This window comes from Streptomyces sp. NPDC058637, from assembly GCF_042717325.1.
Classification (GTDB): Bacteria; Actinomycetota; Actinomycetes; order Streptomycetales; family Streptomycetaceae; genus Streptomyces.
On the sequence record NZ_JBHXRD010000014.1, the window covers coordinates 1 to 54,459 of the forward strand.

The following is a 54,459-nucleotide window of genomic DNA, read 5'->3' on the forward strand; positions in this document are numbered from 1 at the left end:
GGCCCCACCCACCCCCTCTTCCTGCGCCCCGCGCAGCCCGCCAGGGCGGCCTCACCCGCCCCCAAAAGCAGCGGCAGCCCGTTCACGATCGTCTCCGGGCGCCGACTGCTGTCTGGGGGTCCCGGGGGCCGGGCCGGGATACTCCCGGCCCCCGGGACCTGCTCAGTTACCGACCAGGGTGGGCTTCGCGGGACGCGTCACCCGGCCCGTCTCGTCGAAGCCGTCGTTGTAGACGAAGGCCGTGGGGATCTTCTCGTGGAACTGGTAGTCGGCCTGGATCAGGCCGTCCTCGGTGAGCACGACGGTGTTCTGGCCCGCCATCTGTATCTCCTTGGTCTCGTTGGAGACCATGACCCAGTTGAACCGCACGAGGTTGTGGTGACCCACGGCGTTGTACGACGACTTGAAGTGGTAACCGAGGGGGAAGTAGATCCCCTGGGTGTAGATGATCTGCTCGGTGATCACGTCCGCGCCCTCGAACGGGTCGCGGCGGTACATGATGTAGGTGGCGTCAGGGGCGTACAGCTTCTCGACGCCTTCCCGCCGCCGGTCCGTGTCGGTCTCGTTCCACAGCGCGATGTACTGCTCGGCGAGCTGGTTGGGGGTGCGCTCGGACATCGTTTCCTCCTGGTGGTTACTACCGGAACGGTCGGGTCGGTCAGCTCGCACGGAGCCGGAGCAGTGTCTGCGCCAGATCGGTGGCGATGCCGGGACCCTGGTCATGGATGAAGAAGTGGCCGCCGGGAAACTCCCGGATTCCGAGGAAGTCGGCGCTGCGCGCACGCCAGGACTGCATCGCGCCGGGCGCCAGATACGGGTCCTCGCGCCCGGTGTAGGCGACCAGCGGGCAGTCGACGGACGCCCCGTCGTCCCGGAAGTCCGCGCACACGGCGAGATCGGCCCGCATCGGGGCGAGCATCAGCGGGGAGAGCCGGTCCCCTTCGAACGCCTCGGCCGGTACGGAGCCGAGCTCACGCAGCAGCTGGACGACCGCCTCGTCCGTCTCGTGGGCGGCCTTCGCGCTGATCGTCCGGAAACCCTGCGGCGCCCACCCCGAGACCCCGAGCAGCGCCGGGCGTTCGTCCCCCCGCCGGGCCATCGCGACGGCCACCCGGTAGGCGAGCATGGCCCCCATCGAGTGCCCGAACAGGGCGTACGGCCGGCCGTCCTGCTCCTTGGCCAGCACCTCGCACAACGCCTCGACGAGCGGGGCGAGCTCGGTGAACGGCGGTTCGGACACCCGGTCCTGACGGCCCGGCAGCTGCACGCGCCGGCAGTCCACGCTCGGCGGCAGCAGGGCCGGCCACCGGCTGTACATCGAGACGCCGCCCCCGCTGTAGTGGAAGAGGAAGACGGTCGCCTCGGTGTCGGGCGACGGCTCCGCCGGACGGAGCCAGCCCGCCGGTGCCGACGGAGCCGGGGTGCGCGCGGTCACCGCGGCGCGGCCGACGGGGCGTACCGCTCCTTGAGTACCCTGCGCAGCACCTTGCCCGTGGGGTTGCGCGGCAGGGTGTCCAGGAACACATAGCCGTTCGGGATCTTGTAGTCGGCGATCCTGCCGCGCAGGAACACCATCAACTCCCGCTCGGTGGGCGTCTCCTGGTCCGGTCGGCGCACCACGGCGGCGCGCACGGCCTCGCCCCAGCGCGGGTCGGACACCCCGAAGACGGCGACGTCCATGACGTCGGGGTGCTCCCGGATCGCGTTCTCGATCTCCACGGGGTAGATGTTCTGACCGGCGACGATGATCGTGTCGTTGATCCGGTCGCGCAGATACAGATAGCCGTTGTCGTCGAGATAGCCCGCGTCGCCCATGTGCAGCCACTCGCCGACCATCATCTTCTCGGTGGCGTCCGGCTGCTGCCAGTAGCCGGCGAACCGGGCGGGGCTGCGCAGGCAGATCCGGCCGGTCGCGCCGGCCGGCAGCGTGTTGCCCTCGTCGTCGATGATCTTCACCTCGTTGCCGGGACAGACCCGGCCCGCGGAGGTGAGCACCGGGTTGCCGGGGATGTGCTCGGCCGCCGTCAGACAGGTCACGAAGCTGCCGGTCTCGGCCGCCGCGTACGCCTGCGCCAGCTCGCACCCGCCGAACTCCTTGATGCAGCGCACCAGGAGCTCGTAGTCGATGGGCGAACCGCCGTAGACGATCTTGCGGAGGGATTCGAAGGCCTCGGGGCTCGCCGCGGGCTCGTCCAGGATCATCCGCAGCATCGCCGGCGCCGCCCAGACGGTCGTCACCTTCTGCTCACGGATCAGCCGCACCGCGTCCTCGGCGACGAACATCCGCATGACGACACTGGTCGCCCCGACGTTGAAGCAGTGCAGGAACCACGCGAAACCGCCCGCGTGCAGCCCGGGGAAACAGGTGAGACTGCGGTCCTCGGGCAGCCAGTCGATCCAGTCCGCCCCGTGCTTCTGCATGTTCTCGATGAAGGTGAAGAACGACCGGTGCGGCAGGACCACCCCCTTGGGCAGGCCGGTGGTCCCACTCGTGTACATCTGGGCGATCGGTTCCTCGGAGTCCGTCGGCAGGCCCGGGTCGGTCTCCGGCATCCCCGCCTTCCAGGCGAGGAATCCGGCGGCCCGCCCGTCCGTGGTATCCATCTCGACCACGGTCCGCAGCAGCGGCAGCTGCGGCCGCATCCGCTCCAGGACCTTGAGGAACTCCGCCTCGACGAAGATGATCTCGGCGCGCGAATCCCGCAGGATGTGGTCCACCTCGGCCTTGATCAGCCGCCAGTTCACCGGTACGAGCACGGTCTTGCTCTTCGCGCAGGCGATCGCCAGCTCGTAGTAGTGCTCGGACTCCTTGCCGAGGTAGGCCACCCGGGCCCCGGGGGCCAGATCGGCACCCAGCAGGGCGTGCGCGGTGCGGTTGCTCTCCCGGTGCAGCTCGGCGTACGTCACCTCGCGGTCGTCGGCGACCAGGGCCACGACGTCGGGGCGGAGCCGCGCGTGCAGGGCCGACCTCGCGGTGACCGTCTGTTCCATGGGATCGCTCATGTCCCCTCCTTGACCTTTCGCTCTTCCAGAAACTCCACGAGCTGCTCGATGGAGGGATGGTCGAAGACGACCGAGGCGGGCAGCCGCAGCCCCAGACCGGTTTCCAGCACGCTGCGCAGATCGGCCGCCGTCAACGAGTCCATGCCGAGGTCCAGGAAGGCTGTGTCCGGGCCGATGTCCCCCGGGTCCTCCAGCCTCAGCAGCCTGGCGACCTCCGTGCGGACCAGCGCGGCCGTGGTGCCCTGTCCGGCCGCAGCCTGCCCGGCACCGTTCGGGCGCCCGGCCGCGGGCCGTTCCCCACCCCGGTCCGCCGGGACGGGAGCCAGCCGGCGGAAGGCCATGCCCGTGATCGTCAGCACCGGCTCCCCGCCCTCCAGCAGCAGGGCGTCGACCAGGAACGCCGTACCGGCGTCATCTCCCGGACGCCGCCGCAGGACAGCCCGCAGCAGCGCCGCGCGGGGCTTCTTGAACACCCGTACGCGACCCATGCCGACGGCCATGTACGCCGAGCCGTCGTCCGCCAGGGCCGCCAGACCCTGGGTCGCCGCGTCCAGCAGCGGTGGCGGCAGGTGCTCGGCCGCCGGGACGTCCCGCCCGTCCACCTCGCTGATCGCGAGGTCCGCGCCGAAGCGCTCGACCCACCGCACGCGGGAGAACTGCGGGCCGTAGTCCAGCCCGGCCGCCGCGTACGCGGCGCGGACCTCGTCGGCCTCCAGACGCCGCACCGGCTCCCCGCCCCGCTCCGCCTCCGCGCCCAGCCGCCGTACGAGGTCGTCGGCCGGCCCGTCCTGGACGGGAGCCCCGATCACGGCGGTGGCGTGCAGCCGCTCCGGGCCGCCGTCGGCCGCCCGGCCGACGATCTCCACCGCACCCTCGGCGGTCAGCCGGGTACGGAGCTCGACCGGCCGGTCCCCGAGGAAGAGCGCCTCGTGGAAGCGCAGATCCGTCACCGGCCGCGCGGTGCTGCCGTGCACCGCGTCCATCAGGGCGAGCACCGTCTCCACATAGGCACCGGCGGCCACGAACGGCCGCCCGCGCGAGGTGTGGTCGGCGAAGTAGGCGGGCGTCCGCGCACCGACCCGGGTGACGAACTCCCGTACACCGTCCTCCCGGGGGACCTCCGCACCCAGCAGCGGATGCGTCGCCGAACCCCCGCCGAGCCCGTGCCGTCCCACCTGGTCGGGCAGCCAGTAGCGGGTGCGCTCGAAGGCGTACGTCGGCAGCGCGACCCGCCGGCCCGCCCCGGAGGCGTGCACGGCGGCCCAGTCGACGGTCAGCCCCGCGCTGTACGCGTCGGCCAGCGCCTGGTGGATCGTGGCACCCTCGTCGTCCGACGGGCGCAGGCTGGTCAGCCAGCGGTGCCGGTCCGGCGGCACGCACCGCCGGCCCAGCGGTCCGAGCGCCGCCGAAGGGCCGATCTCCAGGAACACATGGCGTCCCCTGCCCGCCAGCGTGCCCATGGCACCGGCGAAGTCGACCGTCTCGCGGACATGACGCACCCAGTACTCCGGGTCCGACAGCTCCCCGCGGGTCGCGACCGCGCCCGTCAGGCACGAGACCAGCGGCAGGGACGGCTCGCGGAACTCCACCCCGGCCAGCACCTCGCGCAGCGGACCGAGGATCTCGTCCATCAGCGGCGAGTGGAAGGCGGAGGACACCCGCAGCGGCGTCACCCGCACCCCCCGCGCCCGCAGGGTCTCACTCACCTCGGCCAGCGACCGCGCGCCACCCGAGATGACGCACTGCTGCGGCGAGTTGACCGCGCAGACACTCATATCGGGCACCTGGGCCAGCACGGGCAGGACCTCGTCCACGGGGGCGGCCACGGCCGCCATGCCACCCGGCGCCGAGACCGACTGGATCAGCCGTGCCCGGGCCACCAGGAACGCCACCCCGTCGGCCGGGGTGAACAGACCCGCGACCGTCGCGGCGACGACCTCGCCGACACTGTGGCCCGCGACCACGTGCGGCCGGACGCCCCAGGACCGCCACAGCCCGGCCAGCGCGTACTCCAGCAGGAACAGCGAGGCGTGGACGTAGACCGTCTCGGTGAGCCGCTCCTCGGCGTCCGGAGCGGTGCCCAGCATCACGTCCCGCACCGACCGGCCCAGCTGCCGGACGAAGAGCTCGTCACAGGCGTCGACCCGCTCACGGAACTCCGGGAACCGCCGGTAGAGCGGCGCGCCCATGCCGACGTACTGCGAGCCGGACCCGGTGAACAGGAACGCCGCCTTGCGCAGATCACTCGCCGGGTGCGCGTCCTCGGCCAGCTTGCGCGCCGCCCGCTCCAGCAGCGCCCCGGCCTCCCCGCTGTCGCGCACCACACCGGCGACGCGGTGCGGGAAGTGGGCGCGGCCCGTGTTGCGCGTACGGCACAGGTCGGCCGCCGGCAGTCCGGGGTGCCCGGCCAGGAAGTCCCGCAGCCGCTCGACCTGGCGGGCCAGCGCCGGGCGGCTCTTCGCCGACAGCGTCAGCACCTGGGGCCCCGCGGCGGCCGGGTCCGTGGCGGAGGGCGTACCGGCGTGCGCCGGGGCCTCCTCCAGGACGGCCACACCGATGGCGCCCGCCACCCCGAAGCTGTTGACCACCGCTCGACGGACCGGTGCCTTCCACTCCACGCACTCCGTCGGCACGACCACCGGATAGGTGTCCCACGGGATCCGCCCGGACGGTGTCGTGTACAGATGCGGATAGATCACGCCCGCGCGCATCTGGAGGATCACCTTGATGATCCCGCCGAGACCGGCGACCGGCTCCATGTGCCCGAGGTTCGACTTCACCGAGCCGACGGTCAGCGGCTCGCCGTCCCGGTGGGCGGCGCCGAACACCCCGTTGATCGACCCCATCTCGATCGGGTCGCCCAGCGGGGTACCGGTGCCGTGCGCCTCGACGTACTGGATGTCGCCCGGCTCCAGCCCGGCCGCCGCCAGCGCCCGGCGCATCACGACTTCCTGGGACTTCCCGTTGGGGGCGGTCAGCCCGGCGCTCTCGCCGTTGTGGCCGATCGCGGTGGAGCGCACCAGCGCCAGCACCCGGTCGCCGTCCCGCCTGGCGTCCGACAGCCGCTTCAGGACGATCACTCCGCAGCCCTCGGCGCGCGCGTAGCCGTCGGCGGTCTCGTCGAAGGTCTTGCAGTGCCCGTCGGCGGCCAGCATCTGCCCCTGCGAGAGGATCGCGAAGATCTTCGGGTGGTGCAGCGCGTTGACCCCGCCGCACAGGGCAACCGAGCACTCGCCGCCGCGCAGCCCGGCGATCGCCATGTGCAGGGCCGTCAGCGTGGACGCGCACGCGGTGTCCGTGGTGAGGCTCGGCCCGTGCCAGCGCAGGAAGTACGACAGCCGGCCGGACATGGGATAGGCGCCCATCCCGGTGGCCAGTGTCCCGTCCAGCTTGTCGTACGGCACCGAGTCCAGCTCCAGTGCCTGGTCGAAGGGGGTGGCCCCGACGTAGACGCCGCCGTCGGACACCAGGGTCGGGTCGATGCCCGCGTTCTCCAGCGCCTCCCACGCGGTCTGCAGGAGCAGCCGCTGCTGCGGGTCGATGTACGGCGCCTGCTTGGGCGCGATGTTGAAGAACTGCGGGTCGAACTCGTCGATCCGGTCGAGGAATCCACCCCCCGCCGTACGGATCGCCCCCCGCGCCTGTGGATCGTCGGAGGTGAACGCGTCCACGTCCCACCGGTCGCGCGGCAGCGGCGATATCCCGCTGGACCCGGCGCGCAGGAAGGCGTCGAACCCGTCGGGCGTGTCATTGCCCCCGGGAAAGCGCAGGCCCATACCGACGACGGCGATCGCGTCGCCGTCCGTACCCGGCGAATCAGGCACCCGCATCGGAACTCTCCGCGAAGAGATCGGCGAGCAGATCACTCATCAGGTACTCCACGAGCTGCTCGGCCGTCGGGTTGTTGAACAGCACCGTCGAACTGATCGAGCACCCCAGGCGCTGCTCCAGGCGTTCCTTGGCCTCGGTTACCCGCAGCGAGGTGAAGCCCATGTCGAAGAAGCTCTCGGACATGGGGAACTCTTCGTCGGCGGTCATGAGAAGCGTGTCCTTGAACTCCTGGACGACGATTTCCTCAAGGGCCTCGGGCCGCTCGGATCTAGGTAGCTCTCGAATATTCGGCGGAGCCGAGAAAGAATCTGTCATCAGCCTCTACCCATTTCTGATACGGGTCGCTGGCGAGAGGTGCCGGTACGGATTCAGATTGAAGCAGAGCACGGTGACATACGGCTGATAAGGCACTGACGAAAGAGCCGCCGGCTCCCGGGAGTCGGCATCAGAAGCGCATCAGTGCGGCGTCAGTGGTGCGTGCCATAGTTTTCCCAGCACCAACGGAACACGGCAGCAGGCCGGTTCCGTACGGGAGAGGTAGCCGTAGCGGCCTAACGGATCTGCTTCTCGAAGTGGAAGGGCTCTGCCCTCGCAGGTTCGAATCCTGCCCTCTCCGCAACGCTGGTGGGCCGAATTCTCGGCCCACCAGCGCATTGTGGTGTCAATGGTGGCTCTCAGAAGGAGAAACAGATGTCGGCCGAGGCGACCCGCACGATCGTTGTCACGCGGATGTTCACGGACGAGGCGGGGGAGACCCACTTCGGCGAGGAGAAGGTCGAGGTGACGGAGAAGAACTTCGCGCCGCCGGCCCCCGCGATGTTCATGTCCAACCCGGCGGAGGCCAAGGCGAGCGTCTACCTGCTGCTGCCCGACGGCTACTTCGGTGACCTCCACCCCGCCCCCCGGCGCCAGATCATGACGCTCCTCCAGGGCGAGCTGGAGGTCGGAGTCAGCGACGGCGAGAAGCGGCAGTTCCTCCCCGGCGGCAGCGTCCTGGTCGAGGACACCACGGGCAAGGGGCACTCCACGCGGAGCGTCGGCGAATCGATCGTCCTCGTCGCCCAGCTGTGAGGTCCGGCCCGTCGTGCACGTGTGTGAAGTCGTTGGAGGGTAGATGAAGGTCACCATGTTCGAGCAGGCGCCGTACAGGTTCCTGTCACCGGACTTCGAGCAGCATCACGATTCGGTGTGTTCGACGCCGTACGGGCTGACGACCCCGGAGGGCGTCTACACGTCGATGCGGGACCACATCGACGAGCTCATGATCGGCGCACGGGCCGGACTCGACGGCGTCGCCCTGACCGAGCACGGCCAGAGCTCGTACGACCTCATGCCGAACCCGGACCTCGTGGCCGCCGCCCTCGCCTACGCCACCGAGGCCGAAGGGCTCGACGTGGCGATCTTCCCGATGGGGCGTTCGCTGGGGAAGTCGCGGGAGCCGGTACGGGTGGCCGAGGAACAGGCCATGCTCGACGTCATCAGCGGCGGCCGGCTCATCTCGGGCTTCCCGGTCGGCCTGAGCTACGACGCCAGCATCAACAACGGGGTGCCTCCGGTGGAGGTCAGGGGCCGGTTCGAGGAGAACCTCGAACTGGTCCTGCGCGCGTGGAGCGACCGCGAGCCGTTCGCCTGGAACGGGCGCTACCACCAGTACCCCCAGGTCAACATATGGCCACGGCCCCTCCAGGACCGCCCGCCGGTCTGGGTCACCGGCATCGGCAACCCGCGCACGATGCGGCTCACCCTGGAACGTGACTTCGGCTTCAACTACTTCGGTTTCGCCGGGGCGAAGCTCACCGGGAAGCGCATTTTCGACCGCTTCTGGGAAATCGCGGACGAGCTGGGTCTGGAACGCAACCCGTATCGTGTGGGATTCCTCCAGACGATCGCGGTGAGCGAGACGGACGCGCAGGCCGAGAAGGACTACGGAAAGCACGTCGAATATACGTACCGTAAGGGCCTGGGCGCCATTCCGATGGAAAAGCTGAGTCTGCCCGGCGGAATCAACATCCACGGTGTGAAGGCCCTTATCAAGGACCCCGCCGACTTCGGTATGTACAGCAAGATGCGTACGTCGAGCTATGCGGAACTCGCCGAGGCGGGAACGGTCATCGCCGGCAGCCCGGAAACCGTACGCGACCAGCTCGTCGAATACTGCAAGACCTACGGCATCGGAAACCTCCACGCGATGCTCGGATTCGGCTCGATGCCGAAGGAGCTGGTGGAGAAGAACGTGACCCTGTTCGCCACCGAGGTGCTGCCCCACCTGCGCAAGATCTGGCAGGAAGACGGATTCACCCACCACTGGTGGCCCAAGCGGCTGGGCGGCTCGCCCCGAGCCACGACGCAGAAGGTCGAGGTGCAGGCATCGTGACGACGGAAACCGCGCAGTTGCCCTTCCGCGAGGAGACGGCCGAGGTCTGGGGCGGGAAGCTCACCCTTCGGGTCAAGGTCGCGGGCAAGGGTCCCGCACTCCTGTACCTGCACGGGTCGATGGGCCTGGTCTGGGACCCGTTCCTGTCCCGCCTCGCCGAGAACCACACCGTGTACGCCCCGGAGTTCCCCGGCACCAGCCCGGCGGACGTCGACGCCGTGCACACCATCGACCAGCTCTCCGACATCGTCCTCGCCCATGAGGAGCTGGTGCGGACGCTGATCGCCGACGGTCCGCTCGTCGTCGTCGGACACGACTTCGGTGGCATGATCGCCGCCGAACTCGCCTCCCACTTCCCGCTGTTGGCAGACCGTCTGGTGCTGATCGCGCCGCTCGGCCTGTGGCGGGACGACGCCCCCGTCGCCTCCCTGGCCGCGGCGGCGCAGATGGACGTCCCCGGCCTGCTCTTCCACGACCCGGCCGGCGAGGTCGCCCAGGCGGCCCTGTCCTTCCCGGCCGACCCGGAGGCCGCCGTCGAGGCGGCCGCCGGCATGGTCTGGTCGCTCGGCAGCACCGGCAAGTACCTCTGGCCGATCCCGGACCGGGGCCTCAGGGCGCGGCTGCACCGGGTGGCGGCCCGGACCCTGATCGTCTGGGGCCGGGAGGACCGTCTCGCGGACGTCTCCTACGCGGACGACTTCGCCGGACTGATCAAGACCAGCGAGGTCGCGATCATCGACGGGAGCGGACACCTGCCCCAGGCGGAGGGGTTCAAGGAAACCGTCGCCAGAATCGAGGAGTTCCTGCGATGACGCAGGAGGTCGACCAACTGTTCGGCCTGCATGGCAAGACGGCTCTGGTGACGGGGGCCTCGCGCGGCATCGGCCGCGCGATCGCCCTGGCGTACGCCGACGCCGGGGCCGATGTCGCCCTCCTCGCGCGCGGCGTCGACAACCTGGAGGCGGTCGCCGGGGAAGTACGGCAGCGGGGCCGGCGGGCTCTCGTGCTCGCCTGCGACGTCCACGAACCCGACCAGGTCGAGGACGGCGTACGACGGGCGGCCGAGGAGCTCGGTCCGCTGGACATCGTGGTGAACAACGCGGGCGGTATCACCAGCGCCGGCCCCTTCCTGGAATCCTCACAGGAGCAGTGGCAGCGCGAAATGCGGCTCAATTTCGATTCGGTTCTCCAGGTGTGCCGGATCGTGGGCGGCGCGATGACCGGGAGAGGTCGGGGATCCATCATCAACATGTCCTCGATCGCCGGTGAGTCAGGGCTTCCGAATTTCTCCCCCTATGCCGTCGCGAAAGCCGCGGTCACCGCGCTCACCCATTCACTCGCCGCAGAATGGGCGAACTCGGGCGTGCGGGTCAACGCGATAACGGCGGGCTGGCTGCACACGGATCTCACCGATGTGCTCGTCACCGACGAGGAGCTGGCCGGGCGCCTTCTGGACGTGGTGCCCATGGGCCGGTTCGGAACCCCGCAGGACCTGGTCGGCCTGGCCGTCTACCTGGCCAGTGACGCCTCGCGCTTCATGACCGGAACGGCCGTCGTCATCGACGGCGGGGTCTCCTCGTTCTACGGTGGCTCCGCCATGCTGCGGCCCCCGGGGAACGAGCTGGTCTCCGCGGTTTCGAGTGGTGGCCTGTGACCCGTCCCCCGTGTGGAAACCGCCTCTGAGCGGGCAATCCGCGCACGCCTCCCCCTGTCTGGCCCATCACCGGTACGCCGGTGGTGGGCCAGTGGCGTACCCGCCCCCGTGTCACAGGGGCCGGTGCCGGGTGACCGCTATTCGAAAATAGGTACATGAGTTTCGGCCATATATGCACGTACAAGGTCACAGATCGTCCGGTCAGGTTCCTTCGGCCCTGAATTGCCGCTATTTTATGCGAACCAATCCGCCTTTCTCCACCGGAGGATCCGATGGCCATGCAGGAGCGAGCCGTCCGGACGAAACAGTTATTGATCGTCTCGGCCGCGGAAATATTCACCCACGACGGATTCGCCTCTTCCTCGCTCGCAGAAATCAGTTCACGGGCAGGTGTCAGTGGAGGTGCACTGCACTTTCACTTCAGGAACAAGCAAGTATTGGGTGAGGCGGTGGAGTCCGCCGCGCTGCATATGCTGCACGAAATAATGAAGAGCACTTCCGTCGACGGCCCGAGCCCTCTGCAGATCGTCATCGACGCATCGCACCTCCTGGCGGAGCGGGTCGCCGACGACGTGATTCTCCGGGCCGGGATGCGCCTCAGCAGCGACGCAACCTGGAAGGGCCGTGTCGAGCTCTGGCGGGAGTGGCGCTCCTGGGTGCAGACGGTCCTGATCGACGCGGGGGAGCAGGGGAACCTGGCGTCCGACATCGAGCTGAGTGACGCTGTGTGCGCGATCACGGCGACCGTGGCGGGTCTGGAGATGCTGGGCCGGATCGACGGCGACACCGACACGCAGTGGTGCTCGCGGGACACGATCACCCGCTTCTGGTACCTGATCCTCCCGCGCCTGGCCTCGGAGGCCGCCAAGCCCGCGCTCGTCGCCGAGGGCCCCCAGACGGGTGACCGGCTGGCCGTCTGACGGCCGGCCCGGGGCGCGGTCCGGGGGAGCGCCCGCGCCCCGGACCGCGCGCCCATGAGCCCGCGGTGCGCGGCCGGATCACGGCCGGTTCGAGCGCGGACCGTGGTCGGTTCGCACGCGGGTGCCGGAGCGCCGGTGCGCGAGTGACGCGAGTAGCGATGCATCTCGGCCAGCTGCCCGAATCGGTGCGCGGCGCCGACGGAAGCGGAACGGTGACGGGGCGCCCCGTCGGCCGGGGCCCAGGACCGGTCGGTCGCCCCGGGACCGCCCTTCGAAATCTCGAACAGGCTCGGGCCGCGGGCCGTCTGTGCAATCGCTTTCGGTCATTCTTCAGGGCTGATGAACCTTCTCGCCCGGTCAATGGCGGTCGTCGAATGAGTGACTCGCGCCGCCTCGCCGTGACCCCCTGTGCACTGTGTAATAGGCACATGCAACAGCGTGGGTCGAGTATTGCGGGAGTATTGCACGAGGGACGGGAACGAATCTTCGAGGGGTCCTATACAAGAAACCGATTGAATGGTTTCCTTTGAAGTCGGACCGGAGTCGGCCGCGAGGTCGGCCTCTCAGAGCTGATCGTCCTCCGTTCGAAAGGGTGATGGAAGCATGCTCCGAACATCTGCTCCGCTGCCAAGCGGAGTCAGGGAATCCGTCTACCCGCTCGTAAGGGGCCGTTCCGGGCCTTCGTTCGTGCCGATCGACGCTGCCCGGGAGGAGACCGAGGGCGCGGACCGAGGTGCGGGACCGGGGGTGCCCACGACCGACCCGTAGGCGTTCTCGGAGTACCCGGCGTGTGTACGTAGCAACGGGGAGATGAGCAGGTCGCGAAGGGAAACGTGACGTGGGGGAGCGCCGTCCGTGTTGACCGCACGGACGACTGCCGGCGTCACGGTCCGTGTGCCCGGGGAGCCGTGAGCCCCCGTGTGTGCCGTCCCGGCAGGCGCCCTGATCGGGCACGATGGTCATCCACCCTGACGTCTTCTCAAATGACCGAACGTGCCATTTCGCGGAGGGGTTATGCACTTCTTCATTCTCGGGCCCTCGGAAATTAAGTCCGGTGAACATATCGCCCAGCCGAAGGGTGCGATGCAACAATTGTTGTTCGCTTCTTTCATGGCGGTGGCCGGCAGGCTGGTAACGGTGGAATCTCTGGCGGATGAATTATGGGGAACGACACCGCCGAGCAAGATGAACAACGCTTTGCAGGCTCAGATAAGCAGACTCCGGCGTACTTTGGTCCGCGTGGACGGTGGAGCGGCCGACCGAATCATTACGACGGTCTCCGGATATCAATTCAACATCCACCCCGGTGAACTCGACGCCCAGGTGTTCCTGGATTCGGTCGGATCCATCCGTGCGAGTTCCGAAGCGGATCCCTGTCGCAGCGCGGCGGAATTGCGGCGGGCCATCAGGCTCTGGCGCGGACCGGTGTTCGGCGGGGTGGCCGGGGGGCCACTCTGCCGCACCGCGGCCTCCAAGTACGAGGAGGCCAGGCTGTCCGCCCTGGAGCTCCTCTACGAGATCGAACTGAGGTCCGGCGAGTACGCGAGGATCGTGCCGGAGCTCACGGAGACCCTCTCGCAGAACCCGATGCAGGAGCAGTTCTGCGGGCTGCTGATGATCGCCCTGTACCGGTCGGGCCGCCAGATCGACGCCCTCCAGACCTACCGGCAGTTCCGCCACCGGCTCAACGAGGAGCTGGGAGTGGAACCCTCACCGATGCTGCACTCCTACGAGAGCGCCATCCTGGAGCATGACGAGGCACTGCTGGAGCGGTCGGCCTCGCTGCGCTCCCTGAGCCTGCGCTCCCTGAGCCTGCGCACCTGACGGTGAGCGGCCGGTTCGCTCCCGGTTCGCCGGGAGCGGCTGCTGCCGCCCTCCGCCGCCTCAGGGGGCGACGGGGGCCCTCGTACGGGTGATCATGCGGCTCCGAACGGGTGGCGGCGGACACAGGGGTCCGCCGCCGATCCTACGATCGAACGGTCCGGCGCGGGCGTGACGCGCCCTCCGATCGACCACCTGAACCCGGAGTCCCTGTGAGCCCTTTCGTATCCCGCCGGCCTGCTCTCCGGGCGGCGTGACCGTGGCCTCCGTCGTCAGGGAGATCACCATCGAGGCCAGTGCCGACGACGTCTGGGCGGTCATCGGGGACTTCGCGGAGGGGCCGCCTCGCATGGCACCCGATTTCGTGGTCAAGACGGAGCTGGCGTCCGCCGACGTACGGGTCGTGACCTTCGCGAACGGGGTGGTGGCCCGTGAACGGCTGATCTCCCGGGACGACGAGGCGCACCGCATCGTCTGGGCGGTCATCGGCGACACCATGTGTCCCGCCCACGACAACGCGTCATTCCAGGTCCTTGCCGAGGGGGAGCACCGCAGCCGCCTGGTGTGGATCCGCGACGTGCTGCCGGACGAGATCGCCCAGTCGTTCGCCGCGACGATGGACCAAGGGCTCCTGGTCATCCGGGAGACGCTGACGGCCACCTGAGCCGGGTGGGCTCAGGTGGCATGGTGAGCGAGCTGGCGGAGAGGGCAGGATTCGAACCTGCGCAAGCTGTGAGGCTCCTCCCGGCTTGCGCCGGGATCCCGTTGGGCCGCTACGGGAACCTCTCCTTGATCGTGCGTGGTGCTGGTGGTGGTGCAGGTGGTACTCGCGGAGAGGGCAGGATTCGAACCTGCGCAAGCTGTGAGGCTCCTCCCGGCTTGCGCCGGGATCCCGTTGGGCCGCTACGGGAACCTCTCCCCTTTGGTGCGCCTTGCTGCTCTGAGAACAACTATGGCAGAGCGCTCTGTCACCACGCTGACACGTAGCTGATACCCCCGGAGAGGCTCGCGGAAGGCGCCCCGGACGCGATGAAGGCCCGGTCCGCTTTCGCGGACCGGGCCTTCATCGATGAGGGTGAGTAACGGGACTTGAACCTGTTCTGTGTTCCGATTGTGACCTGCGGCTTTGCTGGGAAAGCGGACGAATGGGTGCAGATGTATGACGTGAAGTGCCGCGGTGTGCCGCTGTGTGCGATTCGGTTTGGCCATGGCCAAACGCCCTCACCGCGTAGGAGCCAGGTGGCGGTGGAGACGAGTGACGAATCTCCTGGCCGCGCATCTCCAGGAGAGCGACTGACGCGGACAGCGAAACGGCCCCGGAGCGCTTCCGGGGCCGTTTGCGAAGGGCGGAGGGCAGATTCAGGACGCGCGCCCGGTCGTGGAGCGGGGAATCGGTCGAAGGGCTCGGAGAGGGCTCGGGCCGATGGCGGCACAGGGCGCAGCCAGGTTTGCCGTGAATGGTTCTTGGTGAAAGAGAGCCACGATGCGTCGGAGGTCCCCGTCAGTGAAGCGGACGCGTCCCCCCAGTTTGCTGTGCGGCATCTTCTTGATGTGGCGGCGCAACCACGACTCATCAACTTTGAGGATGGCGGCGGCCTCCGCGTAACCGTGGAGTGAGATCGGTGGATGCACTTCTTGCGTCAAGGCGGTTCTCCTTCTTGCGACCGCCGCAGCTTGTACGGAGCGGTGCGCTTTGGAGGAGCCGGACTTGGCTGATAGGTGCCGTCAGGCTTGGCGGCTCATTGGGATTCGCCGAGATACAGATGGAGGCAACGTCTACCGGCTGGTGACGGCTGTACTGCGGAAGGTGCTTGGCCTGGAACGCCGGCATGGCGGCGAAGGCAAGAGCGCAGCAGGCGGCAGTGGACGTACTGCGACGGCGACATGGGGCTGACAGGCCATCAGGATCACTGACCTGCCCTACCAGGGCGTTATGTACCTTACAAAACGGACAACGTGCATGCGGGGTGCGCGTAGAGCCATAAGTGTCGCCGCCCGTGCCAGTCTCGTTGATGTCCTCGTTCCTTCCCCGGGAGGGCCCGAGGCAGAAACGGTCCGGATCTGGCTCGACTCACTGGACGACCAGGCGGTCGTGGAGCGTGCCGTCCGTCTGGGGGTGTACGCGGCCAACCGAATGAACTGGTCAGGGTGTGCTGCGAGCTGATCGCCGAAGCCCTCAGCCGCAACGAGCGCAACCCGAGCCCTCGCGCACGGACGACGGCGAGGCGTAGGAACGGGCAGCGGGCTGCCCCGGAGGTCCCGACGCCCTTGCACGGGGACGGCGTGATACGGCTGCGTACGGACGTCCTATGCGTACGCAGCCGGTGTGGTCATGCCGCTGACGCGACCTGGAGGCTTTCCACGATCTGAGACGGCAGGATCGCCCGTGCCGGGGCGCTGTCGGCAGAGGTGAGGTAGGCGAGGAGCCTTGTCGGTTGTTCCGGTCGGCCGAGAGGGACCGGTTCGACACGGCGCCATCCCCGGGTGGACGCCGCCTTGATGGCGGTCAGGTAGGTGTTCTCGCTCATGCGTCCCAGGGTCCGGGCACGCATGAGCAGAGCGGCCAGGGAAACCTGCCACTGCCGTTTGAGCGCGAACAGGGTCGGCCAGTCGACCGTGGTCGGCAACTGGTCGTGGATGTCCTCGGCGGGCATGAGGAAGGCCGCCGCGAACTGGTGGGCCTGGGTCTCGACCTCTTTGACACCCCAGATCTGCTCGCCATGCAGCACGAGGTGAGCGAGTTCGTGCGCGCTGTCGAAGCGGGAGCGGGCACGGTCGTTCTTGTCGGCGCCCAGGACGATGACCGGATGGTCGGGAAAGGGCAGGGAGAAGGCGTCGACGTCCGTGTTGCCGAGGGGAAGGCGGATCACCGCGATGCCGTGCATCTCAAGAAGTCCCACGATGTCGGGGACTGGCCCTGAGGGCAGCCCCCACATCGTCCGCACTCGGGCCGCGGTCTCCTCGATCTCGGCTCGTTCGGCCTGTAGTCCGCTCACGGGGAGCGTCGGCACGTCGCCGGCGCAGAACCGTTGCGCGGACGAGGCATGGACGGCCAGATCGTGGGCGACGTGAGCGATGGCCCGTGCGCGGCGGCGGTCGGGCACCGAGGTCCGGCGCAGTGATCGAAAGAAGCCTTCATGGCTTTCGATCATCGCTTCATGGAAGAACGTCGGGGGCACGCCAAGGACCGTGGCCAGGACACCGCTCGTGTCCTGGCTGGGCCGTGCCGCGCCGCTCTCGAACTGGCTGATCGCGGCAGGAGTGAGCCCGCTCTCGCGGGCGAGCTGCGCCTGGCTCAGCCCGGCTAGTTCGCGGGCGGTCCGCAGCCGAGAGTGCTCGAACGCCTGCGTGCTCATCTCTCCCCTTGTCTGACCTGTCTGATCTTGATCTCCACATCTTGGCGGAACACGGAAACCGCACACGCTCCAGGGTGCGTGGCTGACACAGACCTTACGACTTGCGTGTGGAAACCCGCACGGAAATATGTGTCGTGATATTAAGTACTCTCGATGGCGGAGATCCGGCCTCGGCGGGCGGAGCCTTCGAAAAACCCATGGTGCGGGGGCGGTTGAAGTGGCGGAGCGTTTCCAGATACTGGCCCTCGACGGCGGCGGCTTCCGCGGCATGTTCTCCGCCGCGGTCCTGGCCCGCCTCGAGGAGGATCTCGGTGTCCGCATCGCTGACCACTTCGACCTGATCGCGGGCACCTCGACAGGCGGGATCATCGCGATGGGCCTCGGGCTCGGGCTGTCCCCGCAGCAGATCCTGGAGTTTTACACCGAGCACGGGCCACGCATCTTCCGGGACCGCAGCCGCATGCGGAGCCTGAGGCACCTGGTGCGCGCGAAGTACAGCACGGAACCGCTGCGCGCGGCTCTTGCCCAAGTCTTCGGCGACCGGACCTTTGGGGAGAGCACCAAACGCTTGGTGATCACCTCCTACAACATCGCCGCCGACGACGTCTACCTCTTCCGGACCCCGCATCTGCCAGGCCTTAAGCGCGACTGGCGCGAGAAAGCCGTCAACGTCGCGCTGGCCACCTCCGCCGCGCCGACCTACTTGCCTGGGATGCCCCTGGACGGAGCACGACTCGTCGACGGCGGCGTCTGGGCGAACAACCCCGTCATGGTGGCGCTGACCGAGGCCGTGGGCCCGCTGTCCGTGCCCCTCGACACGATCCGGGTGTTCAGCCTCGGGACGACCATTGATGTCCGCCACCGCCACCGTCGTCTGGACCGCGGGGGCCTGCTGCCCTGGGCCGGCGACGCGGTCGAGGTGCTCATGCGCGCGCAGAGCGAGAGCGCCGCCAAACAGGTACGCCACTTCGTCGGCAAGGACAACGTGCTCCGTCTCAACCCAACGGTCCCCACCGGCGCTGTCGCACTGGACGACGTCGACATCAAAACCCTCTCCGGGCTGGCCGGACACGTCAGCCGGGATGCCTCCCCAGCCGTCCACCGCACCTTCTGCGATCACCTCGCACCCCCATTCGTTCCGCTGCACCCCGCTTGTAAGGAATGACGTGAACGTGCACCACCAGACTCGGTCTCACACTGACTCGCCCGAACAGATGCTCTCCATGCTGCTCGACGGCGCCGTGGAAGTACTCGACATCTCCCCGCACCTCCACGACACCGCGGTTCAGCGCTACAAAGAGGTGGGGACCTGGCTCGCCGAGAACGGCAGCCCCGGATGGGAGATCCACCCCCAGGGCTCCTTCCTCCTCGGCACCGTGGTCCGCCCGAGCACGGAGACCGGCGAGTACGACATCGACCTCGTCTGCCAACTCCCGCTGCAGAAGGACAGCACCGCGAAAGAGGAACTCAAGCAGCGAGTCGGCGACCAGCTGGTGGCCTATCGGCGATGGAAGCAGCGCCAGGGCCACACCGACGGTCCCGACAGCCTCGAAGCCCGCCGCCGCTGCTGGACGCTCGGATACCCAGGCTTCCACCTCGACGTTTTGCCAGCCATCCCCGACGAAGAACACCCACCCACAGGGATCTTCCTGACGGACAAGAAGCTCTACAAGTGGCAGAACGGGAACCCCCGCGGCTACGCGGACTGGTTCCACACGCGCTCGGAACTCTCCCGCGCCCTTCTCGAAAAGCGGCACGTGGCCAGTGTCGCGGAGGTCCCCGTCCACCACATTCGCAGCACCCTCCAGCGCCTCGTCCAGATCCTCAAGTGGCACTGCATGGTCTTCTTCGCCGAAGACCCCGACAACCGGCCGCCGTCCATCCTCCTGACCACGCTCGCCGGGCGCGCCTACCGCGGCGAGGACGACCTGTTCACCGCCGTGCGCAACGTACTCGCCGCTATGCCGCAGTTCATCAAGGTGGAAAGCGGCCAGTGGTGGGTTCCCAACCCGGCCCACGTAGAAGAGAATTTCACCGACAAGTGGAATGAATATCCTCAGCGACGCAAGGCCTTTCTTTCCTGGTTCGACGAGATCTGCATGAACATGGACACCCTGGCCTCCACGGAGTCCAAGGGCCTGGACCTGGTCCACTCCCACCTCGCCAAATACTTCGAGCCCGGCCCGGTAGACCACTCCTTCGCGCGCTACGCGACCCGCGTGAAGGCCCCCGTCGGCCAGCGCATGGGCGCCACCGGACTGCTCTCCACCACCGTTGTCGGTCCCCGCAGGAAGCCGAACAATTTCTATGGCCAGCATCCCGACGCGCGCGGTTAACCTAGGCCGCCAGATGGCCGCGATCAAAGCGGTCATCCCCAGCGCCCGAGGGGCCGTCCGGGGCGGTGAACTCACCTGCACGCTCACCCTGCAGCCCACCCCCGTGAGTAGGAACTACACGGTGCGGATCGCCTACCGTCACCGGCGCAGGCCACGCGTGACTGTCACCGACCCGCCGCTGGCGCTGCATCCGGACGCCACGGCGCTCCCGCACATCTACCCCGACGGCGACCTGTGCCTGCATCTGCCTGGCGAGTGGAGGGACCATATGTTCCTCGCGGACACGATCTTGCCGTGGACCTCGGCATGGCTTCTGCACTACGAACTCTGGCTGATCCTTGGCCGCTGGACCGGCACCGGCGACGCGCACGCAGTGCCATCACCCGCGAGCCGGATCCGATAAGCGATTCGCAACCCCAATCTCCTTCTCCGCCCATCGGGAGATGCGTGCGATGAGGCTCTGCCGCTCCCTTATCCCACGACCGACTCCCGGGTATGGCAGGGGAGGATCAAGCCCTGCGGCTAGGTAAGCCGCAGCCTATGGGGCCGACGTGGTGCGTCACCGGGTGAGCGATCATCCTGCAGCCCATCTGACAGCCGGAAGCTCCATGATGGCTCGCCTCAGCGAGCCCGAGATCCAAGACGGGCGGCGAAGCCACGTGCTAAGCGCGAGGTCGGCCTCCCTCAGCCGTTGAACGCCCGGCGCCAATCGACGCCGGGCGTCTCCCGGATCATGCGTGTCGAGCAGTTTCGGCGCGATGTCGAGTGTCGCGCCCGTGGCCAAGCACTCTGGGGGCGGCAGGGTGTAGGGCTTGGAGGTCTTCCTCTTGCCCAGGGTGTTGAGCAGGGCTCGGCCTGCGCGACGCGGGAGGCGTACTCCGCATCGAGGGCGGCGGCCAGGCAGGGTGTGCTCGCGGGCGACGGGCGGAGCGCAACTACCTGGGCCGTGAACCGGCTTTCCCGCGAGTGCACCGTGTTTCGCGGTCGCGGCGGACGAGAGCGTGCTCGTCAATTGTTGGAGACAGGCCGCGTCGCACTGTTCCTTGATGGACTCGATGAAGTTAGCGGCAAGCTGAGGGGCGCGATGGTGAGTGCGCTGGGGCCCGCGCCGTTCCGGTTGGTACTGATCTCCCGTACCAAGGAGGCTACTCTCACTGCTAAGAAGGCCCGGTTGGGCGGCGCCGTCGCCCTCGAGCTTCAGCCGGTGCAGCCCGCCGACGCTGCCGAGTAACCCCGGCGCCCGCTCGACGCGACAGCCGGGCCGCCAACCTGCCCCAGCCCACGAAATTCCGCACCTCGCAAGCACAGAGCCTCGTCAGCGAACCGACGAGGACTTATGAATGATCGAGGTTAGGGGGCGCAGAGCCGCATGGCCGGCTAGTCAAAATGGGCGACCGCGTCGTCACGGACCAGCGTGCCTGACCATTTTCTCAGCGCGGATCATTTCCAAACTTCGTTGAGAAACAAGGGCGGCAGGGGGGGAATTCGCCCGTTTGGCTGGCTGAGGGTGACGTACCGCAGGGCGCGCCAGCGTTGCTTGAATTCGGCGGCGGCGCGTTCACTGAGCGCACAGATGCTTCTGATCAGGCCGTTTGTGGCTCGTGTGTCCACGGGCAGGGCCTGCTCGGACTGGCTCTTGGGGCGCGGACTGGGACGTGGAACCCGAGCGCTCATGCCCCGTTCTCCGTGTGGAGGATCGCTGCCCTGGCTGCCCAGGCCAAGATGCTCTGTCCCCGCATGGACAGTCCTAGTCGGTTCCAGTGGAAGATCACGTGGTAGCTGAGTACCTGTCGCAATCCGCGGTCGAGCGTTCCGTCCTGGACTGCGTGGCCGAGTTTCTGCCCCGCGTCGCGGAAGGCGGTGGCCCACTCGGCGACGGGCTCCAGCGGTCCGCCTGGGCGCAGCAGAGCTTTGCTGTCGGCGAAGAGTAGGGGCCGGATCTCCCGCGCGCGGGCGTCGAGGCTGTCAGTTGGGACATCATTGATGGCTGAGCGGTGTTCTTCTGTGATGACGCGGTGCCAGACATCACCTTGCTCGTACCACTCCAGTTTGGCCGCGCGCATCATGAGCGTGCAGAGAAGGACGGATAGCTCGCGAGGACCCACGGCCAGGCTGCCGCGCTGCCGTAACTGCTGTGCCTCCAGGCTGTCAGTGATGAACAGGGCGTGCGCGGCCGTCATGCCGGCCGACCCTCCGAATGCCGCAGTCTCTGGCTCGTATATGCCGGGCCACCATCGTTGGAGATGCCCGGAGGAGACGAGGCGGTCCAAGTCGTGGCCGATAGTCAACTTGGCCCCGATTGTGGGCCGTAGGCGCAGGCGTAGACGCCAGCAGGGGTGCTTGCGTGTGTACCACCAACCGTCGATGGCGCCGGCGACTTCAGCGTCTCTCAGGACGGGCAGCACGTGCGTGGTGAAGGTGGTGTCGGCGTTCGCCCAGTTGGTGAAGTGGAGGTATGCCTGCCACCAGCCGGTGGTGGCGGAGTGACGGTCCAGGGCTTCTCGGCCGGCCTGGTCGTAGACCTTCACGGCATCGGACAGGGCCATGGCGTCGATCCGGTACTGGTGCGCGACGTCGGCGATCGGTAGGCCGGTGAGGACAGCGAGGACCGCGCTCTGAATAGGGGGCGGCTCCGCCTGGGTCAGTTGATCAGGAGACATGAGTCCCATCCGGTGATCGGGGCCTGCTGCGAGGCAGACGTGGTGAGGGCGAGCGCGGTGCCGGCGTCGCCGTTGATCAGCCCGGCCGCGTGGAGGCCGGGCAGCTGGGCGTGCGCTGCGAGAATGCCGCCGAGGCGTGCCGGGAGGGTACGGAGGCGGGGGTCGACAGCGTCGGCGGCTGCTCGGGTGACGGTCTGGTAGATGCCTGCCCAGCCGTGGCACAGGCCGGAGTCGGTGACGTGGGCCAGCTGTTCGGGGTCGGTCAGGGCGCTGTACAGGGCGTTCTCGTAGAACGCCTGGACGTCGGGGGCGCGCAGGGCGAGCCCGGCGAGTTGCCCGGCTCGTGCGATGCCCGTGGTTCCGTAGCACCAGCTCGGCCGGGTGGGAGCGTCGTGGTGCGGGCGCCCGAGGCCGAGGTCGCGGCGCGAGATGTGCTCGGGCCACCAGGGACCAGAGGGACTGAGCTGGCACCAGGCGTCAAGGTGTTCGCAGATGCTCCATATGGCTTCGCGGTGGCCGCTGACGGTGATGCCGCGGCGCATGGCCTGGGCCAGCAGGAGAAGCGGACCGGTGATGCCGTGGGCTGCACCGAAGTTGCCGTGGCCGCCCGGGAAGTGGGGGGACTCGCCGCGGGCCGGGTCGTGGCGGACCCACCAGCCCGGCAGACCGCGGCCGTCGGGGACGAGGGGGCGGGTCAGGGCAACGAGGTACTTCAGGACCCGTTCCAGGGGGAGCCCTTCGGGGTCGGTCCGCAGGAGGTACGCCCCGATGCCGGTGAGGCCGTAGAACAGGTCGTACTCGGCGAACGTGGGCAGGTCGCCCTTGCGGATGCGGGTGAGCGCGGCGTCCACGCGGCGGTGGGTCAGGTCGGTGATGTGCTGGTGCAGGGTCCGGCGCGCCGGGTCGTACAGGTGCTGGAAGGACGGCGGGACGGTGGTGAGGACGAAGCCGAGGGCCGGGGCGCCGAGGAACAGTCCGGCGGTGTCGGCCGCGCTGATGTGCCCGGCCGCTGCGGCGGTGATCCATCGGTGGGCGGGGCGCCAGGAGCTGCCGTGACGGCTGGCCATCTCGATGTGCAGCAGGCTGATTCCGGCGGCGCCGTCGGCGAGGGACTGCACGGCCCACGGCTCACTCGGGGGCAGGGGAGCGGGTTGTGCGAGGTGGGCGGTGTACTGCTCCAGGATCGTCGCGGTGGTGGCAGCCGGCGCGGTCATCGGGCGGCCATCCGGTGCTGGAGGGCCGCGGTTCGTACGAGCCGGATCGTGGTCTCCTCGGCGCGCGGGTCAACGCCCAGGGCCCGGACGTGGTGCTGATGCAGGAGCGACCGGGCGACGCCGAGGGGATCACGCTGACCGGTCAGGGCGTTCCGGTAGGTGTCCACGGCGACGGCGCGGGCCCGCCATGCTTCGGCGACCGCAGGGCCGCCGGGGAGGGCCGCGAGCGCGGAGGCGCCGTTCGGCGCGGCGAGTTCGAGCACCTGGGTACGCAGGGCCCGGTTCAGTCGCCCCGTGCCCCGGGGGAGGTTGCGCACTAACCACTCCTCGGCCGCGCCGTTGTTCGGCGCCAGGGCGGTGACGAGGTGCAGGGCGCTGGCCGCGGCGAGGGCCTGCGGGGCGAAGGCGTCAGTGCGCTCGGTGAGTTGGATCTGCGCGAGGGCGGCGGCGGAGTCTGCGGCGAACACCTGGTGCGCGGCGTCCATGGCTGCCTCGCTGCCGAAGCGCCCAGCCTGCGGCTGGTAGGGAGCCAGGACGAGCCCGGCCGCCAGACCGGTCCCGTGCAGGCTGTCCGCCCAGGTACGAACGTGTTGGGCGGCGGCCCCGTATGCGTCCGGCGGCAGGTGCAGCGTGACGTCGAGGTGCTGGTCGGCGTCCGGGCGGGCCATCTCCCGGTGCCGGGTGAACCACCAGACCGGCGGGGTGTCGCCGAACGCGGCGAGAAGGCTGGGCAGGTGGCGGCTCAGGATCTCGTCGTAGCGGCGCGGGTGGGCGTGGAGCTGCGCGAGCAGGACGTCACCGGCGCCCGGAAGGTGCCGCCCGGGGGCGGGCGGGGCGGCGGGGCGCGGCCGTGGCACATCGGCGGTGTCCAGCTGCAACCGGCCCAGAGAGAGCCAGATCTCGTGTGCCCGTCCGATCCAGCCGTGGGCGTCTGCGTCCGGGACTTCGCGCAGCTCAAGACGCCGGGCGTTGTCGAGGTGGGCGCGTAGGGCCCGGCGGTGGACCGGATGGGACAGGTCGAGGGGGAGGCGCTGGTCGTACTCGATGATGGCGACCTGCATGGGGACCCGCAGCCGGTCCCGCCAGGCGGTGAAGACGCTCTCCCACTCCTCGGTCGAGGCTTTGCGGCCGGGCAGATCGGCGGCCATCAGCAACCATCGGGCCTGCGTGAGGATGGTGCGGCGGTAGCGCACGCGCGGGAGGAACGGGAGCCGAGCGCCGGCGCCGAAGTCGAACGGCTTGTAGGCGGCGTACCGCCCGTTGGCCACTTCGGCGAGGAACCGGGCCAGTGGTGGTGTCTGTGTCCCGCCTTCCAGGGCGTGCAGAACCCGCACGTCGATGCGCCGGCCGGTGGAGAGCTGCACGAGGTGGAAGCTGCGCGGGTCCGCGGTGACGGCGATGTCAGCGAGAGGGATCGTCGTCTCGTCCGTCTCCTGGTGGCCGGACAGCTCGACGACGTGCGGCAGCAGCCGAGGCGTACGGGTGACGTTCTCGTTGCGGTGGCGGCGCGGCGGGAACACGAGCTGCGCCGTGAGGCCGTCCGGCGCCCCGTGATACGTGGCAGCGAGCGCGTCCTGATGCTCGGGCGGCAGGACGTGGGCGAACCGGCCGGCCATGCTGCTGCCGGGGCGGGGGACCGCGGTGAGGAGGACATCGAAGGTGCCGCTGGACAGTGCCCGGGTGCTGGGTGAGTGGACTTCAAAGGCGGCCTCCACCCGGGGTACGAACAGCCGCTCGTCCTCTCCGGCGGCCTTCTCCAAGGCGTCGACCATGTCGTCCGTCAGCCGCAGTTCATCGCGGCCGTCCAGGAGGACTTGCTGCATCAGCGCGAGCAGCAGTTCATCGCGGTCGGTGCGCACCTTCAGGGCGGCGCCACGTTCGGAGCCGACGTATCCGGCGGGCAGGCCAAGGCCGCTGTCGGCGACCAGGTCCATCACCGGCACCAGGGCCCCGACGCCGTACCAGGCCCGGAAGCGGCGGTGGTAGTCGCGCCAGTGCTGGTAGCCGTAGGGCTGCGGGGTGGTCCGGTAGAGGGCCGACACGGCTGCTTGCACTTCCGCGATCACGGACTGCGGGAGCTGGGTCTCGCAGTCGAGGGCGGTATCAATGAGCAGCGGGGTCGGGGTGACGGTGGTGAGGGCGCGCATCCGCGCGGCGACGGCGCTCACGCTGGTGTCGGAAAGCGTCGGCTGGTGGGCAGACACCTCGTCGCGCAGCGCGTACAGCGCGTGGACCAGGTCCCGCACCTCGGGGACGTCGTCCGCCTGGTGCCGGTCCAGTTCGCGGCACAGGTGCTGAAAGCCGTCCACGGTCGTCATGGGCGCCCAGAGGCTGGTGATGAGGAACTGCTGCTCGACCAGGCTGGTGAGAAGGGCGTCGATCTTCTCCGGTGTGGCCTGCGGGAAGCCGTCGCGCAGGTGGCTGTGGAGGTCGCCGTAAGGGATGGCGGTGCGGGCCGCGTCCATGGCGGCGGCCACCGGCCGGGCGTTGCGGACGGATATCTCGACCGGGGCCAAGAGGACGGCGTGACCGTCGGAGGGTGGGCCCGGCGCCACGAGCCGGTCACCGCGGGCGCGGGCGGCGTTGTTCGCGACGAGCGGCAACCGCTTCAGCAACGCGGGGGTGCGCTGGAACCGGAGAACCATGTCGGTGACCCATTCGGCGTCCGGCCGGATCATCGCGCGGTGCTTGTCGCGCCACCGCGCAATCGCCCGGGGCCCGACGGACACCGGGGCGATGCCGGCGAACAGGCCGAGCGGGGTCGGCCGGTGCTGCCACCGCAGGAGATAGGAAACCGTCGACAGCGCGGTGCGGCGGACGTGACGTGGCTCAGTCTGCCGACCCCGGACGACGGCCTCGATGGCGTCGGACAGCACGGGGGTGGCCAGCTCCAGCGCGTTGCGAAAGTCCTCGCGCTGCCAGATGCGGTTCAGCCATCCGCGGGTGACGGCCACGTTGTCCAGGTCGAGGGTACGGGGGATGTCTGCCGGCCCGGGGCTGGTGGTGGCGCGCAACATCGCAACGCCTTGCCACTGGTATCCGGCGGCTGCTCGGGAAGCCATGAGGCCCTTCCATGAGGCGGCGCGGGGAGGGGAGAGGGGCCCGTGGGCCGGGCGAAGCGCTTCGCCCGGCCCACAGATGAGGGGTCGGCCTGGATCAGGCCGGGTCCTCCGTAAAGGAACCGCAGGCGGAGGCACCGGTCGCGCAGGTGGTGCCGCAGCCGTCGCCCGTGGAGCACATGAGATGGCCATACGAGTGCTCGGCGATGACGACCTTCACGTCCAGGGGCGCGAAGTCGTCGTCGTCCAGGCCCGCCAGCGGGGCGGGCGCGACCGGGGGCGGGGCGAGAGTGGCGCTCGTCATGATGTGCCTTCCTCTTGTTGGGGTGGTGCGGGACGCCCTGGCTCCCGGTGTTACGCCGAGGGCCAGGAGAGCGAGATCCGGCTGTGCACCTTGTCGATGACCCGGTCGGCCGGGATCTGGTCATCGGGAGTGCTGGCCGGATAGACCCGGATGACCGGGCTGGGGCCGCCGCGCCGGTTGGCCTCCCAGTCGCGGAGCACGTCGGCGATCCTGTCGGCGAACTGCTCCGCGTGCGGGCCGAGGGCATGCACGCCGTACTCCAGGTGCTTGTTGTCCTCGGTGCGGCGGGTGACGAGGTAGGCGAAGGTGTCGTCCTCGACGGCCGCGAGGGCGAACCGCTTGTTCACCGGGGCGACCAGGCCCGTGTCCGTGTTCTCATCGACGGCCATCGTGCAGAAGCCCGGCAGGCTGATCGCCATCGCCATCTGGAGCGTGTCGATGAGTTCCTGGATGCGGACGGTGACGCCGGTCCACAGTTCGTGGCGCGGAAACGTGACGGCGTTGTCGAGCCGGTGCGGGTCGGCAGGCAGGCCGTCATCGAACTTGAGCCCGATCTCCGGGGTGCCGTTGACGAGGAGGAGTTCTTCCCGGTGGGCGTTCGAGCCCTGCATCGGGACGAAGCCGCAGATCCGCGCCGACTCGCTCTCCAGGCAGGGGCCGTGCTCGCCCTTGACCTGGGTGAAGGCGACCGACCGAGTCAAGCCCCGCATCCGCAAAGGGACGACGAGCCGGCCGCCCTGCCTGAGCTGCGCGGTCCAGGCCGGGGAGATGTCCCAGGCCCCGGCGGTCACCATCACGATGTCGACCTCACAGAGGTCCGGGATGGGCTCGGCGGCGTCGGCGGTGACGACGTGCACCCGGCCGTAGCCGTGCTCGTTCAGGAGCCGGCGCGCGCGGTCGGTGACGACGGGGTCGATGTCCACGGTGACGACTTCACCGTCCTCGCCAACGAGTTCGGCGAGGTAGGCCGCGTTCAGCCCGCCTGAGCCGATCTCCAAGACCCGCATCCCGGGCTCCACCCGGGCCTGCTCCAGCATCATGGCCTGGATCTGCGGCGCGGAGACGGAGCTGAGCTGCACGCCGTGCTCGTCCGTCTTGGTGATCACGGCGGCGTACGTGTCGTACGCCTTGTCCAGAGGGGTGTCAGGGGTGAACTCGTGCCGGGGCACCTTACGCATCACCGCTTCGATCTCCGGGGAGGAGATATTGCCGTCCGCGCACAGTTCGTCCACCACCTTGTTCCGCAGGCGGGTCGCCTTGTTGGGTTCGACGGTCGTGTTCGTCATGGACTTCCTTCGGTCGTTCGTGTTCAGGGGTGGGTCGGCACGGCGTGCCGGGGGGCTATCGGCGAACGCTCTCCGTTCTCGTCGGACCGACTGCGGACGGCGGTGTCGTGCCGGACAGCTCGCGAGGGCTCGGCGCCGGTGGTGAGCCGCCCGGCGGTCCTGTCTGTACCACTCAGGAAGGCCGGGCGGCCGTCTATGCGGCGGGCACAAGATCGTCCAAATTGACGGCCTCGTAGTCCCGCAGTTCGCGTACGAGTTGGCTCGCCAGGAACCAGCCCAACTGGGGATGCCCGTACGCCACGGGCGCGTCGTCGTCCTCAACAGGAAGCGGCTCCAGGCCGGTGGCGGTGAGGCGGTACCGGGAGCCGATGACACCCCAGACCGATGTCGCCCGCGCGCGGAAGGCGACGTGGCCCTTCCGCAGATGCGGGCACAGCTCTATGGCTGACCGCAGGTGCTTCAGACACACCGGTGGCTGGGCTGTCCTCATCGGCTCACCGGCGCGGTGGGATGCTTCTTCCGTGGCCCCGGCGAGGAAGATGTATCCCTGCTCGGTCTCGGCCGGACAGAAGCCGACCTGGCAGCGAAGCTGCTCCATCGTCTCCCGCTGCCGGGTGGGGTTGACCAATCGCCACTGCGGCTTGCCCGTCGGCTTCCCGGCCGCGTTGAGTGACTGGGAGCACCGCGCCCACAGCTCACCACGCGGCCCACGGTTAGCCGGGGTCTCGTCCTGGTAGGCGAGACGTACGGCGCCGAAGGCGTTCATGCTGAGCGTGAGTTCCGACTCAAGCCCGCCGTACTCGCCCTCTCGCTGGGTGATATACGGGACGAGTCGAGACGCTGTGCTGGTCCGCTTCACGCGACTGCCCTCATCAATTCGAGGGGCCGGTGCGGGGCGATGACACGGCCGTCGGGGAGGAGTTCCCCGGTGTCCTCGAAGAGAAGCACTCCGTTGCACAGCAGGCTCCAGCCCTGCTCAGGGCGGTGCGCGAGAGGTCGCGCGGCCTCCCTGTCGGGAGCCTCAGCCCCGGGGCACGGCGGGTTGTGCGCACACATGGTGCTCGTCCTCTCGGGTGGGAAGTCGGGCCCTCTTCGGCGAGCTACGGTGCCGTGGGGGAACACGGAACGGAGATTGCCGAAGTAGGAGTTGTGTGGCGCCGCTGCATGAAGTCGGTGATGGCTGTTCCGCTGTAGCCGTAGAAGCCGACCAAGGGCGGTGACGCTACGGTCGCCCCAGAACATCGGTGGCTTCTCTCCCCACTCGATAACGGGGCAGGCGTCCAGGCAGGACGAGTCGAAGTCGTACGCGTCGAGCGGAAGGGATACCGCCGTGGCGGTCACGGGCGGGTGTCTGACGGCGCTGGGGTTGTGCATCACTCCGCCTCCGTGATGTAGCGGGCTTCGATCAGCTCTTCGACCAGGTCGGAGGTCACGAAGGCCAGGCGACGAGCAAGGCCGACAGCCTGCTGGTGTGCGGCCGGCGTTCGCTCGCCCCTCAGGGGGAGCCCTCTTTCAACGAGCTGGACCATCACCCGGGTGGGCGGAAACTGCTCGTCCGCGAGGGCGATGTCGCTGAGCTGCTTCAAGTGGCTGCGGAGGCGGTCGACCAAGGCGCCGGCCGTCGTGACCGGCGGCGGCTGATTGCCGATTGCCGTGTCGAGGTCGTCGAAGACTTCCTCGACATCGAGCGGCCTCCAGTCCTTGATCCGCTCCAGGACGGACCTCAAGCCCTCTGCATCGAGTGGAGGTGTCCACTGCGGGATGCTCGGCTCGTCGGCCGGCGGAGGAACCACGTCGTTCTCCGGAACCAGAGCGGTGAGGGACATCGGGACTCCTGTAGAGGGCCAAGTGCCGGCCGTGGGGGGCTAGAAGTGTTCGGGGGTATCCGGGGTCCCTATGAAGACCCACACGTCCTTGCCCGCTGGGGTCACGGATACGGACGTGTCGTCGGCCAAGGCGCGTAGCAACAACAGACCGCGCCCCTCTTCGGCCAGGGGGTCCGGAGACGCGTAAACGGGCGGGCAAGGGTCCTGATCGCGGACGACGGCGGTGACTCCGTCCGGCACCTTCTGGAGGAGCAGGCTGGCCATCCGGTATCCATCGGTGTCCGCCGCAGTGTGCTGCAAGACGTTGGTGATCAGTTCATTGACCACGGTCAGCATGCGGTGCGCGGTGCTGTCGTCGACGCGCCACCAGCAAAGGTGCGCCGCGACGATGCCCCTGACGGTTCCCAGATCTTCGGCCCGGACTTCGAAATTCATGTCGAGTTGACCGCCCACGCTTCTGGACGTGGCTCGAACAGAAGCGTCCCGATCGCGGGTGCCGACGAGTAGTTCCATCGCTGCTTCCTCCGTTCTGCCAGAACCCCTTCAGCAGGGGTGGGTTGCGGTGTGTACTGGACTGGAACCGGTCAGCAACCATTTAGGCAGAGCGCACCGAGAGCGTGCAGAGCCTGATGCCGACAGGTGAGAAGTTCGGCATCAACGACTTCGGGGACAGAACATGCCGCAGCCAATGAAGCAGCTCGATCCGGGTGCCTCCCCCCAGGAGTGGTTCGGCAACGAGCTGCGCAACCTGCGCCTGGAGCACGGGCTGTCAGCCAAGGCGCTGGGACGGTTAGTGCAGGTCAGCGACGACATGATCTTGTCGATCGAGAAGGGGAAATATCCAAGCTGCCGTCGCGACGTGGCTCAACGGCTCGATGATGTCCTCCGTACGGGAGGGCTGTTCGACCGCGCGTGGCCGATGGCCTTCGGTAACCGCGATGCCGATAGAAAGCGCGCTGATGCCGATAAGGCATCCACGGGAAGGGGGGAGGGGCCCGCTCATGTGCCGGCAGGCCGCATCCTGGGCAGAGACGATCCAACTCTTCGCCCTGGGAGCCATGAGCCCGTGATTCGACGCTCGTTCCTCCAGATCGGTGGCCTCGCCGCCATCGCCCCCCTCGACCTCACCGAGGCCTTCACCCCCGCCGAGTTGTCTCTCCCGGCGAACGTCAACCCCGGACACGTCGACCAGGTCTTGGCCGCAGCCGCCGCTATCAGCGGCATGGACAACGAGCTGGGCGGCGGTGGCATGGTGCGTGACGTGGCCGGTCGAGCGATGCAGTGGTCGGCGGGCCTGCTGCAGGCACAGTGCCCCGAGCACCTGCGAACCGAACTGTTCGCCTCCGTATCGCGACTTGGCATCGTGGTGGGCGCCTCCGCGTTCGATGCCTACCACCACGAGGAAGCCACCCAGACGTTCCGGTTCGCAGCGGACTGCGCCGAGGAGGCCGGCGACTGGCATCTACGAGCCAAGACGTATTCGTTCCTTGCACGGCAAGCCGTATGGATCGGAGCCCCCGACGACGGCCTCACCTACGCGGAGAAGGGACTCGTGCGCTCCGACCGGTTGACCGCGACGGAGCAGGCGATGCTTCACACGGCACGGGCCAGGGCTTTCGGGAAAATGGGGAACGTGCGCGACACCATGGCGGCCGTCGGCGCCGCGGATGAAGCGTTCGCCCGGGCCCGGCCTGCCGAAGAGGCGCCGTGGATGGCCTATTACGACGAGGCACAGCACAACGGGGACACAGCTCATGCCCTGTTCGATCTCGCGATCCTTGCTGGACAGGACCCGGGCCGGGCAGCCCGCCGATTCGGCACAGCGGTGAAGGGACACACCGACGCCTACAAGCGATCCCGTGCGATCTCGCGCACCAAACTGGCCTCCCTGATCATGGCCAAGGGCGACCCCCGCCAGGCAGCGGCACTCGGCCACGAGGCCCTGGACGAGGTAGGCCGGCTCACCTCCCGGCGAGCGGCCGACGACCTACGGCAGCTCGGCCGTTTCGCCTCGAAGCATCAGACGGTCCAAGAGGCTTTCGGGCTGCGCGAGCGGATCGCCGCTACGGTTTCCGCATGACTTCTCCGGCAGCCGCCCCTGCGCGTCACGTCCTGGAGCAGGCATGTTCCGCAGTCGGACTGGATTCCGTCGGGGCGGAACCGCTACGGCTGGCCGAGAACCAGATATGGCGGCTACCGGGCAGGCGGGTGATCGTACGGATATCACGGGCGGGCCAGAGCGACGCGGCGGCCCGTGAGGTCCGTGTCGCGCGTTGGCTCGCCCTGGAGAACGTCGCGGCAGTTCGCCTGGCCGACGTGGAGCAGCCGGTCGAGGTGGGCGGCAGGCCAGTGACCTTCTGGGTGGAACTTCCACCGCAACAGCACGGCTCCGTTCAAGATGTCGCCCAACTCCTGGCGCGGCTCCACTCCTTGCTCATGCCAGACATAGAGCTGGGGTACCTCGATCCCTTCGTCCGGGTCGGCGAACGACTGCATGCAGCCACGACGATCCGCGACGACGACAGAGAGTGGCTGCACGGACTCCACCGCGACCTCGCAGCGGCCTGGGCCGAGCGGCCGGCCGGCCTCCCCGACCGGGCTGTGCACGGCGACGCCTGGCCCGGCAACTTCGTCCGCACGGCCGACGGCATCATCATGATGGACTTGGAGCGCTTCTCCGTGGGGCCTCCGGAGTGGGATCTCGTATCCACCGCAGTGCGCGCGAAGACCACGGGCGCGGTCACCATGCGCGAGTACGACCAGTTCTGCGCGACCTACGGCCACGACGTCACGGCGTGGGAGGGCTATCCCATCCTCGCGCGCGCCCGGGAGCTGCGGATGGCGACGTACGCCGCCCAGTACGCGGCCGGCAACGAAGAATGGATCAGCCAAGCTCAGTACCGGATCGACTGCCTGCGCGGTCGATCCGGTCCGCGGCCGTGGACGTGGACCGGAATCCTCTGATCAGGACGTTCGCCGACGCGCCGCCGGGGCCAGCTCAGCGGCGAATCGGCCCTGTGTCAGCGGCGTGATGCCACACCTCGCGCTCGTCGAGTTGTACGAGTTGGCCCGCTCACCGAGACGCGCTACCTGAGAAGCCCGAACGTCACGGCAGCGGCAACTCCGCCCAGCAGGGCACCGACGATGGTCTGCGCGACGGTGTGATCCCGGAGTTGGACGCGGGACCATCCGATGGCGGCGACGACAAGGGCGAGGGCGGCCAGGGGCGGCCCGAAGGCGAGTGTCAGGATCGTAGCCACTCCACCGGCGACGGCGGTATGGACCGAGACCTTCCACCAGACGGTGACCGCCATGGTGGCCGCCAGGCCGACGAGCATGGCGATGACCAGAGCGAAGAGCTCACGGGGAGCGTCGAAGACGACCTGGATCAGGATGCCAGCGAGCACGGAGACCATGGTCGCCGTGAGTGGGACGGCACGCTGGGACCGGACCTTGACGTGCTTGTCCGTCCAGGACCCGCGTTTCACGCCGAACAGGATGATGGCGAAGGGAATGCCGCCGCAGAACAATGCGGCGAGAAGCCCCCAAGCCAGCCCTTCGAGGCTTCTCGTGCTGTGCCAGCCGATGATTAGCAGGATGGCTATCACGAGGTATGCCGGCGCAAGTGCGTCGGTGACTATGCGGGCCAGACGAGTTGACGTGAGTTTCATCCTGAACTCCGGGCGGAGGTGAATTCTCGAACAAGTGCTGATTCGTAGGCTGTTGCCAGGTGCCTCAAGGCTTCGACTTCGCTGCGAAGGTCCTTACCGCCACTGGCCGGGGCTGTGTGCTCACCCACGCGGGCGTCTCCGTTTTCCCGCGCATCCTTGGCTCTGGCGATCCAGCACGCCTCGGCGTATATCTCGGCCTGGGCGCCTATGAGGCCCTTCTCCGCGACGTAACGTGCGGCCTCCGAGCGTAGGTTCGGGGAGGCATGATCCCCGAGATCTAGAATCGCGTCTCGGATTTCGATCCCCCGTCTATACAGGCGGCGGCGGGTGTGGCGGAAAAGAAGAGCATCCGCTCGTCTGCTGCGCGGTGGATCGAGACGTACTGAAGGGACAGCGGCAGTGAGCTCGAGCCAGAGAGGGTAGAGCCGCGTGAGAGCGAGATGGGCACGGCCCCATTGGTGGAGTCGGCGGACGACCGGCAAGGTGCTTCCGGCGAGGATGAAGACCAATGCCCCGAACAAGAGGGCGTTGCTGACGTTTTCATCAGTCCGCGGGGATAGCGGTGTCAGACCGAAGTAGCGAAGCGTCAAGGCCAGTACGCGGTGCCCCGCGTACACGATGCCCAGCGCCGTCCCCATGCCGGTGATCCGAAGCCCGCGCCCCAGGAGGCCGGCTCCCGGAAGGCGGCCCCATCGCCAGCACAGCCGGGTGGCACTGACGAGAGCCGTACCGAGGTAGCTGGACCAGATGACGCCGTAGACGGCGATACGCCAGTCGTCGGCGAAGTCGGTGAGGAGGTCGGTGGCTTCCCTGGGCTGCGGAGCGGCGAAGAACAGCAGGGTCAGACCGACTCCTGCGGCAAGAGGGACGACGATGCGTGGACGTGATCCGCGGAGCGATGTGGCCTGCTCCTGTGCAACGTCATACACGAAGGTCAGTACGGCGTAGGCGGCCGTGATGCCTGCCAGGTGCTTGCAGAGGGTCGCCACGTTGTGGATCCCCAGCCAGGAATCCAGAGCCGATGAGACACCGTCCGGACGGATGGTCATGGCTATGGACAGCGCGAAGAACGTCACCCAAAGAGCACGCTTCGCCGGAACACGCCAGGCGGCCGGCGCGCGCCACACCGTGACGATCCACAGGAGGGTTGCGGGGATGAGAGAGACCATCAGATCAGGAGTCGCTCAGCGCGTCGTCGAGGCGTTGCAGGACGGGGTTGCTTCGGGTCTCGTTCGGGGAAAACAAGTTGGCTTTCCTGGCAAGGAGGTCGGCGAGCTGCTCGGCGGCTCGCTCATCCTCCGTGTTGTAACTGGCCCGCCCGAGCACGCTTTTCACGGCTGATGAGTCAACCCGCTTGAAGAGATGCGTCATTCGTTCAACCTGCAACGAAGTGTGTTCCAGCAGCATGTGACTTATTTCGTGGAGGACGATGTGTGTGCGATGAAGCGGGGAAGTCGATTCCTCGTGGAAAATGTGATCGGCTCGCTCCGTGGCGATCCAGGCCCCGCAGGGAACTCCGCTGGACGTGATTCCTGGAGTGCTGTGAAGGTATACGGGGCGTCCGCGTTGCGCGGACAGCATCTCGCAGAAGGTCTGTACGTCAAACGGGTCGGGGATCTCTGTCGTGGCGAGCAAGCCCTTGTACTTCGGGGATTTTGCCGCGCTGCTGCCCACCCGACCGAAGTGACTGCGCAGGTTCAACGTAATGCTCCGGTTCGATGTCTTACCGAAGCGTTCTTCGGCCGAATCACGATACGACAGTGATCGCGCTCGAATGGGCGGGGGGAATGCAGAGATCGGCCGTTACTGATCTAGCGTCAGTTGATCAAGCTTGAAAATGGTGCATAGTGCGTCTTTTTGGCGTTGATCTTTGCGATGCGGAATCGGCGTGGTGACGACCGTCACGCGCTCGGTTTCTCGGGGTCGTCATGGAGCCCCTCCAGTGCGCGCGCCCTTTCGATGAATCCGCTGATCGTCGAGAGCGTTTCAGTCGACAGGCCGGCGGCACGCAGGGCCACGGCGCGGACGTCGGCGTCCCGCATGGTCGTCAGGAGGGCCAGCTCGGCTTCGATCTGCTCCGACTCCTTGGCGTCGAAGAAGTACGCCGGAGGTACGCCGAAGAAGGTGGCCAACGCTCTGATCGTTTCCAGCTTCGGGTTGCGGTTGGAGCCGGTCCGAAGCTGCTGAATGGCGCTGGCCGAGATGGATGTCCCCGTGCTCTCCCGGATGCCGGCGGACACCTCGGCGTAGGTGTACGGCCCGCGCCCCTTGGGGTGCATGTCTCTGAAGAGCCGGTCGAGCAGTTCCGCGAACTGCCGCTCTGTGGTCATTCCGGATCCCTTCGCTGCGCGGGCGAGCCCATCCACTTCGGTGGTGCTACGCGTCTGATCGTATCGAATGGCAACACTGTGGTTGACGGAGGTTCGTGATTGCGATGTATGTTGATCGCGTATTAATCCACTGGAGTGGTGATTGCCTGCTCAGGGCGGGTGTGAGAGGTGGACTTGTAACGAGGCTCACCCTATGGTCCTGGTCCCGGCAGATCGCCTGTAGGCGCTGCGGCCACGGACGAGAGGGAGGCGACAGGGAAGGAAGAGGGGGCCCAGTGCCCGGGAGCTACCAACTCCCGGAGCGCCAGGCCGGCGCCCCGGAGGGGCCGACTCACATCTCGCGGGCGGCGGGCTTTTTCAGGAGAACCACCGCACCGCGCTCCTACGAACAACGGAGTATCGCATGCTCGCCACGCCGAGCGGAATCCCGGCCTGCCCGGAAACCGGCCGCCAGCACCGCCTCGCTGCCCAGCTCACCGACATGATCCCGGGCGCGGTTACCATCCGCGTCAGCCTGACCGACCCGAGCCAGGCCTGGCCGCACCCGCACGCCAGTGCCAAGGGCGAGGCCGGCGAAACGGTGGCGCTGAGCCGGACGACCGTTAGGGTCGCGGCCCGCTGGGTTCTGCGGGTCTGGCCGGAGGCGGACTGGACGCGGCCGCACACCCTCGACCTCGCCGACGCGACCCTCATCCGTAGCGACCTCGCGGTCGGCAGGGGGCGCTGACATGGCGCGGATACGCACCATCAAGCCGGAGGCGTTCGTCTCCGAGTCGCTCGCCGAAGTGAGCGTCGAGGCCGAGCGCACTTTCTTCGGGCTGCTCACTCAGGCCGACGACCACGGCCGCCACCGCGACAACGCCGCGATCATCGCCGGGCTGCTCTGGCCCCTGCGCGCCGAACACACATCGGTCCACGTCGAGGATGACCTCCAGCAGCTCGCGAACGCCGGCCTGATCTGCCGGTACACCGGCTGCGACGCCCGCCGCTACCTCCACATCGTCACCTGGTCCGAGCACCAGAAGATCGACAAGCCGAGCCAGTCGCGCCTGCCCTCCTGCTCGCAGCATCAAGCCGCTCACCGGTGCGCACCCTGTAAGGGCATCTGTACCGAGCGGACGCAGGCGCCGCCGACGCCTCCCGGAGTGTTCGCTGAGGCTTCGCCGAACACTCCCCGAGCCCTCGATCTGCCCGCCCAGCCCGCCGCGACACATCCCGGCCACGCAGGCGGGCCTCCCACCGCCGGGCAGGACCCACTCGGCGGCACGGTCGGCACCCATCACCACACGGGCAAGAAAAACGCAGGTCAGGACGCGTTCGCCGAGGATTCCCCGAACCTTCCCCGAAGCCTCCCCGAGGGCTCAGCGCCTGGATCTAGGATCTTGGATCCTGGATCTTCTTTCCCTACGGGGCGCATGGCGCCCGCAGACACCGTCTCGGCCAATCAGCTGGTCGGCGAGTACATCGCTGCCTGCGAGGAGCGTCCGCCCAGCGACGTGATCGGACACCTCGGGCGGATCACCAAGAAGCTCCTGGCCGAGGGCATCGCCCCGGAGCACGTCCGGGCCGGGCTGCGGAACTTCGCGGCCAACCCCAAGCACCCGAGCGTGCTGACCAGCATGGTCAACGAGGCCATGAACGCGAGGTCCGGCGGTCCGGTACGGCCGGGAAGTTGGCCTAACGTGCCCGCTCACCAGGCGTGGACCAACCCGGCCGACGCTGCAGCCGCCTACGCCGAGGAGCTGTGATGCGTACCCGTGACCGCGAACCCCAGACCCTCGCTGGCGAGGGCACCCTGGACCGGATGGCCCGGATTCTGGCTGCCCGCCGCATCGACCCAGCCACTGTCGCCGCAATCGCCGACGACCCCGAGCCCTTCTCGCCGCTGGACGCCCTGTCGGCCGGGATGCCTCTGCGCTACCAGGCCGCCATCGCCGACCACCCCCAGGTCCTGGCCTGGGTCCGCGACGTCGCCCGGGCGGCGGTCGCCCCCAGCCGGGGAGCTCGGCGGCAGGTCGCCACCGGACCCAGCCTGCTGATGGCCGGCGTCGTCGGCGCCGGCAAAACCCACCAGGCATACGGTGCGATCCGACTCCTGGTGCAGGGCGGGATCGGCGTGCGCTGGCGCGCGACCACCGCCGCCGACCTGTACGCAGATCTGCGCCCCCGCCCCGGGGTCGACAGCGAGCGGGAACTGGCGGCCTACAGCCGGGTACCGCTGCTGATCATCGATGACCTCGGCGCGGCCAAGGCGTCCGAGTGGGTCGAGGAAGTGACGTACCGGCTGATCAACCGCCGCTACAACCACATGCTCCCGACCTTGATCACCACCAACCTGGCGATCAAGGACCTCAAGGTCTACCTCGGCGACCGCGTCACCTCCCGGCTCGCTCAGATGACCACCCGGGTGGAGTTCGAACCGGTCGACCGCAGACGCCACCGCACCGCAGCCTGACCCACCGCAGGCAGCCCAGCCGGGCCGCGCCCTCAGCGCGCCGCCCCATGCACCTCACGACCCAGCGCACCCCTCCGCCGACGCCCCTTGCGCGCGGAGAGCGATCGGAGCAACCCGCATGACCACCACCACGACGATCAGCCCTAACCACCACCGGTCCCTGGGCGATCACGCCTGGCAGGACCAAGCCGTCTGCCAGTCCACCGAGTACAACCCGGTGGACCCCGAAGTCTTCTTCCCCGAGCCCGACGAGACCGCCAAGATCACCGCCGCGAAGACGCTGTGCGGCCAATGCCCGGTCCGCCGCGCCTGCCTGGACGCAGCCCTCGAGAACAACGACACCGACGGCATCCGGGGTGGACTGACCGAGGAGGAACGCCGGCCGCTGCACGAGAAGCTTGCCCACCGCCTCGACTACAGCCGCGTCAACGCCACCATCGCCGGACGCGACGTCCACCTCACCAAGGCCGAACGCCGCGCGGTCGTCCAGGCCGCCTACCGCCACGGCCTCACCGAACAGCGCCTGGCCTGGCTCCTGAAGATCACCGAGGAACACGCCCAGAAGCTGTACCGCGAGACCCGCCGGGCACTCGTACACCGTGACCTGGAGCCGGCCACGAAGACCGTCCCGCCACCCGCGGCCGACGGCGAGCGCCTGGGGCGCGCCGACTTCGGGACGGCGGCATGACCAACGCGCACGCACCAAGGGCGGCGCACATCACCGGCTGGGACCGCACGGTCGTCATCGCCTTGGGCGGCGCGGGCTGCGCTCTGTCGTACGACGCCCTCCAACAGATGGCCGTCGCCATCCACATCCGCGGCTTCCTCACCTACCTCTTCCCCCTGGTGATCGACGGGTTCATCGCCTACGGAGTCCGGGCCCTGCTGGTCCTGCGCGACGCACCCCTGCGCGCCCGGCTTTATGTCTGGACGCTCTTCGGCACGGCGACGGCCGCCAGTATCTGGGCCAACGCGCTGCACGCGGTCAGGCTCAACGAGGAGGCGGGCTCGGTCACCGGGCTGCGGCTCGGGGACACGGTGGTCGCCGTGCTGTCCACGATCGCCCCGCTCGCCCTGGCCGGAGCTGTCCACCTCTACATCCTCATCGCCCGGGGACAGGTCAAAGACAGTGACCGCGAGGACCCCGGTCACCCCGGTCACTCCGGTTACCTCGGCGAGGTTGACCGGCCCGAGGGTGTCGAGGTCACTCGGGCTGACCGGGCCGGTCAGGTTAGCGCCGGGAAGTCGGTCACTGCCCTGACTGACCGGCCACGCCCGTCTCTGAACAAGTCGGCTCCGAGCCCGCGGTCACTGCCCGGAGACAGCACCTCGGCGGACAGCGGCGCCTCGGTCACCGGTCCGCCCGGTCAGCCGCACCAGGCCGCTGACCTGCCCGGACAGCCGACCACCGCCCTGGCGTTCACTGACCGACCGGCCGGCCCCGAGCCGGTCACCGGCCACAGGGACAGCCCCGAGCCGGTCACCGGTGAGCCGGTCACTCCACCGCCGGTCACTGACCGGGGCGCCCGGACAGCCGGTGATCGGCGGCCTGACCCGGACACCGAGGAGCTGCTGAAGATCGCCCGGTCAGCGGTCAGGGCCGAGGACAAGCTGACCCGCAAGGTGGTCGCCCAAGCGATCCGCGGTCAGCAGATCCCGCTCTCCAGCGACACGCTGACCGTCCTGATGGCCCAGCTCCGCGCGCAGCACGGACAGCCGGTCACCTCCACCCGGAACTGACCGGACAGCCCGAAGCGGGTGACCGAGCCGGACACCCGGCAGGTCACCCGCCCCCGGACACGCACCCCAACATCCTCCCGAGGCGAAGCGGAGAGCACCTCATGCGCACGCGCCCGGCCACCCCCGCCGAGGTCGACTCCTGGCTGGCCGTCCTGCACCAGCACGGCCACCTCCACCACACTCATTCCGCCCCCGACAACACCTGGATCGTGCAACGAACCCCGGATACCCGCCCCTGGACACTGCACCATCCGGTTCTCGCGATGGACTGGATCGAGGAACTCGTCCGCGAAATCCGGCAGCAGAACCCGGAGACGGCCCGGTGACCGCCAACGACCCCGCAGCCAGTACACCCGGACAGGAGCGTGACCCCGCGACGGCTCCTGGCGGAGCAAGCTATCGCGTACGACGGTCCTACGGCCCGACGTACGCACTTGCCCCCGCCCAGGAGGGCGGGGGAAGCTCGGCTGGTCCCCGAGCGAGGGCGCACGGGGACCAGCCGGGCAACCGGCACCAGGGGGCGCCGGTCACGGGGGGAGAATCCGACCGCGACGACCACCGCGAGCAGCCGAGCCCGAGCACGCCCGCCTTCCCCGACCGCAAACCGCGCCGCCGCAGTCGCAACCCGAGCGAGCGCACCCGCAAGACGACCACCCGCCTCTCCGACACTGAAAAGGCCGAGATCGTCGCCGCCGCCGCGCAACGCGGCATCACCGTCGCCCGCTTCCTCGCCGCAGCCGGCCTTGCCACCGCCCGCGGTTCGACGACCCTGCACGCCAACGAACGACTCGACAGCGCCGTTGACGAACTGGCAGCCCTACGTACGGCCCTGGCCCGGATCGGCAACAACATCAACCAGATCGCCTACGTTCACAACGCCGGCGGGCAGCCCCGTCCCGGCGAACTCGACCACGCGCTGAGCGTTCTGACCCGATCCCTCGGCCGCCTCGACGACGCGGCGAACGACCTGGTGACTAGGCGGCTCTGATGGTTCCCGACATCGGACGCGGCTCCCGCACCCACGGCCTCCTCGTCTACCTCTACGGCCCCGGCAGGCGCGAGGAGCACACCGACGCGCACCTCGTCGGCTCCTGGGACGGCTTCGCCCCCGACCCCGGCCGCGACACCAGCGCCGACCCCGATCCGACCGTCACCCTCGCCCGCCTCACCGCCGCCCTCGACCTCCGGGTCAAGCAGGCCGGCGACCGCGCGCCCGCCAAGCACGTGTGGCACTGCTCGGTCCGCACCGCCCCCGGCGACCGGCGACTCTCCGACGAGGAGTGGAACGCCGTCGCCCAACGCATCGTCCACGCCACTGGCATCGCCCCCAACAATGATCCCGACGGCTGCCGGTGGATCGCCGTCCGCCACGCGGAAGACCACATCCACATCGTCGCCACCCTGGTCCGAGGCGACCTGCGCAACCCCCGCCTCAACTACGACTTCAACAAGGCCCAAGCCATTTGCCGGCACATCGAGCAGGAGATGGGCCTGCGCCGCCTCAACGCCGGCGACGGCACCGCAGCAAAGAACCCCACCAGCGCCGAGAAGTTCAAGGCCGAACGCACCGGCCGCCCCGAGACCTCCCGCGAGACCCTCCGCGAAGCCGTCCGCCAGGCCCTCGCGGGAGCGGACGACGAGAAGGAGTTCTTCACCCGGCTCCACGATGCGGGCCTGCGCGTGAAAATGCGCCACGCACCGTCCGGTGACGCGCTCGGCTACAACGTGGCCCTGCCCGGCGACCGTAACCGCCACGGCGAACCGGTCTGGTACCCCGGCTCGAAACTGGCACCCGACCTGTCGCTTCCGAAGATCCGACTCCGGCTGGCCGACGGTACCGCCGAGCGGACAACGACTTCGACTGCCGACGGCCGACCCGACTGGCCCCCGCCCGCCCGCGAGCGACGGAGCGCCACCGGGATCGCCGAGCGTGCCGCCGTCCTCCTCGACAGCGACGACGACGAAGCCGCAGCCCAGCTCGTCGCAGTCGGAGAACTTCTGGACGCGGTCGCACAGACCTCCCCGGCCGCCACCCGCGCCGAACTGGGGGCAGCTGCCAGGGCCTTCGAGCGTGCCACCCGCAGTCATGTCCGAGCGGAGCGCGCCGACACCCGGGCGATCCGCACGGCGGCTCGGGGCATCATCCAGGCCGGCAGCGCTCTCGGCCGTGGCGAGGACGGCGGCACCACCGCCATGCTCCTCTCCGCCCTGGTCCTGGTAGCCCTCGCCGCCGCCCGCTGGCACTCCGCACGTGGCCACGCCCAGCAGGCCCACGCCTCCCGCCAAGCCGCCGAGCACCTACGAGCCGCCTACCGCCAGGCCGCCAACGCACCCATACGGGCACTGCGCGACCAAGGCCGCGCCCTGCCCGAAATCGAACGCCGAACCCACGAGGCCACCATCCGCGCAGCCCTGCCGGTACAGGGGCTGCGAGCAGACAGCTCGTCGACGAAGAACGATGCCCTGGCCGCCACCCTTGCTCAGGTCGAACAAGCAGGCCACGACCCCAAGGCTCTTCTCCAGCAGGCCATCGGCATGCGCGAACTCGATACCGCCGAGGACGTGAACGACGTCCTGGTCTGGCGCCTGCACCGTCTCGCCCATCTCCCCGCGCACCCGGGCGAAGCGACCCGCCGCCCGCAGGCCAGCACGATCCGGCCCAAGACCGCGACCAACCACGCCATTAACCGAATGGCACCCACTGCGGCAGCCCGCCCCGCAGCCTCCGATCCCCGCAACAGCCCACCGCGCCGCTGATCAGAGTCCGGTTTCCGGGCCGCCGGGGGCCACGAAACCCGTGGACAACCGACCCCACCAGCCGCTATGGATGAAAACCGAAGGACCCCGACCGGAAGATGAAACTCGTGCTCAGAACCACCCACCACCCCACAGAGCCGACAACACCCGTGCAGCCCACCCCTCCCACCGGAACCGATCCACTGCTGCAACACGAGTACGAGAGACAGCCACCCACGGGCCCCGGCGTGACAAGCTGCCTCAACCACCCACGCGAACTGGCACTTCGCGGAATCCCGGCGATGTGCACAGCCTGCAACGCCCGACGAGATTGGCTGCTCATCAATCACGGCCGCAACGTCTGGATTGTCTGCCGATGCAGCAACCAGTGGCTCGAACCCGAGATCAGCCGAGCCGACTTCGACGCCCTGATAGACATCCCAGACGGGACCACCTACCCCAGCATCGAGCACGGTCTCGCCGCGCTCGGCTTCGACGGGGCCTTCGCCGGCACCTACCTGGACTAGGCTCACGTCTGCGTGGCCCGCTGGGGTCAGCGCTCCATCCTGAGCATCGTCTGAATCGGATAGCCATCCGTGACCGCGCCTCGCTCCGGCGTCGCAGCACGTATGTCTCCAGGACGGGCTGCATCGCGATCACCTGGCCGAAGCGTTCCGACCCTCCTGCCCGTATCGCCCCCGATTGCGCCGAGCGCCCGACCGACCACGAGAAGTACCCCGCCGAAGAGCTCGCCGCTCTCTACGCCCGGCGCTGGGAGATCGAGCTCGTCTTCGACGAGATCAAGACCCACCAACGCGGTCGGCCGGTTCTGAGGTCACAGACACCCGATGGCGTCCGACAGGAGATCTACGCACACTTGCCCGTGCATCGTGCCACCCGCGAACTGCTTGACGAGGCCGCCCGACTGCACCACAGCATCGCCGAGCGGACCTCGTTTACCCGGGCCCTGCACATTGTCCTTTTCCCCTCGGCCCGCAAGCGGGGGCGATGCCTGGGAATCTCCGAAATCGGCCGCAGCCTGCTGCCCCGCAGACGATCCCGTGACTGCCCTCGCAAGATCCGTTCCTGCATCACCGGCTATGCCCGCAAAGCTCCCGGCGAACCCTTCAGCAGCCGTCAACCGGTTGCCGTGGCCTTGAACCACCGGTGCCACGACCACCCATTGCGGGGCCACAGAAAAGGTAACGGGTACGCCGGTGACGGGGTGCGGTAAATCCGTGGCAGCAGGCCGACGGCGGCGCGAAATGTCGCTGAAAGTCCGGTGTACTGACACCATGTCGGCTCCATAGAGTTGACCCGAGCCGGATCGAGGGAGGGCAAAGGATGGACGCGGAGATCACGCTTCTAGCGGGCACCGCCGGGACGACTATTGCGACGCTGCTGGCGACCGACACGTGGAACGGCGTGCGAAACGGCGTGGTCAGTCTGTGGCGACGCGTCCGGCCGGACCACGACGAGCAAGTCGGCGCCCAGCTGGACACATCGCGTCGTGACCTCCTGGGCGCGCAGAGCAGTGGTGACGAGGAGGCCGAGCGGGAGATCGCTGCGGAGTGGCAGGGCCGCATTCGCCGCCTCCTCGTCGCGCACCCCGAGCTGGTGGCGGAACTGCGCTCCCTGCTGACCGAACTCGACCCCGGCACACCCGCCACCCCGACCGTCACCCAACGTGCGACCGCCTCCGGCAGCTCACGCGTCTACCAGGCCGGCCGCGACCTGAACGTCGACCAGCGGTGACCGGCCGCAACGACGGCCGGGCCACTGATCAGGGGCGCGTCTACCAGGCGTCCGGTGACCAGCACATCACCGAGCACCACCACCACGGCGCCGCCTGGGCCGGCCCGGACTCGGTGCGGCATCCGCCCGTCGGCCGAGCACCGGCGATCCTGAGGGATCGCGGCGAACTCATCGGACGCCTGAAAGAGGCGGTAGCCGAGGACGCCGGAAGTACCGTGTTCGTCCTGCACGGCCTGGGAGGATGCGGAAAGACGGCGGTGGCGTGCGCACTCTTCGAACACGCCACCCGGGAACGCGGACGCCTGGGCCTGTGGGTCAACGCCTCCGATCAGGCATCCCTGCGGGCCGGGATGCTTGCTGTGGCCGCCGACCGCGGCGCCGGCGACGGTGAGCTGATGGCCGCGCGCAACGGCTTACGCGCGGCCGCGGACTTGGTCTGGGACCATCTCGACCGGTCCGACGTGCCATGGCTGCTGGTGCTGGACAACGCCGATGACCCAGCGGTGCTGCGGGACGGCGGATGGCTGCGCACCAGCCCGCGCGGAACCGTCCTCGTGACCACACGGCAGGCCGCCGGCCACTGGTGGCCCGCTGCCGAGCTGCTGTACGTGGATGTCCTGCCGCGTGAGGAGGCGGCTCAGGTCCTGCGCGACCTCGCCCCCGGAACGGGTTCTGCCGAGGACGCGGCCGCCATTGCCGACAGCCTCGGCCGCCTGCCGCTCGCTCTGACTCTGGCCGGCGGGTTTCTGGCCCACCAGGTGATCGCCCCCTGGACGATGGAGGAGTACGGGCGTCGCCTGCAGGAGCGTCCGGACCCCATCGAACTGATCGACCAGGGAGCCATCGACGCGGGCAACGACTCGCGTCACCTGGTCAGCGGAACGTGGCAGCTTTCGCTGAACTCCCTGGCCAGGCAGAACCTGCCCGAGGCTGTCACCCTGCTGCGCCTTCTGGCCTGCTGGTCGAACGACCCGCTGCCCCTGTCGCTGCTGGCCAACGCCCGGCTCGACCTGCCCCTGCCCGCAGACCGGGTGGAACTGGCGCTTCGGGGGCTGCTCGACCACTCGCTCACCGAACTCGTTCCCGGCGACATCCGCTGCCTGCGTACGCACGGAGTGCTGCTCGACAGCGTCGCGCGCGTCACCCCGGCCGGTGAACGCGACCAACTCGCTGCCGCGGCGGCCGGACTTCTTCTGCACTCCCTGCCCGCGTCCCCGGAACGCGGCTTACGTGACAGCCTGCTCACCCCCCTCGCCCCACATGTCCTGGCGCTGCTTCGCCGCGTCATCACCTGGCCCGAGATCACGATCGCCACCATTGAGTCCGCTGCCACTTGCGCCCTGCGTCTGGTGACGGCCCAGCATCGGTCCGGCGATTACGCATCTGCGCTGGCCATGGCCGAACAGGCGACGCTTCTCGTGCGACGACGACTGGGAAACGATCACGTCCTGGTGCTGCGCCTGCGGCAGCGGATCGGGAAGGCGACCGATCGTCTGGGGCTCCTTGAAGAGGCAGCGGGTCTCCACCGCGGGCTGCTCGACGACTTCGAACGGGTCTGCGGTCCCGAGGCGCTGGACACCCTGACCACCTGCCTCCATCTGTCCCGCCCGTTGGTCTGGCTCGATCGAGTGACGGAAGCCGTGCAGTTGATGCATCGGGCGGTCGCCGGGCGAGCCGCGCTGTTGGGCCCATGGCACCCGCTAACGCTGGAGGCGAGGGCGTGTCTGCTCGAACTGCCTCCCGGTCCGGACCTGGACCGGGAGGCACTGGCAGGAACGGATTTGGTCGCCGACTGTCGCCGTGAGTTGGGCCCAGACCACCCGATCACACTGTCGGCCGACCTCAACTGCGCAGGTGCGCTGCTCAACACCGGAAAGCACGCCGAAGCATTGCTGTCGGCCCGCCGTGCGCTGGCGGCGCACGAACGCCGGTTCGGAACTCGCTACCCCATCACGCTGGCGGCACGAAGCCTGCTCAGCAACGTCCTGCACGCGGTCGGCGAGGACCGGGAAGCCATCGAACAGGCGGAAATCGTCAGGAAATGGCGCGAGCGGGTACTCGGTCCGGAGCACCCGTGGACGAGGGCAATCCGGGACAAGCTCGCGCGGTACCGGCGTTCCCTGGCAGAGGCAACGTCACCAGACCCGAACTGACTCGCGGTGGTCCGGTCTCCGTTCAGGAATCGGAGTCCGCCACCGGTGCGGACTCCGTGATCCACACGGGTCCATCTCCACACATCACCTTGATTCCGTCCGCCGGCTGCAACGACGTGCGCAGAACTCGCAGACGACGGTCAGCCACCACGGCAACTGGGCCGGATCTTCCGGAGCTGCCGAACCTGACGGCGCGGACCTGGTTGTGGATCTCTTCCCTGGCGGTGTTCCACTCGATCTGAGAGAACTCGGGTTCCATCCACCCCGCGTAGGTGGCCGACCTCTCCTCCTGCGGTCTACCAGGCGAACCGGCTACGGCCAGCGAGAGCGCGCGGGGCAGAAGCCGCTCGATGTATCGGTCGACCTCTTCCCACAACGACTGGGGGGCGACATCGTCGCCCAACGCGATACCTGCCTCCTGCGCCAGGATCCCGCCGGAGTCGAATTCGCTCTCCATCCAGTGGATGCTGACGCCGATATCCTTGTCGCCGTTCCTGATCGCCCAGTTGACCGGAATGGGGCCTCGGTATTTCGGCAGCATCGACGTATGCACGTTGATGGCACCCAAGTTCGTCGACCGGAGTACCGCCGGCGGTAGCTTCCAGGGGAAGCCGTAGCAGACGATGAGATCGGCCTGGTATCCCGCGATGATGTGCGGCAACATGCTCTTCCGGCCCGGAATCAGCAAATCCATCCCGTTCGGCAGGGCGTCGACGATCTCGCCCACGACATCGCCCGCACCGCGTCGCGACGGCTCGCCCGGCCGCAGCGACCGAGCGTGCAGGTAAGCGACGGGCGTGTGCCCGGCCCGCTCGCACACGCGGTGCAGGAGGGCGAAGCCCTGCGCGGAGTATGAAATCAGGATAATGCGCATTTATAGCCCTTATGCTGCGGCAGGCTTCCGGCCGAAACTCTTATGCCCATCCCGGACTCTCCACCGAGCTCGGGGCGGGACTGCTCGGCTCTACTCCTCGGTCACGGTCGGCGGAGGCAGTTGGGCGATCCGGCGAGTGAAGAAGTCGTCCAACGGCTCAGCAGCCCGGTGCATCTCCTGGATCGTCTTCCGCCATCGGGAGATGTCGCGTGGATCGTCGAAGCGGATACCGCCGGCGAGTTTCCCGTCGTCGTCATAAAGCACCTCGTACATCACCGAGGAGCCGAGGACCACGACCTCCGGAAGCGGATGCTGCGCTTCGTACCGGAGGATGCCGTCCCCGCTGAGGACTCTCGTGTCCTCCCCGCACTGGGCCTTCAGGTTCAGCAGGTGGAGCTCCCACTGGAGGTACGGAGCGATGGGCTCCTCCACACAGCGGACACGGTGGAGGGCGAATCCGCTTTCGGCGATTCGCCGGAGGTACTCCTCGTAGTGCCCCCGCTGTTCCTCGATCAGCGCCAGGGCCTCATCCCAGCGCCCCTTGCGGAAGGCCTCCCAGCTCTCCACCCCGGGCTCCTGGAAGCTCTGCTGACGTTCAAGCTTCCAGAACCCCTCGGAGCCGGAACCCCAGAAATGGCGACCGAAGTCCTCGGAGTAGTCGTCAAGCCCGAGGCGCTGACCCGGGCCGTGGGCCTGTGAGCTAAGCATCAGGGAGGTCTACCTTCGCCGCAGCGGCTGTCCTGCGGGGGATTACGACGATTCGTTCATCCGGGGCGACAACAAGCCCTGGGGGCAGGATCGGCAGGTAGGAATCGGTGAGGTCGCGGCCAACGACGGCGATGTCCCCGTTCTCCAGTTCCCAGATGTCCGGGCACCCCTGCTCGCCGCCCGTGGTCCCGAGCTCGGTGGGGGATTTACCCAGGCGACGCACCAGCGGCGAAGAAGGATCGGCTTCCCAGCCCCGAATCATCACGGTTCTCCATTCAGTCCCCCCGAAGGTAACCTAGATCACACCTGACGCAACGTCGGGCAGAGACTTCCAGCCATCCGAACACAATGGCTCGTCCCCCTGCATCGACCGATAGTCGGGCGGATCACGGCGGAGCCGCCCGGGGTGGACCGGCAGGAACGACCGGACTCACGCTGGGCCGACCGTGACAGCGCTTCACGAATATGCACTGCCGTCCCGTTGGTCCCCGCGAGCCTTGTGGCAGTCGATGGGGCGCGCTGGAGGGAGAGCGCACCGGTCAGGTCTTCGACGGACCTCGGATCCTGTGGGGAACATGCGGTCCGGGCAGCGAAGGGAGGGGCGACGGCACGGTTGCCAGAAGCGGCATTGGCAGCCCAGGCCGCCAGGGGCTGGCGGTCGCCCTGCACAGAGCTTCTCGGCTGCCCGCCGACGCGCCGTGACCCATGCACGCCACAGGACGTCCCCGCATCTTGTAGGCGCCCCGATAGCGGTGGCCGAGGCTCGACGCCCCTCGACGAGTTGGCTGCGGAGTTGGAGGAAGGTGCTGCGGTCCCGGTCAGACCTGGGCGAGGCAGTTCGCGAGGTCGAGGGCGGCGGTCGCGACCGTGAGGGCGGCGCACAGGCCGAGCACCTCGTGGATGGTCGGGCGGACCAGAAGCGGCCAGTCGTGCGGTGCTGAGGGCCAGGAGGCGAGGTGTACCTCGGCGGTGGCCAGGCCCAGGTGGGCAGTGACGTCCCAGCCGGTGGAGGAAGCCAGCTCCCAGCGGAGGCGAATGCGTCCGAGAGGGAGTCTCGGGGACTCGGCGGCGAGCCAGGTGACGTCGAGCGGCCCGTTGGGCAGGACGGAGACGCGCTGGACCAGTACGCCGCGTACACCGCTCGGCATGGGGTGCGCGGCGATGCTGTGGAGCGGAAGGACGTGCGACGAGATAGGAACCTCCAGGGTGTTGATGGGGTTGGTCATGTCCAGTTGAGGGCCTCGGCCAATGCGGCCGGGAGGTAGCCCTCTTGGCCGTCGTCGGCGATGAACGCTTTGCCGTCCCGGACGATGACCTCGGCTCCCACGTGGTGGGCGAAGGGGAAGTCGGGGTTGACGGCGAGGCGGATCGGCAGGTTGGGGTCAAGCTCCTGGAGCTGACGGAGCACATGGCCGACGGTCAGGTGGCGGGGCACGGAAGGCCTCCAAGATCGGTAGGGAAGGGCGGGTGCGGGGAAAGCTGGTGCGTCTGCATGTTGGGCAGCCGGAATGGGCCACGCACGTTGTGCGGGAGGTCACGTGGAGGCGTTCACGGTTGGACGATCCCTTCGTTGACCTGCGGTTTTGTCCGACACCTCTACGTTGGCATGCGGTGGGCCGAAGTCCGTAGTCCTTTCCGGGGAAGTGGCGTCTGCCGTGGGCGAACTGGCCGCCGCCAGCAGATGGCCAGCGGCCCGGGAATGGACCGGCGGACCCGGCTGTCGTATCCGGGTTGGCAACGGGCCACACGGAACCGAAGGGGAGCAGGGATGGCGGAGCCGGGCAGACACCGGGACGGAACTGGGCTGGAGCGCAAGATCCGGGCGGCAGGGCGGCCGTGGACGGTCGGCGACATCGCGATGGTCGCCGACGGCCAGTGGGCTGTCGGTGCGCGGTGCGGGCGCTGGGACGAGGGCGCGGTGGTGGAGGAGCGGATCGCGGAGGGGTGCCGTGTCAAGTTGACGGTGGAGGAGCTGGCCCGCGCGGTGGGCTCCCGCATCAGGGATGCCCACCGCGACGAGGACCTCGCCTGACCGGTCAGTGGCGCGGCCCCGGGCCGGCCGCCGGCGGGCCGACAGCGGCCGAAGGGGCGGGCTGATCGGGTACCTGGCCCAGGGGGCGTGGTGTGTGCCCGGAGCGGGCGACGGCGGCCTGGACCAGCCGGACTGCCGGGGCCGAGGCCGTGGTCGCGGCGGATTCGCGGGCTTCGATCACGTGGCTGATGGCCTGCAGGGACGTACTGCTCTCTGCCTTAGCGACGCGAAGGTCTGCCGCTGAGTTGGTGATCCGTTCCAGGTCGTAGAAGGCCGGCACGTGGCCGGGGCGGGTTAGGGCGTGCAGACGGTCCTGGTGCACGGTCGCGGCGCTGTCGGTGATGACCAAGGCCGAGCGGATGCGCATGGCCGAGCGCAGAAGCGGGTCGTCGCTGGGGCGGCGGACTGCGAGGGACTCCAGAGCGTCTATGGGGCGGTTCCAGGCTTTCTCGATCATGGCTGTGGCCTGGTCGTATGCGGTGGTGTTGGACATGAGCGGCTCCACATGGTCCGGGGAGAGGGCGTGTTCGTCAGCGGGCGTACCCGGAGCGCGGGGCCTGCGGAGCCGGCGGCGAACGCGGCGACGGGGTTACGGGACGAGCCTCGGCAGTCGTTGGCAGCACCGTGGAGCGGGAGTTGGCTGCCTGAATGCGGCGGATATCCAGGGGTGTGGGCATAGGCGGTTTGACTGGTGTCGCGGTGGCCTGTGAGGGAAGGCGTCGTAGGTCATAGCCGTAACGGGTGACTGGCGACGGGTCGGTGAGGGCGGCGTTCATCGCGGTCACCAGCCTCTGCGGGGTGAAGGAGGAAGCGGTGGCGTACCACTGGTTTCCTGGCGGCCCGGCAAGGGTGAGCCAGCGTTCTTGATGGCCCCGCATCTCGGCAGTGTGGTCACGGTGGTTGTGGCGCAGGTAGATCTCGGCCAGGTGGTCGGGCGACTGGAAGAAGACGTTTTCGGGGCTGTAGCTGTGGCTCCAGCCCGCCGCTGCCAGCGGTGTGCCGGCATCCAGCGCGGTCAGGGCGCTGTTGCCGTGGTGGAGATAGGAATTGGGGCCCTCGGCGTAGGCGGCGGCGAGCGCCGTGGTGAAGCCGGCGACGATCTCGGTGGGGGTGCCGCTCTGGAAGGTGACCAGCCAGCGTGGCGTCGCGTAGTCCGAGCTGTACGCGGTGATCTTCCACAGGGCGTCGTCGTCGCCCTCGGGCAGGTAGGCCAGGCGGACCCGCTGGTCAGGGGCGTTGACGTACACGTTGCCCAGGTCGTCGTCGTTCAGCAACCAGCCGCTGTCGAGGAGCGGACGGAGAGCGGGGTCACCGGTGAACGTTGATCCGGCGAGGTAGCGGGGGCTGACGTTGTACTCGCGCCACTGCTCATCATCCGAGCTGAAGGTCATGGGAAGTTCCTGAAGAAGAGAAGGGGGAGGGGGACGCGCCTGCGTACGCTGTGGAACGGGCCGTTCGGCCGCACACGGGCGCCGTGGAAATTAGCCGGATCACCGGCTCTGGAACGGGCTGGGGGGGCTCATTCGGCGGTTTCCATCCGGGCGAGCAGTGAACGGACCAGGGTGGGCAGGTGGCCTGGGCCGTCGCTGATCCAGACGTGGTCGGTCGCTTCGCCGAGGACGTACGCGGCGTCGTCGAGGAGGCCGCTGGAGATCTCCATGCAGGCGTCGGTAATCCGGGTGACGGCGAGCAGGGACTCGGAGAGCACGGCGACGTAGTCGCCCGGCGGGAGGTGGGCGGCCTTGGCGGCGGTGCGGATTTCCGTCAACTCCAGGTCGCTGAAGGCGAAGTCGAGATCGCTGTCCCACTCGTCGCCATCGGGCGTGGTGAAGGTCGGGTCCGGTGGCTGTGTGGGGATGCCGACGCGGGTGCAGATCTGGTCGACCGAGGTGGTGAGCTCGGCGAGGGACTCGGTGAGCCATCCCAGCGCGGACGCGTAGGAGGCCAGGGTGAACAGACTCGCCGGCGTCGCGGGGCGTGGCTCGTCGGCCAAGAATTCCTCGAGCCGGTCGTTCAGCTCGCAGATCACCCTGGGTCCGGCCGACAGCGCACCCAGCACGGGGTGCAGATACGAGCGGCTGGCAGCCGTCGGGTACTCGGCGGTGAGGATCCCGGAGACACTCTGCGCGGCGTCGGTGAGCAAGCCCGCCAGGTCGGCACGAGTCAGCGGGGTGCGGTCGACGATCATCGGTGGGGAGCCTTTCGGGAAGCGGTGGCAGTGGGCTGGGCCGCCGCCACTGGGAGGGGCGTCGGCTGGTTTGCCGCGTGGGGAGAGCGGGAGCGTGCGGCCTGCACGCGTGCTTCGGCGGCGGAGGCTGTCTCGACGTCCCGGTGAGAGCCGGTGCGCAGGTGGGCCGTGCGGTAGACCGCGTACTCCTTCCGGCTGCCCGCGGCGACGAGATAGACCTCGCGCTTGTGGTGCGAGGTGGGCGGGGCCGGGCGGAACTGGATGACCATCCGATAGGAGACGGATGGGTCGACGTACACCTTGTGAAAACCCGCGAGACGGCCCTTCAATGGCAGGCAGTCGTCACTACCGTGAACCAGGTTCTGCAGCTCCAACAGCGCCAGATCACGTATCTCGTCGGGGAGTTCGCGCAGGTCAGCGATGGCGTCCGGGTGCGCGGCGAAGGCGAAGCGGGCGCGGCTCACATCGACCTTCCCGGGCTGAGTACGTCACTCATGCCGCCAGCCCCAACGGCTCGGGCGCGGGGGTGGCCAGCACACGGTGGTTGGGCCGGGTCGGGCTCGTCGTGCACGCGGCGAACGGACCGTCGGGAGCACGGAGGTGTACCAGTGTCTGGTCGAGGTGGTCGCGGTGCCACGTCGAGGGACCGGACAGGCCGGCCTCGGCGTCGGTGAGCTGCTGCCACGAGAGCCAGAGGGCATGCAGCCGGGCCACGGCTTCGGGGTGTTCTTGCCACAGCGTGCACCACGGACGGGTCGTGCTGATCTCTCGCCCGTAGATCGGGAGGAAGAGGTGGTTCACCCAGGCACTGAGGGCGGCGAGTTCGACGGCGTACCCCTCACCGCCCAGGGCAACGATGAACACCGAGGTGGGGCCAGTGGCCGGCTCGGAGCCGGCTGCTGTTGCCGGAGCGCCGTCGGTCGGTTGGGGGGCGGGTGTGGGCTCGGCGCCGAGACGATCGAGGAGGACGCCGTGCTGCCTGACCTCGGCCATGGTCTTGGCGAGGCTGCTGGCGAGGTCGTCGAGGTTCTCGTCGGGGACGCGGAACGGCTCGGGGCCGGGGGCGGTCGTGCTGGTGTCGGGCATGGGGGCGTGCTCCATCTGTGGGACGGCGACATGGGGAAGAGGCTCCGGAGAAGCCGCGATTTGGCCCGGCCGGGAAAACCCGGTAGCCGGGCACTACGCCGCCGCGCAGCGAGGGCAGCGAGGGCAGCGAGGGAAGCGAGGGGCCAGCAACCGCAGGGCCCGGGCGGCCTGTTGCGGTACGACACCGTTGCCGAGCGCGGTGAGCTGAGCGGGGCGGCCGAGCCCCGGGGTGGCGGTGACCCAGCCGGCATCGAGGCCCTGCATCCACTCCACGAAGTTGGCACGCAGCCGTCCGGCCGCGTCGGTGGGCGCCGGGGCAGGGCGGGTGAGCGTCTCCCATCGGGTGATGGCGGCTGCGTACGCACCCCATCGCCGCTCTGCTCCTATTGCCTCCAGAGCGGCAGAGCCACCGTTGGCGAGGGAGTCGGCCGGCCCTTGCCCGGTCGGCGTTCCGGGGCACCCGGGTCGCGGGCCGGCGGTGTGGGCAGCAGGGACGCTGCCGCGCTCGGCAGGGTCATGTCGCCGTTGCCGTACCGCTGGTTGGGCGAGCCCTTGGATCCGTCCGACGCCTTCGGGGTGGGCAGGAGCCACTCCACCTCGTCGGCCAGGTTCGGGCCGTGGCCCCCGCTCTTCCTCTTGGCGGGGTGTTGCGAGCCGCCGTTCCTGCCGATGTTGCTGGTCGGCGTCTTGAGCAGGGTGTTCGGCGGGCCAGGCGGCGAGGAAGGTCCGCTCGCGGCGGTGCGGGGCGCCGATGTCGGAGGCGCGAAGCACGAGCCACCTCGCGTCGTACCGGAGGTCGGCCAGGGATCCGAGTACGGCACCGAGTGCTCGCAGAGGAGGCTGGTCTGGGGTGTCTCCCAGACACCACGGGCAGAATTCCACGTCGCCAGGGGAACCGGCGGGTGAGGTGAGGAGGCCGCGCACATTCTCGATCACAACCAGGCAAGGTCGGAGGGCCTCGACCGCACGGGCGACGTGCAGCCACAGCCCGGAGCGGGTCTGGGAGTTGAGTCCGGCCCTTCGGCCGGCGACCGAGACGTCTTTGACAGGGGAAGCCCGCCGTCAGGACGCACACCCGGGGGATGTT

At 68.7% G+C, this 54,459-nt stretch carries 54 protein-coding genes, 3 tRNA genes and 1 pseudogene; 26 read left to right on the plus strand and 32 right to left on the minus strand.

The window, feature by feature from the left end; translation table 11 throughout:
* Positions 1-162: 162 nt before the first annotated feature.
* From ACFWVP_RS16250 to ACFWVP_RS16270, 5 genes are read right to left on the minus strand one after another with little or no spacing between them, the layout of a single operon-like run.
* Positions 163-618 carry a nuclear transport factor 2 family protein gene (locus ACFWVP_RS16250; RefSeq protein ID WP_384497156.1) on the minus strand — a complete coding sequence of 152 codons (456 nt, stop codon included), beginning with the start codon at positions 616-618 and terminating at the stop codon, positions 163-165.
* Between the two features lie 40 nt (positions 619-658).
* Positions 659-1,435, minus strand: a complete 777-nt coding sequence (locus ACFWVP_RS16255) for a thioesterase II family protein (RefSeq protein ID WP_384497157.1) — start codon at positions 1,433-1,435, stop codon at positions 659-661.
* Complete coding sequence (locus tag ACFWVP_RS16260) at positions 1,432-3,003, minus strand: long-chain-fatty-acid--CoA ligase (RefSeq protein ID WP_384497159.1); 1,572 nt, start codon at positions 3,001-3,003, stop codon at positions 1,432-1,434. The genes ACFWVP_RS16255 and ACFWVP_RS16260 overlap by 4 nt, the downstream gene beginning before the upstream one ends.
* Positions 3,000-6,833, minus strand: coding sequence for a type I polyketide synthase (locus ACFWVP_RS16265; protein ID WP_384497161.1), 3,834 nt, complete (start codon positions 6,831-6,833; stop codon positions 3,000-3,002). Before ACFWVP_RS16265 ends, ACFWVP_RS16260 begins: the two co-directional genes overlap by 4 nt.
* The gene (locus tag ACFWVP_RS16270; RefSeq protein WP_361884866.1) at positions 6,820-7,041 is read right to left on the minus strand and encodes an acyl carrier protein; all 222 of its coding nucleotides are present in this window, start codon (positions 7,039-7,041) and stop codon (positions 6,820-6,822) included. Before ACFWVP_RS16270 ends, ACFWVP_RS16265 begins: the two co-directional genes overlap by 14 nt.
* 324 nt (positions 7,042-7,365) lie before the next feature.
* Between ACFWVP_RS16270 and ACFWVP_RS16275 the strand changes: the two genes are divergently transcribed.
* The 8 genes from ACFWVP_RS16275 to ACFWVP_RS16310 all read left to right on the plus strand — a co-directional run bounded on the left by ACFWVP_RS16275 (position 7,366) and on the right by ACFWVP_RS16310 (position 14,267).
* A tRNA-Glu gene (locus ACFWVP_RS16275) sits at positions 7,366-7,450 on the plus strand.
* Positions 7,451-7,524: 74 nt separating this feature from the next.
* On the plus strand, positions 7,525-7,905 hold the full coding sequence (locus ACFWVP_RS16280; RefSeq protein WP_384497162.1) for a hypothetical protein: 381 nt from the start codon (positions 7,525-7,527) through the stop codon (positions 7,903-7,905).
* 43 nt (positions 7,906-7,948) lie between these two features.
* Positions 7,949-9,208 carry an LLM class flavin-dependent oxidoreductase gene (locus tag ACFWVP_RS16285; RefSeq protein WP_384497163.1) on the plus strand — a complete coding sequence of 420 codons (1,260 nt, stop codon included), beginning with the start codon at positions 7,949-7,951 and terminating at the stop codon, positions 9,206-9,208.
* A complete protein-coding gene (locus ACFWVP_RS16290) occupies positions 9,205-10,020 on the plus strand; it encodes an alpha/beta fold hydrolase (protein WP_384497165.1) in 816 nt (271 codons plus the stop codon). The genes ACFWVP_RS16285 and ACFWVP_RS16290 overlap by 4 nt, the downstream gene beginning before the upstream one ends.
* Complete coding sequence (locus ACFWVP_RS16295) at positions 10,017-10,862, plus strand: SDR family NAD(P)-dependent oxidoreductase (RefSeq protein ID WP_384497166.1); 846 nt, start codon at positions 10,017-10,019, stop codon at positions 10,860-10,862. The genes ACFWVP_RS16290 and ACFWVP_RS16295 overlap by 4 nt, the downstream gene beginning before the upstream one ends.
* A 278-nt stretch (positions 10,863-11,140) precedes the next feature.
* On the plus strand, positions 11,141-11,782 hold the full coding sequence (locus tag ACFWVP_RS16300; RefSeq protein WP_384497397.1) for a ScbR family autoregulator-binding transcription factor: 642 nt from the start codon (positions 11,141-11,143) through the stop codon (positions 11,780-11,782).
* Positions 11,783-12,865: 1,083 nt separating this feature from the next.
* Positions 12,866-13,606, plus strand: a complete 741-nt coding sequence (locus ACFWVP_RS16305) for a BTAD domain-containing putative transcriptional regulator (protein WP_384497399.1) — start codon at positions 12,866-12,868, stop codon at positions 13,604-13,606.
* 250 nt (positions 13,607-13,856) lie between these two features.
* Positions 13,857-14,267 (plus strand): SRPBCC family protein, encoded by a 411-nt coding sequence (locus tag ACFWVP_RS16310; RefSeq protein WP_384497168.1) that lies wholly within the window; start codon positions 13,857-13,859, stop codon positions 14,265-14,267.
* A 33-nt stretch (positions 14,268-14,300) separates the two neighbouring features.
* Here ACFWVP_RS16310 and ACFWVP_RS16315 read toward each other — a convergent pair.
* The 3 genes from ACFWVP_RS16315 to ACFWVP_RS16325 form a co-directional block, all read right to left on the minus strand.
* Positions 14,301-14,392: transfer RNA gene (locus ACFWVP_RS16315), tRNA-Leu, on the minus strand.
* Between the two features lie 41 nt (positions 14,393-14,433).
* Positions 14,434-14,522, minus strand: a tRNA-Leu gene (locus tag ACFWVP_RS16320).
* A 1,411-nt stretch (positions 14,523-15,933) separates the two neighbouring features.
* Positions 15,934-16,959, minus strand: coding sequence for an ImmA/IrrE family metallo-endopeptidase (locus ACFWVP_RS16325; RefSeq protein WP_384497170.1), 1,026 nt, complete (start codon positions 16,957-16,959; stop codon positions 15,934-15,936).
* A gap of 217 nt (positions 16,960-17,176) precedes the next feature.
* On the opposite strand from ACFWVP_RS16325, the gene ACFWVP_RS16330 reads away from it, so the two are divergent.
* From ACFWVP_RS16330 to ACFWVP_RS16340, 3 genes are read left to right on the plus strand one after another with little or no spacing between them, the layout of a single operon-like run.
* Positions 17,177-18,124 (plus strand): CBASS cGAMP-activated phospholipase, encoded by a 948-nt coding sequence (locus ACFWVP_RS16330; protein ID WP_384497171.1) that lies wholly within the window; start codon positions 17,177-17,179, stop codon positions 18,122-18,124.
* A gap of 7 nt (positions 18,125-18,131) precedes the next feature.
* Positions 18,132-19,295 (plus strand): cyclic GMP-AMP synthase DncV-like nucleotidyltransferase, encoded by a 1,164-nt coding sequence (locus ACFWVP_RS16335; RefSeq protein WP_384497172.1) that lies wholly within the window; start codon positions 18,132-18,134, stop codon positions 19,293-19,295.
* On the plus strand, positions 19,267-19,698 hold the full coding sequence (locus ACFWVP_RS16340) for a hypothetical protein (RefSeq protein WP_384497174.1): 432 nt from the start codon (positions 19,267-19,269) through the stop codon (positions 19,696-19,698). The genes ACFWVP_RS16335 and ACFWVP_RS16340 overlap by 29 nt, the downstream gene beginning before the upstream one ends.
* A 1,267-nt stretch (positions 19,699-20,965) precedes the next feature.
* Here the strand turns inward: ACFWVP_RS16340 and ACFWVP_RS16345 are convergent.
* The 9 genes from ACFWVP_RS16345 to ACFWVP_RS16385 form a co-directional block, all read right to left on the minus strand.
* On the minus strand, positions 20,966-21,955 hold the full coding sequence (locus ACFWVP_RS16345; RefSeq protein ID WP_384497176.1) for a thiopeptide-type bacteriocin biosynthesis protein: 990 nt from the start codon (positions 21,953-21,955) through the stop codon (positions 20,966-20,968).
* Complete coding sequence (locus tag ACFWVP_RS16350) at positions 21,937-23,169, minus strand: lanthionine synthetase C family protein (RefSeq protein ID WP_384497177.1); 1,233 nt, start codon at positions 23,167-23,169, stop codon at positions 21,937-21,939. The genes ACFWVP_RS16345 and ACFWVP_RS16350 overlap by 19 nt, the downstream gene beginning before the upstream one ends.
* Positions 23,166-26,231: a lantibiotic dehydratase gene (locus ACFWVP_RS16355; RefSeq protein WP_384497179.1), complete on the minus strand. Its 3,066-nt coding sequence runs from the start codon at positions 26,229-26,231 to the stop codon at positions 23,166-23,168. The genes ACFWVP_RS16350 and ACFWVP_RS16355 overlap by 4 nt, the downstream gene beginning before the upstream one ends.
* A 94-nt stretch (positions 26,232-26,325) precedes the next feature.
* A complete protein-coding gene (fxlA, locus tag ACFWVP_RS16360; protein ID WP_250287672.1) occupies positions 26,326-26,532 on the minus strand; it encodes an FxLD family lanthipeptide in 207 nt (68 codons plus the stop codon).
* A 50-nt stretch (positions 26,533-26,582) separates the two neighbouring features.
* Entirely contained in the window at positions 26,583-27,818 is a 1,236-nt protein-coding gene (gene fxlM / locus ACFWVP_RS16365) for a methyltransferase, FxLD system (protein WP_384497181.1), read from the minus strand.
* A 193-nt stretch (positions 27,819-28,011) separates the two neighbouring features.
* Positions 28,012-28,584, minus strand: a complete 573-nt coding sequence (locus ACFWVP_RS16370; RefSeq protein WP_384497183.1) for a hypothetical protein — start codon at positions 28,582-28,584, stop codon at positions 28,012-28,014.
* Positions 28,585-28,673: 89 nt separating this feature from the next.
* The gene (locus tag ACFWVP_RS16375; protein WP_384497185.1) at positions 28,674-28,874 is read right to left on the minus strand and encodes a DUF5999 family protein; all 201 of its coding nucleotides are present in this window, start codon (positions 28,872-28,874) and stop codon (positions 28,674-28,676) included.
* Positions 28,875-29,191: 317 nt separating this feature from the next.
* Entirely contained in the window at positions 29,192-29,644 is a 453-nt protein-coding gene (locus ACFWVP_RS16380; protein ID WP_384497186.1) for a DUF6415 family natural product biosynthesis protein, read from the minus strand.
* Positions 29,645-29,683: 39 nt separating this feature from the next.
* Complete coding sequence (locus ACFWVP_RS16385) at positions 29,684-30,157, minus strand: ATP-binding protein (protein ID WP_150832428.1); 474 nt, start codon at positions 30,155-30,157, stop codon at positions 29,684-29,686.
* A 175-nt stretch (positions 30,158-30,332) separates the two neighbouring features.
* Here ACFWVP_RS16385 and ACFWVP_RS16390 point away from each other — a divergent pair, with 175 nt between their 5' ends.
* Both ACFWVP_RS16390 and ACFWVP_RS16395 read left to right on the plus strand, forming a co-directional pair.
* On the plus strand, positions 30,333-31,724 hold the full coding sequence (locus tag ACFWVP_RS16390) for a helix-turn-helix domain-containing protein (RefSeq protein WP_384497188.1): 1,392 nt from the start codon (positions 30,333-30,335) through the stop codon (positions 31,722-31,724).
* Positions 31,721-32,608, plus strand: coding sequence for a phosphotransferase enzyme family protein (locus ACFWVP_RS16395; protein WP_384497190.1), 888 nt, complete (start codon positions 31,721-31,723; stop codon positions 32,606-32,608). Before ACFWVP_RS16390 ends, ACFWVP_RS16395 begins: the two co-directional genes overlap by 4 nt.
* 122 nt (positions 32,609-32,730) lie before the next feature.
* Here ACFWVP_RS16395 and ACFWVP_RS16400 read toward each other — a convergent pair whose 3' ends face one another.
* The 4 genes from ACFWVP_RS16400 to ACFWVP_RS16415 form a co-directional block, all read right to left on the minus strand.
* Positions 32,731-33,315 carry a phosphatase PAP2 family protein gene (locus tag ACFWVP_RS16400; protein ID WP_384497192.1) on the minus strand — a complete coding sequence of 195 codons (585 nt, stop codon included), beginning with the start codon at positions 33,313-33,315 and terminating at the stop codon, positions 32,731-32,733.
* Positions 33,312-34,484 carry an MAB_1171c family putative transporter gene (locus ACFWVP_RS16405; RefSeq protein ID WP_384497194.1) on the minus strand — a complete coding sequence of 391 codons (1,173 nt, stop codon included), beginning with the start codon at positions 34,482-34,484 and terminating at the stop codon, positions 33,312-33,314. The genes ACFWVP_RS16400 and ACFWVP_RS16405 overlap by 4 nt, the downstream gene beginning before the upstream one ends.
* Before the next feature lie 4 nt (positions 34,485-34,488).
* On the minus strand, positions 34,489-35,016 hold the full coding sequence (locus tag ACFWVP_RS16410) for a hypothetical protein (protein WP_384497196.1): 528 nt from the start codon (positions 35,014-35,016) through the stop codon (positions 34,489-34,491).
* Between the two features lie 200 nt (positions 35,017-35,216).
* Positions 35,217-35,645 (minus strand): helix-turn-helix domain-containing protein, encoded by a 429-nt coding sequence (locus ACFWVP_RS16415; protein WP_030881347.1) that lies wholly within the window; start codon positions 35,643-35,645, stop codon positions 35,217-35,219.
* A gap of 403 nt (positions 35,646-36,048) precedes the next feature.
* Between ACFWVP_RS16415 and ACFWVP_RS16420 the strand changes: the two genes are divergently transcribed.
* From ACFWVP_RS16420 to ACFWVP_RS16475, 12 genes and pseudogenes are all read left to right on the plus strand, one after another.
* Entirely contained in the window at positions 36,049-36,372 is a 324-nt protein-coding gene (locus tag ACFWVP_RS16420) for a transcriptional regulator (RefSeq protein WP_384497199.1), read from the plus strand.
* Position 36,373: 1 nt separating this feature from the next.
* Positions 36,374-37,393 (plus strand): hypothetical protein, encoded by a 1,020-nt coding sequence (locus ACFWVP_RS16425; protein ID WP_384497201.1) that lies wholly within the window; start codon positions 36,374-36,376, stop codon positions 37,391-37,393.
* Complete coding sequence (locus tag ACFWVP_RS16430; RefSeq protein ID WP_384497203.1) at positions 37,393-38,100, plus strand: ATP-binding protein; 708 nt, start codon at positions 37,393-37,395, stop codon at positions 38,098-38,100. Before ACFWVP_RS16425 ends, ACFWVP_RS16430 begins: the two co-directional genes overlap by 1 nt.
* A 118-nt stretch (positions 38,101-38,218) precedes the next feature.
* Complete coding sequence (locus ACFWVP_RS16435) at positions 38,219-38,788, plus strand: WhiB family transcriptional regulator (RefSeq protein WP_150832437.1); 570 nt, start codon at positions 38,219-38,221, stop codon at positions 38,786-38,788.
* The gene (locus tag ACFWVP_RS16440; RefSeq protein WP_384497205.1) at positions 38,785-39,840 is read left to right on the plus strand and encodes a DUF2637 domain-containing protein; all 1,056 of its coding nucleotides are present in this window, start codon (positions 38,785-38,787) and stop codon (positions 39,838-39,840) included. The genes ACFWVP_RS16435 and ACFWVP_RS16440 overlap by 4 nt, the downstream gene beginning before the upstream one ends.
* Before the next feature lie 101 nt (positions 39,841-39,941).
* Positions 39,942-40,166 (plus strand): hypothetical protein, encoded by a 225-nt coding sequence (locus ACFWVP_RS16445; RefSeq protein WP_150832439.1) that lies wholly within the window; start codon positions 39,942-39,944, stop codon positions 40,164-40,166.
* A complete protein-coding gene (locus ACFWVP_RS16450; RefSeq protein ID WP_250287657.1) occupies positions 40,163-40,828 on the plus strand; it encodes a plasmid mobilization protein in 666 nt (221 codons plus the stop codon). Before ACFWVP_RS16445 ends, ACFWVP_RS16450 begins: the two co-directional genes overlap by 4 nt.
* Positions 40,828-42,597, plus strand: coding sequence for a relaxase/mobilization nuclease domain-containing protein (locus ACFWVP_RS16455; protein ID WP_384497208.1), 1,770 nt, complete (start codon positions 40,828-40,830; stop codon positions 42,595-42,597). Before ACFWVP_RS16450 ends, ACFWVP_RS16455 begins: the two co-directional genes overlap by 1 nt.
* Before the next feature lie 281 nt (positions 42,598-42,878).
* The gene (locus tag ACFWVP_RS16460) at positions 42,879-43,103 is read left to right on the plus strand and encodes a hypothetical protein (protein ID WP_250287655.1); all 225 of its coding nucleotides are present in this window, start codon (positions 42,879-42,881) and stop codon (positions 43,101-43,103) included.
* Between the two features lie 191 nt (positions 43,104-43,294).
* Positions 43,295-43,555, plus strand: a pseudogene (locus ACFWVP_RS16465) (transposase); the annotation flags it as partial.
* A 365-nt stretch (positions 43,556-43,920) separates the two neighbouring features.
* Positions 43,921-44,331 (plus strand): hypothetical protein, encoded by a 411-nt coding sequence (locus tag ACFWVP_RS16470; RefSeq protein ID WP_384497210.1) that lies wholly within the window; start codon positions 43,921-43,923, stop codon positions 44,329-44,331.
* Positions 44,328-46,484 carry a tetratricopeptide repeat protein gene (locus tag ACFWVP_RS16475; protein WP_384497212.1) on the plus strand — a complete coding sequence of 719 codons (2,157 nt, stop codon included), beginning with the start codon at positions 44,328-44,330 and terminating at the stop codon, positions 46,482-46,484. Before ACFWVP_RS16470 ends, ACFWVP_RS16475 begins: the two co-directional genes overlap by 4 nt.
* A 22-nt stretch (positions 46,485-46,506) precedes the next feature.
* Here the strand turns inward: ACFWVP_RS16475 and ACFWVP_RS16480 are convergent, their stop codons facing one another.
* From ACFWVP_RS16480 to ACFWVP_RS16500, 5 genes are all read right to left on the minus strand, one after another.
* Entirely contained in the window at positions 46,507-47,358 is an 852-nt protein-coding gene (locus tag ACFWVP_RS16480) for a methionyl-tRNA formyltransferase (protein ID WP_381558936.1), read from the minus strand.
* Between the two features lie 90 nt (positions 47,359-47,448).
* Positions 47,449-48,066: a DUF6879 family protein gene (locus ACFWVP_RS16485; protein WP_384497214.1), complete on the minus strand. Its 618-nt coding sequence runs from the start codon at positions 48,064-48,066 to the stop codon at positions 47,449-47,451.
* A complete protein-coding gene (locus ACFWVP_RS16490; protein ID WP_103510037.1) occupies positions 48,059-48,328 on the minus strand; it encodes a hypothetical protein in 270 nt (89 codons plus the stop codon). Before ACFWVP_RS16490 ends, ACFWVP_RS16485 begins: the two co-directional genes overlap by 8 nt.
* Positions 48,329-48,884: 556 nt before the next feature.
* The gene (locus ACFWVP_RS16495; protein ID WP_384497216.1) at positions 48,885-49,292 is read right to left on the minus strand and encodes an esterase; all 408 of its coding nucleotides are present in this window, start codon (positions 49,290-49,292) and stop codon (positions 48,885-48,887) included.
* Entirely contained in the window at positions 49,289-49,501 is a 213-nt protein-coding gene (locus ACFWVP_RS16500) for a hypothetical protein (RefSeq protein ID WP_150832452.1), read from the minus strand. The genes ACFWVP_RS16495 and ACFWVP_RS16500 overlap by 4 nt, the downstream gene beginning before the upstream one ends.
* A gap of 333 nt (positions 49,502-49,834) precedes the next feature.
* On the opposite strand from ACFWVP_RS16500, the gene ACFWVP_RS16505 reads away from it, so the two are divergent.
* The gene (locus tag ACFWVP_RS16505; protein WP_384497218.1) at positions 49,835-50,098 is read left to right on the plus strand and encodes a hypothetical protein; all 264 of its coding nucleotides are present in this window, start codon (positions 49,835-49,837) and stop codon (positions 50,096-50,098) included.
* A 4-nt stretch (positions 50,099-50,102) separates the two neighbouring features.
* On the opposite strand, the gene ACFWVP_RS16510 is transcribed toward ACFWVP_RS16505, so the two are convergent.
* The 6 genes from ACFWVP_RS16510 to ACFWVP_RS16535 all read right to left on the minus strand — a co-directional run bounded on the left by ACFWVP_RS16510 (position 50,103) and on the right by ACFWVP_RS16535 (position 54,359).
* Complete coding sequence (locus ACFWVP_RS16510; RefSeq protein ID WP_384497220.1) at positions 50,103-50,591, minus strand: hypothetical protein; 489 nt, start codon at positions 50,589-50,591, stop codon at positions 50,103-50,105.
* A gap of 37 nt (positions 50,592-50,628) precedes the next feature.
* The gene (locus tag ACFWVP_RS16515) at positions 50,629-51,489 is read right to left on the minus strand and encodes a DUF317 domain-containing protein (protein WP_384497222.1); all 861 of its coding nucleotides are present in this window, start codon (positions 51,487-51,489) and stop codon (positions 50,629-50,631) included.
* Between the two features lie 128 nt (positions 51,490-51,617).
* On the minus strand, positions 51,618-52,286 hold the full coding sequence (locus ACFWVP_RS16520) for a hypothetical protein (protein ID WP_384497223.1): 669 nt from the start codon (positions 52,284-52,286) through the stop codon (positions 51,618-51,620).
* Complete coding sequence (locus ACFWVP_RS16525) at positions 52,283-52,750, minus strand: hypothetical protein (protein WP_384497224.1); 468 nt, start codon at positions 52,748-52,750, stop codon at positions 52,283-52,285. The genes ACFWVP_RS16520 and ACFWVP_RS16525 overlap by 4 nt, the downstream gene beginning before the upstream one ends.
* A gap of 28 nt (positions 52,751-52,778) precedes the next feature.
* Positions 52,779-53,372: a DUF4913 domain-containing protein gene (locus ACFWVP_RS16530; protein WP_384497225.1), complete on the minus strand. Its 594-nt coding sequence runs from the start codon at positions 53,370-53,372 to the stop codon at positions 52,779-52,781.
* Positions 53,373-53,465: 93 nt separating this feature from the next.
* Positions 53,466-54,359 (minus strand): DNA cytosine methyltransferase, encoded by an 894-nt coding sequence (locus ACFWVP_RS16535; RefSeq protein ID WP_384497401.1) that lies wholly within the window; start codon positions 54,357-54,359, stop codon positions 53,466-53,468.
* Positions 54,360-54,459: the final 100 nt, after the last annotated feature.

What these genes read in the sequence shown, in the direction of transcription:
- ACFWVP_RS16250 (WP_384497156.1), bottom strand. Translation starts at nt 618, where the DNA reads ATGTCCGAGCGCACCCCCAACCAGCTCGCCGAGCAGTACATCGCGCTG.
- ACFWVP_RS16260 (WP_384497159.1), bottom strand. Translation starts at nt 3,003, where the DNA reads ATGAGCGATCCCATGGAACAGACGGTCACCGCGAGGTCGGCCCTGCAC.
- ACFWVP_RS16265 (WP_384497161.1), bottom strand. Translation starts at nt 6,833, where the DNA reads ATGCGGGTGCCTGATTCGCCGGGTACGGACGGCGACGCGATCGCCGTC.
- ACFWVP_RS16270 (WP_361884866.1), bottom strand. Translation starts at nt 7,041, where the DNA reads ATGACCGCCGACGAAGAGTTCCCCATGTCCGAGAGCTTCTTCGACATG.
- ACFWVP_RS16280 (WP_384497162.1), top strand. Translation starts at nt 7,525, where the DNA reads ATGTCGGCCGAGGCGACCCGCACGATCGTTGTCACGCGGATGTTCACG.
- ACFWVP_RS16285 (WP_384497163.1), top strand. Translation starts at nt 7,949, where the DNA reads ATGAAGGTCACCATGTTCGAGCAGGCGCCGTACAGGTTCCTGTCACCG.
- ACFWVP_RS16295 (WP_384497166.1), top strand. Translation starts at nt 10,017, where the DNA reads ATGACGCAGGAGGTCGACCAACTGTTCGGCCTGCATGGCAAGACGGCT.
- ACFWVP_RS16300 (WP_384497397.1), top strand. Translation starts at nt 11,141, where the DNA reads ATGCAGGAGCGAGCCGTCCGGACGAAACAGTTATTGATCGTCTCGGCC.
- ACFWVP_RS16305 (WP_384497399.1), top strand. Translation starts at nt 12,866, where the DNA reads ATGCAACAATTGTTGTTCGCTTCTTTCATGGCGGTGGCCGGCAGGCTG.
- ACFWVP_RS16325 (WP_384497170.1), bottom strand. Translation starts at nt 16,959, where the DNA reads ATGAGCACGCAGGCGTTCGAGCACTCTCGGCTGCGGACCGCCCGCGAA.
- ACFWVP_RS16340 (WP_384497174.1), top strand. Translation starts at nt 19,267, where the DNA reads ATGGCCAGCATCCCGACGCGCGCGGTTAACCTAGGCCGCCAGATGGCC.
- ACFWVP_RS16345 (WP_384497176.1), bottom strand. Translation starts at nt 21,955, where the DNA reads ATGTCTCCTGATCAACTGACCCAGGCGGAGCCGCCCCCTATTCAGAGC.
- ACFWVP_RS16350 (WP_384497177.1), bottom strand. Translation starts at nt 23,169, where the DNA reads ATGACCGCGCCGGCTGCCACCACCGCGACGATCCTGGAGCAGTACACC.
- ACFWVP_RS16355 (WP_384497179.1), bottom strand. Translation starts at nt 26,231, where the DNA reads ATGGCTTCCCGAGCAGCCGCCGGATACCAGTGGCAAGGCGTTGCGATG.
- fxlA (WP_250287672.1), bottom strand. Translation starts at nt 26,532, where the DNA reads ATGACGAGCGCCACTCTCGCCCCGCCCCCGGTCGCGCCCGCCCCGCTG.
- fxlM (WP_384497181.1), bottom strand. Translation starts at nt 27,818, where the DNA reads ATGACGAACACGACCGTCGAACCCAACAAGGCGACCCGCCTGCGGAAC.
- ACFWVP_RS16370 (WP_384497183.1), bottom strand. Translation starts at nt 28,584, where the DNA reads ATGAACGCCTTCGGCGCCGTACGTCTCGCCTACCAGGACGAGACCCCG.
- ACFWVP_RS16375 (WP_384497185.1), bottom strand. Translation starts at nt 28,874, where the DNA reads ATGTGTGCGCACAACCCGCCGTGCCCCGGGGCTGAGGCTCCCGACAGG.
- ACFWVP_RS16380 (WP_384497186.1), bottom strand. Translation starts at nt 29,644, where the DNA reads ATGTCCCTCACCGCTCTGGTTCCGGAGAACGACGTGGTTCCTCCGCCG.
- ACFWVP_RS16385 (WP_150832428.1), bottom strand. Translation starts at nt 30,157, where the DNA reads ATGGAACTACTCGTCGGCACCCGCGATCGGGACGCTTCTGTTCGAGCC.
- ACFWVP_RS16390 (WP_384497188.1), top strand. Translation starts at nt 30,333, where the DNA reads ATGAAGCAGCTCGATCCGGGTGCCTCCCCCCAGGAGTGGTTCGGCAAC.
- ACFWVP_RS16395 (WP_384497190.1), top strand. Translation starts at nt 31,721, where the DNA reads ATGACTTCTCCGGCAGCCGCCCCTGCGCGTCACGTCCTGGAGCAGGCA.
- ACFWVP_RS16400 (WP_384497192.1), bottom strand. Translation starts at nt 33,315, where the DNA reads ATGAAACTCACGTCAACTCGTCTGGCCCGCATAGTCACCGACGCACTT.
- ACFWVP_RS16405 (WP_384497194.1), bottom strand. Translation starts at nt 34,484, where the DNA reads ATGGTCTCTCTCATCCCCGCAACCCTCCTGTGGATCGTCACGGTGTGG.
- ACFWVP_RS16415 (WP_030881347.1), bottom strand. Translation starts at nt 35,645, where the DNA reads ATGACCACAGAGCGGCAGTTCGCGGAACTGCTCGACCGGCTCTTCAGA.
- ACFWVP_RS16420 (WP_384497199.1), top strand. Translation starts at nt 36,049, where the DNA reads ATGCTCGCCACGCCGAGCGGAATCCCGGCCTGCCCGGAAACCGGCCGC.
- ACFWVP_RS16425 (WP_384497201.1), top strand. Translation starts at nt 36,374, where the DNA reads ATGGCGCGGATACGCACCATCAAGCCGGAGGCGTTCGTCTCCGAGTCG.
- ACFWVP_RS16430 (WP_384497203.1), top strand. Translation starts at nt 37,393, where the DNA reads ATGCGTACCCGTGACCGCGAACCCCAGACCCTCGCTGGCGAGGGCACC.
- ACFWVP_RS16435 (WP_150832437.1), top strand. Translation starts at nt 38,219, where the DNA reads ATGACCACCACCACGACGATCAGCCCTAACCACCACCGGTCCCTGGGC.
- ACFWVP_RS16440 (WP_384497205.1), top strand. Translation starts at nt 38,785, where the DNA reads ATGACCAACGCGCACGCACCAAGGGCGGCGCACATCACCGGCTGGGAC.
- ACFWVP_RS16445 (WP_150832439.1), top strand. Translation starts at nt 39,942, where the DNA reads ATGCGCACGCGCCCGGCCACCCCCGCCGAGGTCGACTCCTGGCTGGCC.
- ACFWVP_RS16455 (WP_384497208.1), top strand. Translation starts at nt 40,828, where the DNA reads ATGGTTCCCGACATCGGACGCGGCTCCCGCACCCACGGCCTCCTCGTC.
- ACFWVP_RS16460 (WP_250287655.1), top strand. Translation starts at nt 42,879, where the DNA reads ATGTGCACAGCCTGCAACGCCCGACGAGATTGGCTGCTCATCAATCAC.
- ACFWVP_RS16470 (WP_384497210.1), top strand. Translation starts at nt 43,921, where the DNA reads ATGGACGCGGAGATCACGCTTCTAGCGGGCACCGCCGGGACGACTATT.
- ACFWVP_RS16480 (WP_381558936.1), bottom strand. Translation starts at nt 47,358, where the DNA reads ATGCGCATTATCCTGATTTCATACTCCGCGCAGGGCTTCGCCCTCCTG.
- ACFWVP_RS16485 (WP_384497214.1), bottom strand. Translation starts at nt 48,066, where the DNA reads ATGCTTAGCTCACAGGCCCACGGCCCGGGTCAGCGCCTCGGGCTTGAC.
- ACFWVP_RS16490 (WP_103510037.1), bottom strand. Translation starts at nt 48,328, where the DNA reads ATGATTCGGGGCTGGGAAGCCGATCCTTCTTCGCCGCTGGTGCGTCGC.
- ACFWVP_RS16495 (WP_384497216.1), bottom strand. Translation starts at nt 49,292, where the DNA reads ATGACCAACCCCATCAACACCCTGGAGGTTCCTATCTCGTCGCACGTC.
- ACFWVP_RS16505 (WP_384497218.1), top strand. Translation starts at nt 49,835, where the DNA reads ATGGCGGAGCCGGGCAGACACCGGGACGGAACTGGGCTGGAGCGCAAG.
- ACFWVP_RS16510 (WP_384497220.1), bottom strand. Translation starts at nt 50,591, where the DNA reads ATGTCCAACACCACCGCATACGACCAGGCCACAGCCATGATCGAGAAA.
- ACFWVP_RS16515 (WP_384497222.1), bottom strand. Translation starts at nt 51,489, where the DNA reads ATGACCTTCAGCTCGGATGATGAGCAGTGGCGCGAGTACAACGTCAGC.
- ACFWVP_RS16520 (WP_384497223.1), bottom strand. Translation starts at nt 52,286, where the DNA reads ATGATCGTCGACCGCACCCCGCTGACTCGTGCCGACCTGGCGGGCTTG.
- ACFWVP_RS16530 (WP_384497225.1), bottom strand. Translation starts at nt 53,372, where the DNA reads ATGCCCGACACCAGCACGACCGCCCCCGGCCCCGAGCCGTTCCGCGTC.